The organism is Leptospiraceae bacterium, from assembly GCA_016708435.1.
Classification (GTDB): domain Bacteria; phylum Spirochaetota; class Leptospiria; order Leptospirales; family Leptospiraceae; genus UBA2033.
In genome coordinates this window covers 1-57,137 of the sequence record JADJFV010000018.1, presented here as the reverse complement: position 1 = coordinate 57,137, position 57,137 = coordinate 1, and the positions used below count along the sequence as shown (strand labels likewise).

The following is a 57,137-nucleotide window of genomic DNA, read 5'->3' as shown; positions in this document are numbered from 1 at the left end:
TTGTTCTTTGTAAATATGAATGTATTTAGTGTTAAGCTAGAAAAAATGAATAAATTTTCAGACATTAGTTCTATACTCAGAGAAAATATCGCCTGGTCAGAATATATTGAATTTTTTGCTCGTAAACTAGCTGATCATATTTTCGAAATGGAAGATATCAAAGAGGATATGTATAAATTTCAAATTCCAATGCCATATCCATTAATTAGTAATCTGCGTAATAATTTTTTTACCTCTTATTTTTTGCACCAGCTATTCCAGCATTCTTTTCTTCAGTCTTCAAATTTGATTCTGTAGAAATTTTCTTTTTACTTGCTTCCATTCCCTACATTGTTCTCTATTTGTTTTATATTAGGATTATCAATACAGTCTTTATATCCAAGTTAAAATATCTTTTGTATCCAATCGGATTAATTTTTATAAAGCAGGAAATTGATTTTTTATTTCCGATTGTATTTCTGATAGTTACTTTGACAAGTCTTGGGATATATTCTATTTATTCTCCCGTGAAGAAAAATCCGGTTACTCGGTATTTGTCGGCACTTGCTTTCTGGCCATTGTGTTATTTAGTGATTCCTGAGACCTTGCTTTTATTGGGATTGGTTTGTATTTATTTTTTTCTAATGGAATTTTATCAAAATTCTTTTAGCCTTTGGAGTAGTATGCAAAATACATTTCTTTGGATCTGTGTTTTATTTATTCCAAAACTTTTTATCTTAATGCTACCTAGTTCAAAAGTGAATCTAGATTATATGATTCAATATAATTTACTTCCTAAGACGTTTCATTTACATTCCGTTTATTCGTTCTTAGCCGCTCTTACGGTGTTGTTATTTGCTCATGCTAATAGAGAAAGATTGAAAGTATTTAAAGAAAAATTTTACAAGGAATGAAATAGTCAATAAGGATGAATAATAAATTTTTTAGTGACAATTGTAATTCCTTGTATGAATGAAGAAGGAAATATTTTTGCAATTTATGAAAGAATTCAAATTCAAATGAAGAAATATAAATTCGAAATATTGTTTGTGGATGATGGTAGTACTGACAGAACTATAGACAGAATTAAAGAACTTTCTTTGAAATATAAGAATGGAATTATTTGTCTTTTCAAGAAACTTTGGTCACCAGAAAGCACTTAAAGCCGGTTACGATCATGCCTTTGGAGATTGTGTGATTTGTATGGATGCTGATCTTCAACACCTCCAGAGGTTATTCAGAATTAATTCAGAAATGGCAAGAGGGTTATGAGGTAGTCTATACAGTTCGAGATGATTCTGTGAGAACTGGATTCTTAAAAAAAATTACAGCAAAGTATTTTTATAGTCTACTTAGATTGCTATCAGGTGTTCCTATAGAAGACGGTGCAGCAGACTTTCGATTGTTAGATAAAAAAGTAATCAGCGTAATTAGAGAAAATGAGGAAGAGTTTCTTTTTTTGAGAGGTTACATATTTTGGGGCAGGCTTTAATCGAATTGCAATCAAGTATGTGCTGGAAGAAAGGTTTAGTGGAAAAACAAAATATAGCTTTAAGAAAATGTTTGCATTTGCAATTTCGGGAATTACTTTTTTAGTATCAATCCATTGCGGTAACAACATTTATAGGCTTGATTATTATTATCTTTACTTTATTGTATTCCATTTATATTGCGTATGTATCATTTTATTTAAACTTAGCAGTAAAGGGTTGGTCATCGACTTTACTTACTATTCTAATGCTCGGCGGATTTCAATTGCTAAGCCTGGGAATTATGGGAGAATATCTTGGGAAGATGTTTTTAGAGGTCAAAAAAAGACCCAGATATATTATAACAGAGAAAAAATTAAAGAAACATGAATAACTCAGAAAAACAAAGAGAGCATTTTAATACTATTTCTGAAAGATATATATCTGGCAGAAGTAATAAGAATCATTTGGCGTATAAGAATGAATTGTGGAATCAAATATTTCATGAATTAGAAAAAGAACAAAAGACTTTTAGTGGAAAGAAAATCTTAGAAGCAATGAGTGGTGAGTCCGAAATATTGTTTCGATTCTTTGAAAGAGATTCGAATGGCGAATACTTTGGATTTGATTATTCTGATTCCATGGTATTATCTGCCAAAGCGAAAAATGGACATTATGCGCAGATATTTCAGGCTGATATTTTAAAATGGAAAGAACCTGTAAAATATGATATAATTATACTAATTGGTGGTCTTCATCATGTGCCTGATCATGTATCATTAGCACTTAAGAATATTGTAGATTCTTTGAAACCGGGTGGATTGTTTATTAACTTTGAGCCTACTCATAATTTCTTTCTATTTCGTTGGATTAGAGAAAGAATTTATAAAAAAAATTCTCTGTTCGAAGAGAATAGTGAACGTGGTTTTGAATTGAAAGACTATGAAAATCTTCTTTCTGAAAATGCTCTAAATACAATTTATAAGGTTTACAATGGTTTGGTCGGCTATGTGCTTTATTATAATCCAGACGCATTTCCCTGGCTTAATATTGGAACGGGAAAAATTGCTTCTCTATTTTGTAAGCTAGATATTTTTTTAGGAAAAACATTTCTGGGTAAAATATTTTCTTTCGCAACATTTACAATTAATCGGAAGCCAAATTAATTTTTATGTTTAAATACTATAGAAACAAAATCTATCAGTTCTTGTTTTTCTTAATACTAGCTGTGTTTTCTCTCTTTGTCTATGCTAGAAACAATTATTTTTTGGAAAGTTTTACTCTTAAAAATGCACCAGTTACAGCTAGATTTGCTACGATTATAAACACAGGTCTTTTTTCCAATTTTCGAAACTATCCAGTAGTTCCTTCTCTTGGCTATATTAAGATTACAGAAAGTCAACAGAACTTGCTTTTGAAAGATGTAGATTTTCAATTTATAAAGGAAAAAAAATATGACTTAGAATTATTTCCCTTTGCAGATGATATTGGAATCCACTACATTACTTTTTTAATTTTCCAGTTGTCTGATGAAAAACTTGCTTCGTTTGCTAAAAGAATGTATTTATTTCCAGTGATGAGTGCCTTAGTAATTTTGATCGGTTTTTTTGAATTCAATGCTACAGTTATTGTCAACCAATTCACTCAAAGTTCATTTCATTTTATATTAGAAAAAATTGCATCCAATCTAAACATAACTAATACGAATATTTTTTTTATGGAGCCTTATGAATATATAATTTTTGTGCCGTTTATTCTTTTAGCGTTGTATTTTTTTTCTACCATTGTAGGCAGTGGAAAACAAAAAATATTTTATAACATTGGATCTATAGTTTCTCTTTTTCTATTAATTGTTTTTTTATTAATTCGTTCTAGGGGCTTGTATTTATTGCGTTTCTTCTTTTTTTCATTTTCGTCTCCTTTCTTTTTTCGAAAGAAAAAATACGTTCTTTTGTATTCCGAAATCTTAAGTTTTTCTCTTTGATCTTAATTCTAATTTTTTCCCTTAAGTCTATGCCAAACTTACTCTTAAGTGAAGCTTATAAAAAAGATGCTACAACTCATCACGTCTTCTGGCATACAATTTGGTGCTCGCTCGGAGAATTTGCTTTGGATTACCCATCGATTCCGTTTAGACTAAGTGACTATGAAGCTTCAGTCCGTGCAATTAAACTATCAAATAAAGAAAGTTTTATTAGAATGTATAGCGATGAATACGAAACAATTCTTAAAATGGATGTATGGGAATTTGTAAAAAAAGATACTGTAACTTTTTTAAAAATACTTATCAGAAAATGTATGATAGAAGGGGATATTATTTTTCCCTCCATATTAATTTCGCTTTCTTCAATCATCTTTTTAAGATTTTTAAAAAAGAATCCAATGAGTGATTTATTTGCAAGCTTAGAAAGTTACTCTCTACTAGCATTGCTTTTTCTTTCGGGAAAAGTTATTGTAGTTTTATCTTTCTATTTTACACCTTATAATTATCCAGTCTTTGTCGGAATGGTATTCTTTTATGAGCCGATTCTTTTCTTATACAATCTAACAAAGAGATTGCTTTTGTTTGGATAAAGAAAAATTCTACAAATAGGTAAACATGCTTTTTAATTCTTATATTTTTATTTTAGTCTTTTTGCCAATTACTCTTGTGCTTTATTATTATTTGGCGAGTAGGTATACTTTCTTCACAGCGAGAGTCTGGTTGGTTTTGGCTTCTTTCTTTTTTTATTCGTGGTGGAATCCAGTTTATTCTTTTATCATTATTACTTCGATCATGATAAATTACTATCTTGGCTTTCATATGAAAAATTTGAAGTATGCTAAGAAGATTTTAGTCTTTGGAATTACGTTAAATTTATTAGTATTAGGTTATTATAAATACTATTATTTTTTCTTTACGGTAACGAAAAATTTAATCGGTTTTGAATATTCGATTCAGAAAATAATTCTGCCACTTGCAATTTCTTTTTTTACCTTTCAACAAATAGCCTATTTGGTTGATAATTATAGAGGTGAAACAAAAGAATACAGTTTTACCGACTACTGCTTGTTTGTCACGTTCTTTCCTCAGTTGATTGCAGGACCGATTGTGCATCACAAAGAAATCATTCCGCAATTTTCTTTATCGAAGACCTATAGGTTTTCTTATAAAAATATTTCAGTGGGCTTGAGTATTTTCTTTCTAGGTCTGTCTAAAAAAGTTTTATTGGCAGATTGGATTGTAGACTATGCAACTCCTGTATTTGATACGGCGAGTAAAGGCGGAGAATTATTTCAATTTGACTCTTGGGTTGCGGCTATTTCGTATTCGCTACAACTGTATTTTGATTTCTCTGGTTACTCGGATATGGCAGTTGGTCTTGGTAGACTTTTTGGAATTGTAATTCCTAGAAATTTTAACTCTCCTTATAAAGCGGTTAATATAATTGATTTTTGGAGAAGATGGCATATTACTCTTTCCATTTTTCTAAGAGATTATTTGTATATTGCGCTTGGAGGAAATAGAAAAGGAAATCTGAGACGATTTGTGAATTTATTTTTAACCATGCTTCTCGGTGGACTCTTGGCATGGAGCAGGTTGGAATTTTTGGTATGGGGTGGTTTACATGGAATTTACCTCGTAATCAATCATCTCTGGAATAGCCAAAGTGGCAAATTTATGACAGAGAAAAGCAAGAAATACTTGAAACCTTTCTCGATTGTATTTACTTTCCTTTGCGTTGTAATCGCCTGGGTATTTTTTAGAGCCGATTCTTTAGAGACTGCATTTAAAATTATTTCTGCAATGTTTGGATCGGGGGTAAGTTATACAGAGCTTGGAATTCGAAAGCAAATTCAATTGATTCTTTCGGTTACAGTCTTACTCTTTGTATGCTGGTTTCTTCAAAACTCGACTGAAATATTTTCTAGATATAAAAATCCTACGAAAGATATCAATGCACGCAATCCTCTGCAATGGAAACCGAATTTAGGTTGGGCGATTGGTTTTTCTTTTTTAACAATGATTAGTCTTCTTTGCATATCTACAGAGAGCGAATTTTTATACTTCCAATTCTAATCGCATTTAAAACTATTTACTGTATGGAATTCAATGACTAAGTTATCAATCATTACAATTAATCTAAATAATCGAGAAGGACTTTCTAAAACGATCGAATCGGTCAAGGCACAAACCTGGAAAAATGTTGAGCACATTATCATTGATGAAGCTTCTTCAGCCGGTAGTCTAGATGTAATTAAAAAAAATCAAAACGGAATTAGTTTCTGGTTGAGCGAAGCGGACAAAGGAATTTATGATGCTCACAACAAAGGTATTCTAAATGCAAAAGGCGAGTATTGTCTTTTTTTAAATTCCGGTGATTTTCTTGTGAATGATTTTGTATTAACAGAAGTCTTTGAAAAAAATTTGGCAACGGATATTATCTATGGAGATATGCTAATCGATGACGGAAAAGGAAATGTTCTCTATGGAAAAAGTCCTGATACTTTGAATCTTTCTTTTCTAGCTTACGGTGTTCTCTGGCATAGTGTTACTTTTATTAAACGGAAATTGTTTGATGAATATGGTTTATACGATACGTCTTACAAAATAGTATCAGATGTTGATTTTTTTCTAAAAGCAATTGGCGTTGGCAAGGCTAGTTTTTCGTATGTGCCAATTGCTGTAAGTCAATTCAATACTCTTGGTTTTGGCTCTGATCCAAAAAATGCATTGCTCTTAGAAAAAGAAAGAGAGCGGAGTAGAGCGACTCATTTGTCTCAAGTCTTAGTCGAGACACTTAGAATGATTCAGGAAATGAACACTGAATTACATATCTACAGAACTGCGAAAAGTTTTCAATGGATGAACAAACTTAGGAATAACGAAACTTTATCTAAGCTCTACAGACTCCTTAGAAGGAATAGCGCATAATGGATAATCCCATAATCAGTATCATTGTATTGAGTTGGAATCGGGAATTGTTACTGCGAAATACAATACTGTCTCTTCTTGTTACTACTAAATATAAATTTGAAATATTCATTGTAGACAATGCATCTAATGATGGTTCCAAAGAATGGCTACAAGTTTTTTCAAATTTCTATCCTTCTATAAAAGTTTATTTTCTAGATGAGAATATTGGCGGGGAAGCTTTTAATATTCCTCTTTCAGAAGTGAAAGGCAAATACGTATTATTCTCTGAAAACGATTTAGAATATCTTCCGGGCTGGGATGAGTATATGATTCATCAATTTGAATCTTTTTCTGAACTCGGTCAATTGTCCCCCTTTGCTCCAAATCCAATGCGTGAAATAGGAGAAGTGTGGGTTGATAAACCATTTGAAGTGGAAAAAAAAGGAAATGAAGTCCTATTTAAAGCAATTCATAATGTTACCACAACTTGCATGGTTAGAACAGAGCTTTTAGAGAAGGGATTAAAATGGACAAATTTAATTTCAAAGGAAGGACTGTTCAAATTTCCGGCGGATGGAAGTTTTAGTGCGGATGTTAAAAATATGGGATACCTCGTTGGTTGGTCAGATCAGTATAAATCAATTAATTGGGGCTTTAATCAAAGAATTATTTCAAAAGAAAAAGAATACTACAATGAAAATTGGAAAGAGAAAAGTAATCTCAATATTGATGGAATTGATTTAGATTCAAAAAAAGAAGATTTGAATTCATTTCAACAAAAATTAGTCAATCTACAGATTGAAAACTTTGATCTGCGGCAAAAGGTATTTACCCTCGAAGGACAATCAATTCAATTGTATTTGGATTTAGGAAACGGTTTTTCGGAATCGGATTCTCTGAAAGTTCCAATTGAACAAGCCAAGTTGCGGTATGAAATTTCGCTTGATATCACTAAAGAGTATAAGCAATTTAGAGTTGATATTTCAAACAATCCAGTTAAAGTAATTATTAAAAAAGTCTTTCTTTTAGATGCGAATAATAAAGAATACCAGCTTGAAATAAAAGAAAGCAACGGTGTTTTACTAAATAATAGGGAATACATTTTTTCCAATTTTGATCCACAGTTTTATTTTGATGGTCTTTCAAAGCCTGAGAGCATTAAGTCTTTTGTCTTAGAATTTATCTTATTAGAAAGCAATGTCCTGGTTTATCAGACTGCACTGAAAATAGCGGATAACGCAAAGGATTTGGTGTAGTAGAAAAGATAAAGCAAGTAAGATTATTCAAGCGATTTTAAACTCAAAGACCTCTCTTTTAGGCTTTTTTTTATTGCATCCTTTCCAAATAAATTCTTGGAAAAGAATAATTCGTAGTTTTAAAACCAAGCTTGGTTAGTCTTTACCCGCTGAGGCAGAAAATTGAATATTAAAGTCAGACAAATTTATTTTAGTAAAGAGCAAGTCAGCAAAGTCTCAGAAAACTGTTTTCCTTATTTTAATACATCTGACTTTGAATCGGATTTATTTTTAGAATACAGTGTTATTTTAAAATCCTATTTGGATGGTTTTTATAAAGAAGGAGATTTGGCTGGAGTCTTATCCTGGCGTTTTTTTGAGAAGGCGAGAAAGACTGAATCGGAATTCCTTGAATTTATCCGCAAAAATCCAGGATATGATGTTTACTTTATCAATCCATTTATGGAACAGGTAACGATGTATGATAGTGTATGGAAACAAGGTGGAACAAATCACCCCGGACTTTTAGAAATTGCTGATAGTATATTTCAAAAACTCGGTTATGGATTCAAAGCATCCGATGTAAAAAATACGTCAGCCGATACACTCTATTGTAATTATTGGATTGGAAGTCCAGCCTTCTGGGAAAAATACATTGCGTTCACAAAGCCTATTCATGACTATATTTTAGAAAATAAAAATGATACAGAAATTGTAGACAAATTGAAAAGCAATGCACCTTATCACTATCCTGTCTCCTATATTCCTTTTTTAATGGAGCGGCTATTTTCGACTTTGCTCTGGAAAGATTCTTCTATTAAATATCTGGCTTACGAGTATTCGCCTCTAGAAATTGCAAATCTAATCAATGAACTAAGAGGATATGAATACGCTTACAAAAAAATAGATGTCTGGTATAATCTATTTCATCAAAATATTATAATTCGATTCCTTAAAAATATCAGAAACATTCTTCTGAAAATAAAAGCCCGTTTAAAATAATTTTATGCAAAATAGTTTAGAAAATTCCAGGAAGTTAAATATAGGAATCATAGGTTCTACTGGGTTTCTGGGAAGGAGTTTAACCAGGTATCTCTCAAAAAAATACTCGGTTCATATTTACTCCCGCAGAGAGCCAATCGATTTTTTTCAGAATATAGAGAGTTGGACGATTGGACAATTGCATGACGAAAAAACACTGCATGGTTTTTTAGAGAGAATAGATATTTTAATTCATTTAGGTCAATCTGGAAAGCCGATGGAGTCAAACAATAATTTTGTGTATGAAACAGAAGCAAACTTGATACCTAGCTTGCAATTGATTGAAGTTTTAAAGAAAGTTCAAAATCCAATTCATATTTTATTTGCTAGCAGTGGAGGAACGGTTTATCAAGAGAAACCGCATCATTTGCATATAGAATCCGACACTACTGAACCTTTGACTTCCTATGGAATTAATAAACTTTCTCTTGAATACTATTTTGACCTACTTACTAAAATTTCTCATCACTCTTGTTTTACTCTAAGAATAGCAAATCCTTACGGAGAATTATTGTCGTCGGGCAGAAATCAGGGATTTATCGGCGTTAGCCTTAGTCGGGTTTTAGAAGGAAAAGAAATTCAAATATTTGACGATGAAAATATTGTTCGCGATTATATTCATTTAGAGGACATGGCTTATGCCTTTGAAAAAGGAATTTTTTATCGCAAGAGCGGATACTCTGTGTTTAACATTGGAACAGGAGTAGGAACTAGTCTAAAAGAAATATTAGATCTAATGGAAAAGTTTTTTGGAAAATCGATTCCTAGAACTCTGGTAAAGAAAGACAGCAGGATTAAACTTCCTAAATGGAATGTTCTAGATATTACAAAAGCAAAAAAAGAATTGGATTGGAATCCCAAGATTGATTTAGAGACTGGATTAAAGAATTTGGTTAACTCGATTCTATGAAAACATTACCATCTGTATCCATTATCATCCCTGTAAAAAATCCTGGAAAAATTTTCGAAAGAGTTTTGTCTGCTGTCTGTTCACAGGCATATGATGGTTATGCGGAGATTATTATTATTGATTCAGGCTCTACGGATGGAACGCTAGAATTTATAACTGAATTTTCAAAAGTTCATAAAAATCTAAAACTATTTACAATTCCATCTTCAGAATTTGGACATGGGAAAACTAGGAATTTTGCAATCGAGCAAGCAACAGGAGAGCTAATCGCTGTTATAACCCACGATGCAACTCCTCTTAATGAAAAATGGTTGTCGAACCTGGTGCGTCCATTTTTAGAGAATGAACAGGTTGCCGGTGTATTTGGTAGACACCAAGCGTACGAAGATGCAGACATTTTTATAAAGAGAGAATTGAAGCAACACTTTGATGGATTCAACCGCACTCCGCCGATTACGCATTATAAAATTGAAGATTTCGATGCATATAAAGCAGATAAAAATTTACAAATGTTCTATTGTTTTTTTTCGGATAATAATGCCATGCTTCGAAAATCTGCTTGGGAAAAAATTCCATATGACGATGTTAATTTTGCAGAAGATCAAAAATGGGCAAAGGCAATATTAGAAAATGGTTATATTAAAGCCTACGCAGATGACGCAATCGTATTTCACTCTCATACCTATACGATGCTGGAAGCATTTAGGCGAAGTTTTGAGGAAGCTGTTAGTTTTCAAATTCATTTTGAGCACCAAATACTGAGTAGCCTTAAATCTCTAATTGGAATTTGCCTTCATAAAATAAGAATTGATTACTCAACTTTGATTCGTTCAAAAGAAATAAGTTTCTTAGAAAAAATCCACCTTTTGTTTTATAGACCTATTTATGATTCATTGCGGTTTTTAGGATATTTCTTGGGATCAAAAAAAAGGTTGAGTGCTTTTTTATATAGCACAATTTCAATAGACCATAGATTGCTAAAAGATGGGAAAGGACGAAAAGTAAAATAACATGTTTCATAAAATGATTCAAATAATTCAATACATTGGAAGAGAAATTTCAAAGAGACTAAAAAGAATTCTGACTCAGACTATCATTTATATTGTTTCGCCTAAAGACAATTTAATAGCTAAAACATATTATATTTTTGTGCCGGAAAAATATGGATCAGAGTATCACTTAGACAAGCGGATAATTGATGTTAACTGGTTTATTCCTGCTTTTAATCCCGGATCTGGTTCGGGCGGACATTTGAATATATTTAGAATGGTTCATTTTCTAGAGAAATTTGGAATTAAAAATAACCTCATCATTGTTGAGAGTAACCATCTTACAAAAGCGCAGAGTAAAAAAATTATCAATGAAGATTATATTCCTGTCAATGCAGAAGTTTTTGAAGGAAGAAAGGAAGTAAAGCCGGCTTTAATTTCGATGGCAACGGAATGGAGAACCGCTTATCCTGTTCGAGATTTTATTGGGTCTCCAATCAAGACTTATTTTGTTCAGGATTATGAGACTCTTTTTTATCCGCCGGGAACGGATTCTGCTTTAGCTGAAGATACATACAGATTCGGGTTCTATGGAATCACTGCTGGTGATTGGATTAAAGATACATTGAAAGAAAAATACAATATGCCCTGCGAAAGCTTCGGATTTTCTTATGACAAACATCTTTACGTAGCAGCGGATGATGTGAATATTCCGCAGAATACTTGGAAGAAAGATAGACCTAGAGTCTTTTTTTATTTGAGAACGAAAACTCCTAGACGCGGCGCATATTTGGGATTACTCGCTCTAGGAGAATTAAAGAAAAAATTTCCCGAAGTTGAAATCATCATTGCTGGCGAGAATAATAAGGATTTGATTCTACCATTCGAAGTAACTAATCTTGGTCTTCTTCAATTGAGTCAATTGCATGATATTTATAAGTCTGTTGATCTGGCACTTGTATTATCTTTTACAAATCTATCCCTTTTACCTTTAGAGTTGATGGCTTCTAATTGCACTCTTTTAATCAATGAGGGTCCGAATAATAGATGGGGTTTAAATGAGGATATATGTTCCTTTTGTGATCCTACGATTGAGTCTATTACAGATAAGATGTTAGAACTTTTAAAAAATCATGAATTAAGAAATCGCCTACGAAAGAATGCTGTCAAATATGTAGTAACCACAAGCTGGGAAAAGGAAGCCGAAAAAGTTTTCAAAATTCTTACTAACTTACAAAAGAAATATTTAAACAATGACTAATATATTTCTTCTTCTCTCTACTTATAATGGAGAAAAATTTTTAGAGGAACAATTATCAAGTCTAAAAAAACAGAGTATTCCTTTTCAATTATTAGTTCGCGATGATGGATCATCGGATCGAACTTTAGAAATTTTGAATCAGTGGAAAAAAAATCTTCCCTTAAAAATTTTAGCAGGTCAGAATGTAGGCGTAATTGAAAGTTTTAATGTATTGTTAAATTCCCTCCCGCCGGAAGCTGATTATGTTTTTTTTTGTGATCAAGACGATATCTGGGAAGCGGATAAGATTGAAAAGTCGCTGGAATCAATTCTGCGACAAGAGGATTTGTTTGGAAAGAAAATTCCTCTTCTTTTTCATTCGAATCTTTCTGTGATTGATGATACTTCTAAATTTATTCATAAGTCTTTTTGGAAATTTCAAAGCATTCACTGGAAACTTGGACATAGACTAAATCGTCTTATCATGCAAAATACGGTTACGGGCTGTTCGGCGGTAATGAATGCTCCTTTACTTAATCTAGTTAAGCAAGTTCCAAAAGAGGCAAAGATGCACGATTGGTGGATAGCTTTAGTTGCTTGTTCTTTTGGAAAAATTATTACATCAGAAAGAACTCTGATACGATACAGAATTCACAGAAATAATGTGGTAGGTGGGAAAACTCGCTCTTTCGGAAGAATTGCTAGAACACTTCTCGGGCTAATAGATTACGTGAAAATGTGGAAATTAGAAAATCAAACTAGAATCATTCAAGTAGAGAAATTTCTTCAAATATATAAATCCATTTTACCCTCAGAGGAAAAAGAAATACTTGAAAAATATTTATTAGTATCTAAAAAGAAATTTTTGGAAAGAAAGTATTTTCAAATTCGGTATCAATTTTTGCAGCAGGGTTGGCTAAGAGTCCTTATCTCCTTTCTACTTTTTTAAAAAAACCTTCTTTTAAGCCTAACAAAAACTGCTTCAAGTTTTCTTTTTTTTGTTTTTCTAAGAGAAAAACTCTTAGATTGTCTACTAAGAAATTTCCTATATCAACGAAAAACCAACACGGGAATTGAAATGAGTATAGTTTCCAAGTCCAGATTCGATTGCGAATCATATAAAATCTTCTCTGTGGACTGTGATTGGTTGGATGGAAAAGTAATTTAGAAAATTGAATGCTTTTGGTATTTCCTAAATTATGCAGAAGCTCCGCTTCGCGTATTACCGTGATTGAAAAACCATTTGCCCTTACCCGTAGACAATACTCGATGTCAATATAATCAATAAAAAAATCCTCTCTCATAAATCCACATTTCTCGATAACTTCTCTTGGAATAAGTGAGCCTGAAGATATAACTGTATTTACATTTTCAAGCTTACGCATATTAGCCGTTAACCGCACTCGCTTATAGAAAAATTTTGATTGAATCCAATACTTTTGTTCTTTTCTAGAATCGTTATGCACTATATGGCAGGCGGCAATTCCTAGATTTGGATTGATTTCAAATTCCTTCCGCAAACTTTCCACACTATTCTGGCTTATACTAGAATCGTCATCTAGAAATAGAAAAAAATCCCCTCCCAATTCCAAGCCTTTTTTAATTCCAATATTTTGTGCTGCTCCTAGACCTAGATTTTTTGATTCTAGGTGAATTGTAATTTTTGAATCTTTGATTTCTGTTTGGATTTGATCTTGAATTTTTTTATCTGAACCGTTTTCAATTAGAATGAGTTTGTCTACTTGAGATAGTATATTTTTGCTGTTAGAAACGAGTTCGCTTAAATTTGGTTGGTAACTTACGATTATCCCTATTAGCATTTTTAACTCTAAATTTTATCATTTTGGTATATTCTAATTTTGTAAATGAAAAACCCTAATAGCATATTTAATTCTTAGGTTAATGTTTCACGCGGGGACGCGGGGTTCGCGGAGTGCATTGATTCCTTTTAAAGCAGGAAGATAAATCAATTCTAACTGTAGTATTACGGAGGATGTTTATAAATCGAAACATTTTTTAAAAATTAGATTTTATAAAAAAAATAATACGTGCAAAAAATAATAATGGGTAAATAAGTAACACCTATGAAAAATCTAACTTTTAACTTCCTTGTCACTTTCGTTTTATTTTCAGCTCCTTTGTTTTCACAGACATTTGAGGTGAAGACTGTGCCAAATCCTAGACTCGCAAATGGAGGATTTGTTTCTGATCCAAATCATTATTTGCAATCTACAGAAATTGAAAACTTGAATACAAAGCTAATCGAACTAGAAAAATCAACTACAGTAGAATTTGCCATTGTTATCCTACCTACGATTGGAAGTTCGATTCCAAAAGAATTTGCAGTAGAGCTTTTTAATTATTGGGGTATTGGAAAGAAAGGAAAGGATAATGGTCTTTTGCTGCTACTGGTAATGGATCAGAGAAGATGGGAATTTGAAACTGGCTATGGGCTAGAAGGAACTCTACCGGATGCAATTTTGAAAAGAATAGGAGAAGATGAATTAGTCCCTAATTTAAAAAAGAAAGAATATGCTGTTGGATTTGAAAATGTAATTTCTGCGGTTAGTAGGAAAATTAAAAATGAACCTGAACCTATTGAAGAAACTTCCACTCCCATTTTAGATTCGGAAGATAAAAATTTAGGACCTTTTACCAGTGTAGATAATTCTCTCCCTCCAGTTTTTACGCCTATCTATTTAATCTTGTTTTTAATTGGGACATACTATTTAAAAAATAAAGATGGAAAAAAGTTTAGCCTTCTTTTCTCTGATTCGTTGGTAAACTGGAAATTGGCGTTAATTGGACTAGCTCCTTTTGTTATTTACTTTCTTTATTATTCTTATGAGAGTTATATCTATTTGCCTCCATTGCTTTACCAAGCCTATTTCTTTTTAGGTGTTTTTATTTTTGTTTCCATTTCCCAGGTGTTTTATGAATTTTCAAAGAAAACCTACAAAGATCCATATGAGTATTATAAAGCAATTGATTCAAGATTTAGATCATGGGAATTTATTTTACTTATATTTATTTTTCCTTTGCCTTTAATCATCTTTGCCGTATGGAGTTTTATTAAAAGAAGACAATTAAGATTAGCCGTAAGAATATGTCCTAAGTGCGAAACGGAAATGGTTCGTCTTGCAGAGGATAAAGATGATTTCTTCCTAAAAGATGGACAGAAGATAGAAGAAAAAATTGGATCTATTGACTATGATGTTTGGTTTTGTGAGAAAAGTAAAGATGTTAAGATTTACGCATACGAGTCATTATTCACAAGCTATTCCAAATGTCCTTCTTGTAGTTATAAGACTTACTTTGTCGAATCGGACACTGTGACAGTTTCTCCTACTTGCACTAGTTCTGGTTCCGGTATACGACGTTATGCCTGTAAAAATTGTAATCATAAAAGTAGTTCGACTTATACAATTCCCGCAAGAGATTGTAGTAAGTCTTCTAGTTCCTCTTCTTCTTACAGCGGCGGTTCATCTAGTTCTAGCTCGTCTAGTTCTTCTTTTGGTGGTGGACGATCGGGTGGTGGTGGAGCAGGTGGTAGTTGGTGAAATTTTTATCTTGCTTCTATATCGTTTATTGTTATAAAAGAAAAAATGGGGACTGATACAAATTTAATTAAAACGTTTGCTAAGCAGGGATTAAAGGCTCTGCTTACAATTTCTATTTTAACAATTCTGGGCATATTTATTAATTGGTTGCTTCTTTTGTTTATGATTCCTGAACTTCGAATTCTTTTCGATGCGTCAGCCGCTAGCGCAGGTCATGCGGGAGGAGTGGGGGCTGTTCTTTCTGTATTAATTTCAGTTGTTCTAAATTGGAAAGCGAGTCTTTTATTTTTAACTTTTTTCATAGTATTTCCATTTTTACATTTTCTATTTGCCAAGAAATACGCAATATCCATTGCAATCACTTCTTTATTAAAGGAAAAGAAAAGTCAATTCGTAGAATATATTATGCAAAAGTTCTTTGATAGGCTTCATTCTAAACTGGAATGGTTAGATAAGCTAAATTCTTCTAGTCCTCTGAAAGCGGTAAATGAATATTTGCCGATTTACTTGAAAAATCTAGAAGGCATGCCTTTTATAATTCGACTCATTGTTAAACTATTCTTGGCTCGTATTGATTTTTTAGGAATTGTTTCAGGGACTATAAATGAAGAGGGGCTAATAGATATTAGCCAGGACGAACTTATTGAGAAAATTATTAGTAAGGTGAATTCTATTCTAGATGAAAAAATTTTTTCTCCTAGCATTCAAGCAAACTTAATTTTATCTGGAGTAAATATTTTTGCCTTTATCGGGATAAAAGTATTCATTTAAATGAACAAAACAAAAGTTAAATATTTTACTGTAAATGAATTCATTGGCGGATTCTCTGCATTATTGGTTTCCTTGCCATCAGCAATTGCCTATGGTCTCATCATTTTCGCAGGTCTTGGTGAATCTTATACAAGACAAGCGGCTGTTGTAGGAATTATTGGGACAATTATTTTAAGTATATTTGCTTCCATTTTTGGAAAAACTCCTGGAATGATTTCAGCACCCAGCGCTCCGGCAGGTGCAGTATTATCCGCCTATGTAATGGAGTTAGTCCACAGGAAAAATGTTTCTATTGAATATGTTCCTATCTTTGTAACTCTAACAGCACTCTTTGCAGGTATATTACAATTTGCCACAGGAAAAGCAGGAGGAGGAAAACTTGTAAAATATATTCCCTATCCGGTTGTGACAGGTTATCTGGGAAGTGTTGGACTTTTGATTATTCTAGGTCAATTGCCTAAAATTCTTGGTCTTTCTAAGGTAAGTCAAATATTTTCCAGCTTACCCGCATTAGCCACTCAGAATTATGTTCATCTAATAATTGGAAGCTCAACGATTCTCTCCATGCTTTTGATAATACGAATTTCAAAGAGAATTCCTCCAGCGATTTTTGCACTTAGCATTGGCGCGATTACTTTTTTTACACTTGGTTCCTTTGATGGAAATTTGTTTTCAATTAAGAGTAATCCTTATGTGATTGGGCAAATCTCTGTTTCCCCCTTAGAATTTGTTCATAGCATTTCAAAAACATGGAAATTGATTGCAGGATTTGATATTGATTTAGTTTTAAATCTTATCGTTCCAGTGGTTACTCTTGCTTTTGTTCTTTCTATTGATACTTTAAAAACTTGTATCGTTCATGATACTATTATGCAGACAAGACATGATTCCAATAGAGAGTTAATGGGGCAGGGCATTGCAAATATTGTTTCTTCGCTTGCAGGAGGAATTCCTGGTTCAGGAACGATGGGAGCAACGCTTGTGAATTTAAATAGTGGGGGAAAAACAAAATTATCCGGAGCTTTGGTTGGAATTTATGCAACGTTTATTTTATTATTTGTTCCCCAAGTGCTTGCATGGATTCCCGTTGCAGCATTGGCTGGAGTGTTAATTGTTCTTGGATTCAGAATGCTTGATTTGAATAGTTTTAAACTGCTAAGAAATCGGGCAACGATCATTGATTTTGGCGTGATTGTTGTAGTGATTATTTCTGCTTTAACCTATGACTTAGTAACTGCCGCTGGAACTGGAATTGGAATGGCTATTTTACTTTATATACGAGAGCAAGTGAGATCGACTGTCGTTCACAGAAAATTTTCAGGAGATCAAAAGTTTTCTAAAAAGAGAAGGCTTCCATCTGAGATTCAAGTTTTAGAAAAGAGAGGTAAATCTACGTTAGTCCTTGAGTTACAGGGTCAATTGTTCTTTGGAACTACAGACCAACTTTTTACAGTTGTAGAATCCTATCTTACAAAAACTAAATATATAATTCTAGATATGCGAAAAGTTCTTTCAGTCGATTTTACAGCGGCTCATATGTTAGCTCAAATTCATTCTAGAATTGAGGCAAACAACGGTTCGCTACTTCTTAGTTCTATTCCGTTGGATTTGCCTTCCGGTCAGAATGTGAGAGAATATCTATTAAACCTTGGCTTTTCTGAAAGCAAAACCCTGCACTTTTTTAATGACCTAGAGACGGCATTGGAATTTGTAGAAGATGAAATTTTGACAGAGGAATTTCAGGAGGCACTTGCATCTCCCATAGAGATGAGTCTAAATGAATTTGAATTTTTTGACGGCGTTAGTCCTAAGCTTATGAGAAAATTAACAAAGCAATTTCACGAAAAGAAATTTTCCAATGAACAATACATTTTTCGTAAAGGTGATCCCGGTGATGAAATATTCTTTATTCGTAAAGGTGATGTGAAAATCATAATTCCCTTAGCCGCAGAGCAAAACCTTTTGATTACAATTTTTTCTCAGGGAGATTTTTTTGGTGATATTGCTTTCTTGGATTCTGATTGTAGATCCGCAAATGCAATTGCCGACGGAGAGGTTTCTCTCTATTATCTGTCGCGTAAAGAGTTTGAAAAAATTGTGCATAAATACCCCGAGCTTGGAAGCTTATTCTATGAAAAATTAGCAAGAGCCATTTCGACTAGGCTACGTATGACTGATGTGGAACTTATGGCATCGAGGCAATCTTAGATTTTTTGCCACGGAGGTTGAGGGATACGCTCGAAATATTATCGAGAAAAATCATTCTTAATATCTTTCTCTGCGTCTCGGTGGCATATTAGTTAGTCGTTAGGTTTTTTCTCTTTTTTTTCGAGCGGATTATCGCTGCTAACCCCTGCTGGTTTTAGAATCTTTACTTTATTTAATCCTTTGTCTGCTTCCATTCCAATTCCATGAATGGTTGTTCCTTTCATAATAATCGTTACCGGCTTATCTGTGTTAAGCGTTTCGCTTTCTAAATTGTAGGTAAGTTCTTCTGCTTTTAAATGACGACTATCTTCCGTAATCAAATCAATATTCCCATTCACTACAAGTGTCTTCGCTTTCTGATCAATTTCTGCACGATCCCCAGTCAGTTTTGATTTTACAATTCCCTTTTCATATTGATCAAAATCTAAACCATAAAATATTGATTTATTGTCATTTACATAAACGAAAGCTTCCTGTGCTTTCAATTTCCAAATCAAATCTCCTTTTTCGTTGAATGCATCCCGTGTAAAATTGCGAAGGCTAATTGTTGAGCCTGATTCGCGCTCATTTTCGATTCGTAGACTATTTTCTTTTTTGCAGTTGATACAAGTAATAGATAGGATTAAGAATATTCGGATTAATAAATATTTCATGGCTATTCCATGATTCAGAATGTTTTGAGTGACGGCAAGAATTTTTCTTTTCAGAATATTTCCCTTTCCGCAAGATGGAGAAAAGGAACAAAAATGGAATACCTTGAAACAATTTACTTTTACATGGCAGTTTCTGGAACGATTTTCTTTTTTATAAAATTTGCTCTTTCGTTTTTTGGGCACGACAGCGATTTACACGATGTAGACGCATTTGATCCGGACAATTTGGATTTTAAATTTTTATCTCTTCAAACGATTTCCATTTTCTCTGCTGGATTTGGCTGGATGGGGCTTTTTATTTTTAAGAACACTGAACTAGGGGTAAATATTAGTTTTGCGCTTGCATTTGTCTTTGGAATTTTGTCGGCTGCGTTTGAAATCTGGATTTTTACAAAAGTAAAAGGACTTGCTCAGATAAATGAATTAAATCTTAGCAATGCGATTGGAAAAATTGGAAAAGTATATCTTACCATTCCAGAAAATTCTGTAGGGGAAATTCAAGTTAGTTTTCAAGGTAGTATGAAAAATATTAAGGCAGTTTCTCTGTCTGGTGAAAAAATTCCCGCTTTCACAGAAATAAAAGTTTCTTCTGTTAGAGATGGAATTTTAGTTGTAGAAACATTGTAGTCATAACAAGGAGAATTAGGTATGGGAGAAATTTTAGGAATATTTTCTGTTCCAGTTTTAATTGGAGCATCGGTAATTTATTTTTTAGTGAAGAGATACAGGCGTTGTCCTTCGAATAAAATTCTTGTTATCTATGGGCGCGTTGGAAAAGATAAGAGCGCGATTTGTATTCATGGAGGTGGAACTTTTGTCTGGCCTCTCATTCAAGATTCTCAGTTCTTAAGTCTAGAGCCGATGACGATTGAAATTAATCTCACCGGAGCACTTTCCAAACAAAATATTCGAATCAACACTCCAAGCACGTTCACTGTTGGAATTTCAACTGATCCGAGTCTAATGGGAAATGCCGCTGAGAGACTCTTAAGTCTTTCTGATTCCCAAATCAAAACACAAGCAGAAGATATTATTTTAGGTCAACTTCGTCTTGTGATTGCTACTCTAGACATTGAAGAGATAAATCAAAATAGAGAAAAATTTCTAGCTCAAATCAATGAGAATGTAACAACGGAACTTAACAAACTCGGTCTTACCCTCATCAACGTAAACATTAAAGATCTAACAGATGAGTCCGGATACATTGAAGCAATTGGTAAAAAAGCAGCCGCTGAAGCAATCAATCAAGCCAAAATTGAAGTTTCCAATCAGGAAAAATTTGGAGCAACCGGTCAAGCAAAAGCGATACGCGAAAGAGATGTTGAAGTCGCAAAAGAAACAGCAGAATCCCTAAAAGGTCAAAAAGAAGCAGACATCGATCAAATGGTTCGAATTGCAGAGCTAGATGCGTTAGGCGCTTCGAAGACTGCCGAGGCAATTCGAAATAAAGAAATTAATATATCCATTCAACAAGCAGAAGCAGAAAAAGGAAAGAAAGAAGCCGAAGCAAACAAACGTATTAGTGTTTCTGATTTTGAATTTAAAGCTGTTGAAGGAGAGAAAGTCGCCGATCAGAAAAAGCGTATTGCTGTAGCGGAAAATAACGCATTAGCCGTTGATGGCGAAAATAAATCAAAAGCAAAAGTAGCTGAATCAAATGCGGAATTAGCAAAACGCGAATCAGAAGCACTTCGAGTAGGAGAAGTAGCAAAAGCAAATGCGGCTACAGAAATTTCTAAGGCAGAAAAACAAGCTGAATTAGCCAAGTTAGAAAAAACACAATTAGCCCAACAAGAAGTAGAGAAAAAAAGAATTGAAGTCGAAGCAGAAGCTGAAGCCGAAAAAATTCGCCGAATTGCAAAAGGGGAAGCGGACGCTACTTTATTTAAGTTTAAAGCAGAAGCAGAAGGCTTACAGTCCTTACTCGAAGCAAAAGCTGCCGGTTATCAAAGAATTATTTCTGCATCGAACGGAGACGCAGGGTTAGCCGCTACACTTTTAGTCATTGAAAAAATGGAAGCAATTGTAGCAAAACAAGTAGAAGCAATTTCTAATCTCAAAATTGATAAAATTACGGTTTGGGATTCAGGAAATGGAGTGGGGGGTAATGGAAGTTCTACCGCTAATTTTCTAAAAGGATTTATTGGAGCACTCCCGCCGCTGCAAGAGTTAGCAAAGCAAGCAGGAATTGAACTTCCCGAATACCTGGGTAAGTTAACAGATATGGATAAAAAAGATAAACCGAAAGGAACAGCGAAGGAATAAAAAGAAAGGAAACGCAATGAGTATAAATCTAGATGTAATTTCAAAAAAAGAATTGGAAACAATTATTGAGAGAACAATTGAACGTAAACTTATGCAGATTCTAGGTGATCCAGACCATGGATTAGCTGTGAAGAAAACTATGCAAAAGAGATTAGCGTCACAGTTAAAAAAAGTTTCTTTGGGCGAAGTCGGAAAGCCTTTAAAGACGATAGGCAAGACTTCAAAGAGGTAAAATTGATTTTTAAAATTCACTTCTTAGAAGAGGCTAATGCTGATTTATCTAAGCTCAATAAGAATGATTCAAAAATCATTCTTAAGAAATTAAATTGGTTAGCTCTAAATGTTAAAACCGCAAAACATTTACCTCTATCTGCTAATCTAGCTGGTCTATATAAATTAAGAGTTGGGGATTTTCGAGTCATTTATCAAATATTGGATAAAGAGTCTATTCTTTTAGTTCATGCTGTGGGTCATAGAAAAGATATTTATGATATATAAAGGTTATTCATTATGAAGATAGGTTATTTTGGAACACCGGAGCATTCAGCGAAATTACTGAATGCTCTGATTCAAGAAGGTCATGAGGTTTTGTTTGTAGCGACTAATTTGGATAAGCCGGTTGGTAGAGATAAACATCCCACTTCTTCCCCTGTTAAGAAATTAGCTGTAGAAAAAAATATTCCAGTATTACAATTTCCTAATATTCGAAATGATGCCGCAATCGATAAGATGAATTCATTCGAAGCAGATATATATGTAGTGTTTGCCTATGGATATATTATTCCATCTCGAATCTTTAATTTTCCGAGGCTAGGGACGATTAACCTGCACGGAAGTCTTTTGCCGGAGTATCGTGGAGCTTCTCCGGTTCAGTCCGCAATTTTAGATGGAAAAGAGGAAACTGGTGCAACAATTCAATATATTACAGAAGAGCTAGACGCGGGTGATATTATTAGTCAAGTAAAGGTTTCCATTTCTCAGGAAGATACTTTTGGAACTCTTCTCGAAAAAATTACTACACTAGGCATTCAAGATGTGCTCAGATTATTAAAAAATTCTGACGGGAAAAAGTTTGCCGCCAAAGCGCAAGATCACAAGGAAGCAACCCATTGTAAAAAAATAAAGCCAGAGGATCGCAAATTGGACTTTTCCTTATCAGCTGAGTTTTTATTTAATAAGATTCGTGCATTTAATCCAGGATACATTTGCTATACGAGTTTTCGCGGAAAACGACTGAATATTTATTCTACTAAGCTAGTCACTGACGAATCTGTAACCCTGTCAAAGAAACCAGGAACACTACACATGATAACCAAGAAAGCGGTAGGTGTAGAGTGTGGGGATTCCAAAATTTTAATTCTTGAATCCGTTCAGCCTGAAAATAAAAAGGTAATGTCCTCTTTGGATTTTATCAACGGAGCGAAGCCTCAAACGGGAGAAGTTTTTCTTTGAAAGAATTTTTAAACAAATTAAAAGTGGTTCCAGCACTTGGTTATCTATTATTCATTACAACTGGCTTAATTGTATTTTTTATTGCTGCATTTCTTGTCGTTCTTCTCAGAACTAAGAGTGCGTCTAGTGTCATGATGCCTGATCTAGTGGGTCAGCAGTATACGGAAGTCCACAATGAACTAATGCGTCTTAGGCTAAAAGTTAGAATTGAAAACAAGCGTTATCCAGAGAAAAATGATGGTGAAATCATCTATCAATCCATTTCTGCGGGAAAAAATGTAGAAGCAGGTGCAAAGCTTTATCTTACTGTCAATAATGGTATGGACAGAGTGAAAATGCCTGAGTTAAAAGGACAAACGCTGGGCAATGCCAAAGCAGCTTTAGATAAAATTTTATCTGGTGAGACTTACGTTAGTTTGACGCTAGGCGGAGTTACTTATATTCCTGTTTCGGAAGGTCAATCTCCAGAAACGGTTGTAGGACAAATTCCAGAGCCTGGGAAAGTCATTACTAGTCGTGAGAAAATTTTTCTTCTAGTAACAGAGCCTGATGTGAAAGATAAGTCTTCTAGAGTAGATGATTATAAAGGGATTCCATTTCCTCTTGTCGCTCGCATTCTAAATACAAAAAAAATTAAATACAAAGTTACTGAAATCATTTCTACTAAAGATAGACGAGAGAATGGTTTTATTGAATCTTATACAACTAATTCCGATGCTTCTTATTCCTTTAAAATCTTTTACTTTGACCCAGAAAACAAGGTGCAGAGTGGATATGAGAAAGTTTCTTACAGAGTAGACAGTTCTAAGTCTTATAAATTACAAATTCAAAAAATAGATGATGATACCACCACCCAAACTCTATTCGAAGACATTTCCTTTCAAAAAGACGAAGAGTTAAAATTTGTTTTTTACAGAGAAGGGGATGTCCGTGTTTCAATAATTGGAATGGATGGTGATAAAGAAAAGTCTTTCAAATTTAGGAGCGATTTATGATAAAAATTTCAGCCTCAATTCTGGCTGCCCCACTGAGCAATCTTGCAACAGTGGTTCCAAAGTTAAAACCAAAGGCAATCGATTTTATTCATATGGATGTTATGGATGGAAATTTTGTTCCACAGATCAGTTTTGGAGAAGCCTTAACCGAAGAAGTTGGCAAGCTTACAAAAATCCCGCTGGATGTACATCTAATGGTAAATAATCCAGAGCGACATGTTTCGAAGTATTACAAGTTAAAGCCGGAATTCATAACTTTTCACAGAGAAACTACAGACTTTCCAATTCGTTTAGCTGAAGAAATTCGAAAAAATGGAATCAAAGCTGGTATTGCTCTAAATCCTGGAACTCCAGTTAAGATGATTCAAGATTGCCTTCCTTACATTGATTTAATTTTGATTATGACTGTTGAGCCTGGATTTTATGGGCAAAGTTTTGTTAAGAGCGGACTAGAAAAAATCAATAGGGCAAAAGAACTAATTGGTTCCTATCCAATTCAGCTAGAAGTGGATGGTGGAGTAAATACAGGCAATATAGAGCGACTATCTGATGTTGGCGTAAATATTTGCGTTGCAGGATCTGCACTTTTTAAGTCGGGCAAGCCAAATGAAAGCGCTCTCGGTCTTAAAAACTTGACAAATACCTAGTATTTTTTTTTGTTACATAATGAAGTATTTCAAATCCATTTTCTGGTCTTATAGAGCAGTAATTGGAATGATAGAAAGGAATTAAAAATTGGTTAAACTTAGATTACAAAGAACTGGCACGAAAAACGAACCTCATTATAGAATTGTAGCTGCAGATAGTAGATTTCCTAGAGATGGAAGATTTATTGATGTAGTAGGTCAATATCATCCAATCAACAAAGCGAACCAAGTTGTCATCAACGATGAAAAAACAATTGGCTGGCTTAAAAAAGGTGCTCAACCCACTAATACTGTGAAAGATTTGTTTAAAAAATCGGGTCTTTGGAGCAAATTTAAAGCTAAATAATTATGCACTCAGAAGCATTACTTAGATATATCGTTTCCTTTTTAGTTGACAAGCCAGAGGCAGTGAACGTTCGAGAAGTAGAAGCAGAGGATGAGACTATACTTGAACTCATTGTTGCTCCAGAAGATATTGGTAAGGTAATTGGTCGTAATGGACGAATTGCCAAATCTCTTCGAACTCTCATAGCAGCGTCTAGCGCGAAAGAAGGAAAAAATTACAGTTTAGAAATCATTGATTGATGATTATATTTCTATCGGAAAAATCACTTCTACTTTTGGACTAAAGGGTTTTCTTAAAGTAGCGAGTAGTGGTGATATTCTCCCTTCTCTTAAAGCAAATAGCACTCTATATTTATCCTCAGAGTCTAGTTTCACGCCATGTAGGCTTTTAGAAATTCGAAAAGTCAAGAATCAGTATGTTCTCTCCATTGAAGGCTGCAAATCCATTGAAGAAGCTGAAAAGTTAATTGGTTCCATTCTATATTTCCCAAAGAAAAGCTCGAAAGAGTTACTTGGAGTCGATGAGTTTTTTGTTCATCAATTAATCGGTCTCCATCCATACTTGGGAGATACTGAATATACAGGATTTAAACTTACTGAGGTAATTGAAAATCCTGTGCATCCCGTCCTTTTATTTTCTGATACGAATATCGAAATTTTGATACCTTATATTAATAAGTTTATAGGTAAAGTTGATTTAGAGAACTCACGCATGGAGATATTAAATTGGCAGGATTGGATTAATGCAGATTAATTTCATTACTCTATTCCCGAACAAAATTTTATCCTATTTCTCGGAAGGGCTTCAAAAGAAAGCAATAGATAAGGGAGTTTTCTCTGTAAGCATTGTAAATCTTAGAGATTTTTCTAGCGATAGGTTTGGTCGAGTCGATGATACAGTCTATGGTGGAGGTCCGGGAATGCTCTTAAAAGTTGAGCCCATTCACAAGGCTCTCCTTTCCCTTGGAGATAAAAAAGGAATTGTTTGTTTGATGAGTCCGAGTGGAACTCCTTATTCGCAAAGAATCGCAAGCGAGTTTGCTGAAAAAAAAACAAATTTAACCTTTATTTCTGGCTATTATGAAGGTATTGATCATCGGGTTACTGAACATTTAGTTGACGTAGAACTGAGCCTTGGAAACTATGTTTTATCATCAGGAGATTTGCCTTCGCTTTGTGTTTCCGATTCAGTGATTAGGCTCCTACCTGGTTTTATGGGTGATTCTTACGGTAGTTTAATCGAGGAGTCACACAATGAAGAAGGGCAGTTAGAATACCCTCAGTATACTAAACCACAAAACTATAATGAATGGTTAGTTCCTGATATTTTAATCAGTGGAAACCATTTAGAAATTAGTAAATGGAAAGAAAAGAATAGAAAGCAAATGAATCGTTAACGAAAGGAAATGAATATGAACCATGAAATCGCAAAATTATTTGAATCAGACCTGAACAGAAGAAAAATTAATTTTTCTGTTGGAGACACCGTAAAAGTGCATTACAAAATTGTCGAATCCGGAAAAGAAAGAACACAGATATATGAAGGCGTTGTTATCTCTATCGTAAACAAGATGAATGATAAGTCTTTCAATGTTAGAAGAGTTTCTTATGATATTGGTGTAGAAAGAATATTTCCTCTTTATTCCCCTAAGATTTCAAAAATTGAATTGGTTCGTAAGGGTCATGTTCGTAGAGCTAAGCTTTATTTCTTACGTGAAAAATCTGGCAAAACTGCTCGAATTAAAGAGTTACGTGGTGGACAGGCAATTGTTCAAGCTGAGCGTAAAAAAGAGAAAGAGTTGGCTCAATCTCAAAAAGACGCTGCAACTGAAGCACAAGTTACCGCAGCGGCATAGATTTCTCAATAAATCAGAATCCAAATTCGTTCCAACCTGAAGAGTTTTCTCTTCTTGAAAATCTTCAGGTCTTTGGAGTCGATGAAGCCGGACGAGGTCCTCTGGCAGGTCCTTTGTCTTTGGCAATGGTTTCCTTTTCAAAATCCACCTTAGAAAAAATTTTCCAGAAGCAAGTTTTAAAGAATCTAACAGATTCAAAGAAGCTCTCTGAAAAAAAGAGAGAAAGTCTCTATACGGAAATTTACTCTTGTGCAGATCTAGTTGTTCACCAATTCATTAGTAATAAATTTATTGACAAATTTGGAATATCCTATTCTATATTCGATGCAATACGAAAACTCGTAAAAAAATCAAAGCAATATAATCTTTATTTATTAATCGATGGAAATTATGACTTTAAAGCTCACCAAGCCAATTCAGGTTTTTACTTTCCCTATAGATCCATTGTAAAGGGGGATTCAAAAGTTGCTTCTATTTCTGCAGCATCGATAATTGCAAAAGTAAAACGAGATCGTTTTATGGATGCTATTGCCGAAAAATTTCCTGAATATGAATTCAAGCGGCATAAGGGATACGGTACTGCACTGCATATTGCGAAAATAAGAGAGCATGGTATGTCTGTTATTCATAGAAAATCGTTTCAGTTAAAAGAAGGAGCGCATGGAGTTTAGAGTTTTACCTAAGTCAAATGTAAATGCCATTCTTTCTAGCTCTATTGATGCGAAGGTAGAGAGTCTAAATGGATTGTTGAATTCTAAAACTATACTCGCTGCAACCGTCTTAGAGTATTTTCCTAGCAATCGCAGCTACTTGTTGAGTTTTTCTGGAAAACAATTACGATTGCAGTCTGAAGCTAAATTGTTTGTTGGAGAAAAATTGGAATTAAGAGTGCAAAGAGAAGGCTCTCGAATTGAAATGGAAATTCTGCATCGTAGCCTTGGGGCAACGAAAATTAATTCCGAAGAAATGGGAAAAGGATGGAGTCAAAACCATTTTTCCCCGTTAAAAACCGTTGAGAATGTTCTTGATTCAAACAACTCAGAAATTTCGATAAAGAAAATTTTCCAATTTTTAGATGTATACTTTCCAGGCATTGATTGGAATATAGACACACCATTTTTTTATTGGAAATTGGAAGATGGGCAAGCAAATGGGCTCTACGGAAGAAAGAGTGATAGGCAAAGTTTTTATTTTCATTTTGAATCAGAGAGATTGGGGGAAGTAGATTCCCATTTTTATTGGAAAAAAAATGATTTTTCAGATATGGTTTTAAATTGCGTTTTCAATAATCTTGCCGTTTATATAATTGCGAACGAAAAGTTGCCAGAATTTAAAAAAATGCTTTCTTCTAATTCAATACCTGCTAATGATATCATTTTTCATTATTCTACACTGCGAAAAGAAAAAGGGGATTGGATTGCTTAATGATTGCAGTTGCATTAAAGTTTTTACCAGAAAAAAATAGCGCTCCTATCGTTGTTGCCAGCGGAGCTGGTTATTTAGGAGAAAAGATTAATGAAATTGCCTTGGCAAACGATGTGCCAATTGTAAAAGACAAAGATTTGTCGTCTACTCTATTAAGAGTGCCAGTTGGTCAAGAGATTCCAGAGACTCTTTATAAATCAGTTGCAGTGGTATTTAGCTTTTTATATAAAATAGAAAATGAATTGAAATCGAAACGCATTTAAGATATTGTTCTACAGGGAGATTTTTTTTTATAAATGAAGGTAATTAAAATATCTGATTTAAAGGTTGGTAGCAAATATACGAAACCCTTATATTTGGATAAAGATAGCATATTTATAAATGCAAATACTTCCGTTTCGGAAGCAGACATTACACGTCTGAATAAGTTTGGATTTAAAGAAGTGCTAACTCATGGTGAATTAGTTCAAGAAGTTTCTCCGAGTGAAATGGTTCTTGATACGAATTCTTTTCCAACAAATGATCATGATTTCAAAATGCTACAGTTGAAAAATACTTATTTGCATATTGAAAAAAATGTTCCAGCCTTTGAGACCGTTTTTAAAGACAGCTTCGTAGTCATGCAGGCACTTTTTCGAAAAATTTCAGAGGATAAAGCATTTGATATAAATCCTGTCCGTGATACTGCTGATAAATTAGTAGACCAAGTCAGAACAAATTCCCATTTATGTTTTTGTTTAATCAACCATAAACCAAACGGATACTATCTCTATAATCAAGTAGTCTATGCAACATTGTTTGCGTTAATTATTGGTTCTCTATTAGAATATTCAAGACCTAAAATGATAGAACTAGCAATATCTGGACTACTAGCCGATATTGGAATGGCAAAAATTCCATCTGTAATTTCTGAGAAGAATTCTACCTTGACTGACGATGAGTTTAAAGTAATCAAGAAACATCCTCTTTTTGGTTATCAAATTTTAACAAAGGTGTTAAAATTAAAAAATGCTTTAGGTTTAGTTGCATTGCAACACCACGAAAATTTTGACGGTAGTGGCTATCCTCAGAAAATTCAAAAGAAAGAAATTGATGAATTCGCTAGAGTCTTTACAATTGGAGATAATTTTGCTGCTCACATATTGGATAGACCTTGGAGGAAAGCTCTTTTACCATATGAAGCAATGAAGAATATGATTAGTCTAAATACTAATAAATATGACTTGGGTTATATCCGTCTATTCTTAAATAAAATAGCAATGTATCCGATAGGTTCTTGGGTTGAACTATCCGATTCTTCCAAGGCTATTGTAATTGATTCAAACCCGAATAAACCACTTAGACCTTCCTTGATGGTTGTTAGAAATTCAAACGGAATGAAAACCAAGGATTCAGCCTTTATAAACTTATCCGAGGAGGATAAAATTTATATAACTAAAGCTATTCCTTCCGATGATTAAACCATGAAATTCTTTCTAATTGCTGATGCTGAGAAGATATGGTATATTTGGCCTGAAACAAATGCCTATACTGTTCTGCAGGTTTTATTTTTTATATTCCTTTTTTTTGCCGTTATTCAAATCGGGCGGTATGTTTTTCTAAGAAAGAAATCTACTAGTTCTTCTTGGACGCATATTTTAAACTATGCCTACAACAAAAAATTATCTTCAAAAGAAATTTCTGTTTTAGAGCATTTTTTTACTTCTCTTGATTTATCGGTCAATGAAAAAGCCAATTTACTTGCTAATAAGAAATCCTTTCAGATTCTGCTATATACTTATTTAAAAAAATATCATTCTGACTCTGTTGAATCCTACGTGCGCATTCTGGATAAATTGTTTCCCACGCTTGATCACCACTTAGAAATTAAATCCATACTAGATGTTCATGTGGGTGAAGTCTGTGCAACCGAATTTGACGGTTTGTATTTTCTTGCTAGGGTTATGAGCAAAAATGAAACCGAAATCATTCTCTCCATTAGTGATAACGCATTTAAAAGAGATAGGGAAGGATTAAAAGTAAATTTATACTTCTATAGAGATAATTTAGGTGGATTCTTAATTCCTGGGTTAGTAAAGAAAGTAAACGCAAATGGAATTTTATTTTGTCAAGAAGGCGATGTTCAAATGAAAGGAGAAGAGCATCTTGTCGCTGAATTATCGCGCGAGGTAGAACTATTTCCGTGGGGAATGAAAACCCAAGATGCATCGTTGTCTCTTCATGACAATGAAACCAAAATCTTCGTTGATGGCGAGAATGAAGAGCCTATCGTTGTTCCCCCTATGCCCGAAACAGATGAAGGAAAAGAAGAAGAGAAAAATGCAGCTTTGAGTTTAAAGGGCAATATGATTCGAATATCGGATCGAGCAATGCTATTAAATGTGAAGGATCCTTTTTTTAATGAAGCAGTGTTACGAAAGATTGACATCTGGGAAATGGTTGTAAGTCTTAGTCCAGGCTCACAGCCGTTAGTCTTGAAAGGAAAAATAATGAGATCTGATCTTTTTTCTGAGTCATTCATTTTTAAATTCGTTGGCCCATCCGAATCCGATATGCGAACTATTTTTGAGGAAATAAAAAAACATTCTCCAATTAGAGGATTTATTTCATAAAATAGTGTTTCAAAAAATATTGATTTCGAAAAAAACTTTTTCAACCGATAAATTAGTAGATAAACTTAAGTCTAAATGATTTGAGTAAGATAGTGGATAATACAATTCGAGGACGAGAAGGGGAAGAGCTAGCTTGTCAGTTTCTGAAGGAACAAGGTCATGAAGTTTTGTTTCGAAATTTCAGAAATCGATTAGGCGAGATTGATATTGTAAGTGTAAAGCAGGATTCGATTTTCTTTATTGAAGTAAAAAATTGGGAGGGAAATTTAATTTCTCCTCTTGAGGTATTTACGAAGAAGAAAATTAGTCTTATGAGAAAGCTGGCAGAATTTTTCTTTTTCTCCAATCCTAAGTATAGAGGAAATTTTTTTGTCTCTTTTTGTTTGATTGAAATACGAAAAGACAAAGTTCATTTCCACAGAGATTTGTTTTAGATTTTTTCTTTAAAAGTTTTCAAGGATGAAGACTAAATTTGTTACAGGGAAGTAACTATGAATAAAATGATACATTCTACGGGGACTCTTTTAGATCCGTCGGATTTTGGACCAGATCCGATTATACTTCGTAAAAGAGGTATTTCTAGAAATCTGCAAAATAAATACGAACTTTATAAACGCAAGATAGAAGATCCAGGCTATATGGATTTTGCAATTAACAAAATAGCGGTAGAGTTAACTCATTTCCTTTCAAAGTAAATTGGTATTCAAATGTATCCATTTCAAAAAGAAAAAATCAAGATACTAGCGTTTGATGTGGACGGAACATTATTTTCGTCTGAAAACATTATATTGGATACTTATATAGAATCCATTCAAAGATTTGCTCAGTCTTCTGGTCGTCACATCCCAATTCCTAGCAAAGAAAAAATAATTGAGCAGGTCGGACTTCCTGTAAAACAGATTTTTAGAAATCTCCTACCGCAATTGAATGAGGAAGATAGAGATTCTATTTCAGATAGCGTTTTAACTTTGTTACGTGAAAAGATATTCCAAAAGAAAGGCACTCTTTACTCAGGCGTTCGGGAGACAATTCAGGAACTATTTGAGCGCAAATATACTCTTTGTATCGCATCTAATGGGCGTGCTCCCTACATTAATGCAATACTTCATGCATATGAATTGGAGTCATTTTTTGAAGAGCTTGTTGTTATTGATTATAAGGACTTTCAGTCGAAAGGCGATATTTTGAAAGCTTATATAGAAAGATATAAGCTTCTAGGTGAAAATGCGCTCATGATTGGAGATCGAAAATCTGATTTGGACGCGGCAGTCGACGGAGAAAGCCCTTTTGCATTCTGTGAATATGGACATGCGGATAACGGAGAAATCGAAAGCTACAGCATAAAATTAAATTCTATTCGCGACTTACTCAATTTTCTCTAAACCTTTTTGTTTTTTTCCTGTAATCCTTTTGTTTTATAACCTGTTGTTTAGATGATACAGTGTTGCTAATTTGATACAGTTTCAAACCTTGAATAGCAAAATTATGCCTTCAAAAGCGCTCAGAACTCAATAAATTCACTACTTTAATGTCAGATTTCTTGGCACAGGGATTGCATACTATGTTTAGTAAGGAACAAGAGAGATGGACAGCAAAATTTTTAGAAAAACATTAAAGAGTCAAATTACAATCAGTGGAATAGGGTTACATTCTGGAAAGAAAGTTAGCCTGAAATTGATTCCAGCAGAGGCTCACACAGGACTTATTTTCATTTGTAATGTCAGGAATAAAAAATCAATTATACCAGTCAGTTTGAATTATGTTGTTGATACAAGCAATGCAGTCACTTTGGGCGATGGATTTCGTATTGTGCAAACTGTGGAACATCTAATGGCAGCTTTATTCACTCGCGGAATCACAGATTTAATTATGGAAATTGACTCTAGCGAAATTCCAATTATGGATGGATCTTCTAGACCTTTCTTAGAAGCAATTGATTCTATCGGTGTCACTGAATTCACCGATGTAGTTGATCCAATTCGTATCACAACTCCTGTATGGGTAGTCGACGGTGATAAATACATTGTAATCCTCCCTTCTGAAACTCTAAAAGTAACCTATAATATTCATTTTAATCATCCTCTTTTAAGAGGGCAAAGTATTACTATGGACTTAGATGAGAAAATCCTTTCGAGCGAAATTCTCCCTGCAAGAACATTTGGATTCTTACGTGATGTAGAAGCTTTGCAGGCGCGAGGATTGGCTTTAGGTGGCTCTCTCGACAACGCTATCGTTTTATCCGAAGATGGATACTTAAATGAAAGCCTTCGTTTTGAGAATGAATGCATTCGCCACAAAGTTCTCGACTTAATTGGAGACTTATCAATCGTTGGCCGACCTATTATTGGACATATTCTAGCTTCAAAAGCAGGACATGCGCTCGATGTATCAATGGGAAAACTAATCATGAGTAGAATTACCGGTGATGAAGTTTCAAAATTCAAAAGTAAGCGTATACACGATTTTCGAAATAATAAAGTATCTGCCTTCGCCCAAGAAGCGTAAGCAAGTAATCTAAATTTACTTTTATTCATAAATATCTGAATAAAAGTAAAGTTTACCTTTTAATTTTGTTCACCGTAAGCCAAGCTATGAAAAATCACATCCTGTGGAATTGCGATCTTAACTTGGCAACAGGGGATATCTCGGTCAGTAGCAGTTCTTAATGTAGTTCGATTGGTTGGGGAACGGGAGTGATGGGCGTGAACCTCAGGAGTGATACCGTGAAGAAATGCTATATAAGTAAGGATCGCAAAGTCCTTTCGAACTAGAAATTTCAGAGTTTGTTCAAAAACACTAGTCTTTGCAAGAAGTTCCATTTTAAAATTAAAAACTGCAAATAAGAATGGAAATATTTTTGGTTATTAGTATGGTTTACCAAACGTATTATGCCAACGAATAAAACAACAGTTTACAGAGGAATTCCTGCTTCGTACGGTAAGTTCTATGGCAAAGCACTCAAGATTATTTCAAGTAACCACATCATACTTCAAACCCATATTGAAGAAAGAAAAGTAAAACTAGAAGTCGCAAGGTTTTTAAAAGCACTTCGTAAAACTAAGAAAGAACTTGAAGCGATCATAGATAAAAAGTCTATGAATCAGGATATAAAAGATATTTTGGTTTCGCAAATTTGCATGCTTGATGATCCACTGCTACTAGATGGGGTAATTAACCGAATTCAAAATAATCATGAGAATAGCGCATTCGCTCTATTTAACTCAATTGATGAAATTTCAAATAAATTTGCCGGGTTAAATGATGATTATTTCAGCGAGAGATCTGTTGACATTAGAGACATCGGGCGGCGAATTGAAGATAACCTCTTGGGTCGAAAGAGTGATCATCATATTTTATCGGAATTAAAAGAAGAAGTCATTATCGTTGCTCATGAGCTTACTCCTTCTCAAATGATTCACATTGATAAGAAGATGGTGAAAGGAATTGCCACCGAGATGGGTGGCAAAACCGGTCATATGGCAATACTTGCAAAGAATTATTCTATCCCAACTGTAGTTGGTCTAAATAAGATTACTTCTTTGATTGAAGATGATGAATGTATATTGCTTGATGCTGACGATGGAGTCGTTATCCGCAATCCATCCTTTAACCAAATTAAATATTATGGGTCAAGTTCTCCTTTAGAAGAAAAGAAGGAAGAAGCGATAAATTCTTTTACTAGAGATGGACAGCGTATTTCAATTAAAGTAAACTTAGATTCTGAAAATGATTGTGAATCAATTATAAAATCCAATGCTGATGGAGTAGGACTTTATCGAAGTGAGACAATTCTAATTGAAGATGCTGACAAGATTCATGATGAGGAAGAACAATTTAGAATTTATAAAAAGATTGCTGCGGATATGCAGAATTTACCCGTGACAATTCGAACCTTCGATTTGGGGGGAGATAAATTCGATAATAAATACAAAGAGGATAACCCATTTCTTGGAAATAGAGGAGTAAGATATTCTCTTAAAAATCCTTCTTGGTTTAAGAAGCAGCTAAGAGCTATTTTGCGTGCCTCGGTATACGGAAATCTATCGATTATGATTCCTATGGTCAGCACAATATCGGAAGTCATCAGAACAAAAAAAATAATTGAAGACTGTAAAGCTGACTTAAAGAAAAAAAATCTTGAATACAAAGATATCAAGATTGGCATCATGGTGGAAACTCCTGCTTGTGCGTTGGCTCTTGATCAATTTGCTCGTGAGTGTGATTTTTTTTCCATCGGCACGAATGATTTGTTACAATACACAATGGCAGTAGATAGAAATAATCATTATATTTCAGATCTTTATAATCCGTATAATCTTTCTTTTCTCAGAACACTCCATATGATAATAGGAGCTTCGAATACATTTAATATTCCCTTAAGCATTTGTGGTGAATTAGCTTCGGATACTAATTTTACAATTTTACTGATAGGCTTTGGCTTACGAGAATTATCCGTTTCGTTGCCACTAGTAAGAAAAATTAAAAAGATAGTCGCATCGATGGATATACAACAGGCTCAACTATTAGCAGAGAAAGTTTTAAAATTATCAGAAGAAGAAAAATACACTGAGATTGATTCATTTCTCTTCAATAAACATATTAATTAAAGGAATAAATTTTGATAGCAGGATTAAAGGGTAGGATTGAACGGTTAGATGTAAGTTTTGTTGAATTGGATGTGAATGGGGTCATCTATGAGATATTTATTTCCTTTAAAACATATGAGGAATTAAGGTTAATCAAAGATAGTCAGGTAACACTTTGTATTTATCATTTAATCAATGAAAGAATGCAAAGACTATTTGGATTCTTAAATATTAGAGACAGGGAACTATTTAAATTAATTCGCGGCTTACATGGAATTGGCGAAATGACCGCTTTGAAAATTCTTTCATTTATGAGTGCCGATGATTTGTATAAGGCAGTGGTTAATGGAGATAATTCAAAGTTAGAGAAAATTCCTAAAGTAAAAGGTAAAACATCTGAAAAAATAATTTTCGAAGTAAAACAGAATCTAAAAAAATTCGAAGCCTTTCTAAATGTGGCTGACGTGAATTATTCCCCAACGAAAGAGGATAAGAAGGATTTATCTGTCCTTGCTCTAGTTCAACTTGGATTTGATGAAAAGACAGCGGTAAAAGAAGTCTCAAAGGTAATAAGCGATATGAATATAGATGATACTGCTGAAATAATTCGCCAAGTTCTAAAAATAAATTAGGGGCAACGTTTGAACGAGTTAACATTTGAAAATGCATTAAACCAGGTATCCTTAGGTGTTGTAATTTATGACTCTAATTTAAAATTTACATATATAAACAAAGAAGAAGAGCCCGATGCTTTAATTCGAAATGCCTTGATTGGCAAGTCGGATATTGAATGGTGTAAAATAAAATCGTTGAGCGAAGACATTGCAACGATTCGAATGATACAAATTGAAAAATCAATTGAATTAAGACATTCTCTAGAATATGAAGAAGAATTTGAATACAATGGTGATAAAAAATACATACTAAGAATTATTTCGCCAAGCTTTGATCAAGAAGGAAACCTAATCAACATTATCCGTCAGGGTCGTGATATTACGGAAACGAAAGTGGCGATCTTGAAATTGGAGCATTCGGCTAACCATGACTTGCTGACAGATTTACCTAATCGAAGATTTCTTTATTCTCGATTGTCTGAAGAACTTAGCAAATCGAATCGGAAAGATATACTCTTATTTTTATTGGATCTAGACAGATTCAAAACAATCAACGATACATTGGGACATTTGATTGGTGACGTTTTAATTAAGTCCGTTGCAAGTCGAATCTTAAATTTATTTCCGGTAACGCTCGATGTTCTTGTCAGTCGGTTAGGTGGTGATGAATTCGTGATTGCTTGTTTTCATACAGACGCGAATATCATTCAGAATGTTTACGCAAAGAAAATATTAGAATGCTTTGCTGAGCCGTTTCTTTTAGGCGAACATGAACTATTTATTACGACAAGTATTGGGGTTTATGCTCATTTGTCGAAAGACACCGTGGCTGATATTGACCTAATTTTGAAACATGCAGACATTGCAATGTATAAAGCAAAAGAGTCTGGTCGAAATAAATTTAGAATTTATTCATCAGGAATGGATACGAAGGTCACGAGTAAATTTACAATTGAAACGAAATTGAACCAGGCAATGCGAAATAATGAATTTTTTTTGCATTATCAACCAAGGATGAATATTCTTACTAGGACAGTGCATTCTATCGAAGTTTTATTGCGTTGGAATTTGAATTCGGAAATTTTAGAGACAATAAAATTTTTTGAAGCAATAGAAGAATCGGGAGTACTGCTAATACTGAGTAAATGGATTTTTAAAGAGGCTATTCTTGATAACTTAGAATGGCAAAAAATGGGACTAGGAAAAATTCCGATTTCCATTAATCTATCCGAAAGACAATTTTATGATGATAATTTACTTGTTCTGATAAAAGATATTCTTCTAGAGACAGGGTTTCAGGCAAATCTTTTGGAATTGGAAATAAATGAAAATTCAATTATGAAAAATCCGGAGACCAGTGAAGAAATTTTAAATAATATTCATATGCTTGGAATCAAAATAACACTCGATGATTTTGGTTCTGGCTATTCGTCGTTAGGCAAGCTGAAAGATTATCCGATTGATACAATTAATGTTAGCAAAACTTTAGTACGTGGAGTTACAGAAAACTATCAAGATGCAGCGGTTGCTTCCGCAATTGTTTCTATGGCACACAAACTAAACATTCGAGTGAATGCGGAAGGAGTTGAAACTTTAGAGCAACTCGAGTTTATGCGCTATTTGCGATGTGAATATTTTCAAGGATATTTTTTTTCTAAGCCAGTATCTAAACAGGAAATGGAAAAATATATTTTGAGTAATGTGAAACAGTTATCTTATTCTCTATAGATAATTTTATTTGCCATGGATAGATATAAATTATCTAATGCAAGAAAGGATAATCAATATGAATGAACCATTAAACCATACAGTAAAAGACATTAACGGCAGTGTTGTAGATTTGAATCAATACAAGGGAAAGACAATACTCATTGTCAATGTTGCTTCCAAGTGCGGACTTACTCCGCAATACAAGGGACTCCAAGAACTATATGATAAATATAAGGACAGAGGTTTTATCATTTTAGGATTTCCAGCAAATGATTTTATGGGTCAAGAGCCTGGAACAGAAGCGGATATCAAACAGTTTTGTGAATTAAATTACAAAGTATCATTTCCAATGTTTGCGAAAATGAAAGTCAAAAAAGGAGAAGGTCAATCTGATTTGTATAAATACCTGACATCTAAGGAAACTAGTCCTGGCTTTGAAGGAGAAATTGAATGGAATTTCCAGAAATTTCTAGTGGATAAGACCGGTAAGACGATAAAAAGATATTCTCCCAAAACTACTCCGGAAGAAATTGCAAAGGAATTAGAAAAATATTTGTGAAATATAATACTCATTTCTTAAAATCGTGAAAAAGAAGCATTAGCCGCTAAGCAAAAATTAAATACTGGATGTAGAATGTTTAAAGAAGAATTTATTTTAAAAAAAACTCCTTATCGGAAAAAGCAGATTATTGCCATTAGCCTTCTTTTTATTTCTGGAATTTCCCTGATTTTTTTAGAATCAGGGACTGTTTTGACAACTCATGAATCGATTCGAAAGATTTTGGTAAATGCATTTGAAGGAGGATTTGTTGGCGGACTCTGTGATTGGTTTGCTGTTTGGAAAACTTATAATGCAATTGAAAATGATAGCCTCATCGTAGCTGAAGAAATTGGTCAGTGGGTCGCCTCTGATTTGCTTGATAAAAATACGTTAAAGAACCAGATCAATGATGTATTAGATAGTCCTGAGACAAATGAGCAAATTTATAAATTACTCGATTCCTATTTTGATACAAAAGAAAATACGAAAAAGATTTTAGAAAATTTCTGGGCAAAAATTGAAAGCTCAGTAGTTGAATACATTGTTCAGTATAATTTTACTCTGAGTGAAATGTCTTTAATTACAAATGCTTCCTCGGATCAAATTATCATTCATACAATTAAGATTTGTGTCGGTGATACGCTTTCAAAAATTTCAGAAGAGCAGGAATTCAAAGATTTCGTGGGAAAGATTGTAAGTCAACAGAATGCGATGACTAAATTCGTAACTATGTTTATTAATATACCCAATATAATTAAACAGTATGGAGAAAAACTAAAATCAGGGGAAGAGAGTTTTTCAGAGAATGAACAATTTCTAGACGAAATGGTAACTATCATCTCTATGAGTGCGGATAAATACATTTTATCGTGGCAATCACTCAGTGTGGAACAGAAAACAACGGCGGTTCAGGCTCTAATAACGCAATTGCGCGAGACATCGCTAGAAATTGCTTCAAAATACATTCTATTACATAAAAATCATATCAAAGCATCGAAGACTCTCCGAAATTATATGCCTGTGAGAGAATTCTTTGAGTTTATAGAAGATAAAATCGATGATCAAGTGTCAAAGTTCATCGGTGAGAAAATCTCTGAGCGACTAAAGAGTCAAGACCCAAAAGATTTCAGGGTAAACATTGAATGGAAGACTCGCAATATATTGGAAAATATACGAATTAATGGAACTTTGCTTGGTTTTGTTCTTGGACTCCTTATTGGATCAATAAAAATAACAATTTAAATTATTTTTTAAATAAGTATCAAAAAATTATGATTAAGACTTGCCAAATTTTTTTAAATTATAGAGCGTCAATTTTAAGATACTAAATAAGTATCGTTTAGCCTTTAATCTTATATATTTTTTTGCTGCATCATTGGCATATTTTAAAAATATTAAAATTTATTAAAGGGTATTAGCCGGAGGTAAAAAATGGCAGATTTAGAAAAAATTAAAGCGATCATCGTTGAGCAACTCGGAGTAGACGAGACTGAAGTAACACCAGAAGCACACTTTATTGATGATCTCGGTGCAGATTCACTCGATACAGTGGAACTCGTTATGGCATTAGAAGAAGAATTCGGAATCGAAATCTCTGATGAAGATGCTGAAAAGATTCAGACAGTTGGCGATGTTGCTAAATACATCGACAAAGCAAAATCCTGATCGTTTTCTAACTTTTTTAATACGAAGTTAGCAAGCGATTGCTAATTTCGTATTAATTTTATTTTCCCTTTTGACAAAAGAAAATTCACAAAGCACATCTTCTTTAAAACATCTACCTCAAGAAAGAGTCAAAGACCTAAGAGACTTGATTAAAAAAATCAAGGTTCCATTTCACAATCTAGTTTTATTAAATTCAGCATTTACCCATAAATCTTTTTTAAATGAAACGACAATTCCTTATGAGGATAATGAGCGCCTTGAGTTTCTCGGTGACTCCGTTCTCGGTCTAGTTGTAAGTAATTATCTTTTCCAAAAATTTCCAACTCACTCGGAAGGCAAGCTTTCAAAAATAAAGTCTAGAATTGTATCAGGAGCAGTATTAGCCAATATTTCGACTTCCCTTGAACTAAGCCATTATTTGCTTCTTGGAAAAGGTGAGAGAACAAGTGGGGGAGCGACAAATCGCAGTAACCTCGAAAATGTTTTAGAAGCATTAATTGGTGCCATTTTTTTGGAATCGGGAATTACTGCTGTGGCTGATTTTATTTTGCCGCATGTAGAAGATATTGTAGAGAACGAACTCCATTCCTATAAAGATTATCAAACAGCACTGCAAGAATTTTGTCAGAAGAAATTTAAAATGCTTCCGACCTATGAGATTCTTTCAGAAGAAGGACCTGATCATAATAAAATATTTCGTGTAAAGGTTAAGGTAAAAAATGTTGGTGAAAAAATAGGGTCGGGAAACAGTAAGCAAAAAGCACGGCAAGATGCAGCAAGTAAGATGCTGAAGTCAATGAAAATTCGTCTGAAGACAGATTAGAAAAGGAAACCCAATGTTAGACTTCTTTCTAAAATCTAAAAAGCCAAGAATTCGAGTCGCTGCTTTGATTCGAAATAATAAGGGTGAAATATTTCTTATTAAGCAAAGAAAAAAAAACAAAGACTACTGGCTATTACCCGGTGGTGGAATTGAATTTGGAGAAAGTGCTACGATTGCCTTAGAGAGAGAACTCAAAGAAGAATTAAATTTAGACACCAAGACTTCCAAATTTCTGTTACTAAATGAAAGCATTGATCCAAAGGGAGATAGACATTTGCTTCAATTGGTTTTTGAAGTGGAAGTAAAATATTTTAATCCTTCGATTCCAAAATCAGAGAAAGCGATTGTGGAATTTGCATTTCATTCTGTAGAATCTGTATTAGAATTAGAACTACGACCGGATATAAAAAGTTATTTCAAAGAATCAGGAAGAGAAAAAACTAGATTTATCAAAAGCGATTGGGTGGTGGGCTAATGCAAATATCCGCAGAGACAGTAGAGTTTGGACAAACAAAATACAACGTAGTATTATACGATGACTTTGATGGTCTCGCAGCAGAATTAGCAAAAATTCAAAACGTATCTAAGTTCATTATTATCACAGAAAAAAAAGTTGCAAAGCTTTATCTCGATTCAGTTCTTTTGGAACTAGAAAAATTAAATCAGTCTGTGAGTGTAATATTCACAAAAGGCAAAGAAAAAAATAAACATATAGACAGACTGAAAAATGTATACAATCATCTAATTGAATTAGGAGCAGATCGAAAGTCAGTGATCTTAGCACTCGGCGGTGGAGTGATTGGAGATTTCGCGGGATTTGTCGCTGCTACTTTTTTACGTGGAATTCGTTTTGTTCAAATTCCTACAACCTTACTTGCCTGCGTCGATTCTTCTGTTGGCGGCAAAGTAGCAGTAAACGCTGACAAAGGTAAGAATATGATTGGTGCTTTTCATCAACCCGAATTGGTTTTCGCTTCCCTCAATAGTTTAGAAACTCTAGAAGAAAAAGAATGGAAGTGCGGACTCGCCGAAGTATTGAAGCATTCTCTCCTTACCGGTGGAGCATTGTTTGAAACAATGAAAACAGCAACTTTTGAGGATGTGTTCAATAAGAATTCTTTGCGCATCTTTATCTCGGAATCAGTAAAATTTAAAACTAGCATTGTAGCAGAAGACGAAAGAGAAACAGGTAAGCGGGCTATCTTAAATTTAGGGCACACTCTCGGACATGCAATTGAATCGCTAACGAATTACAAGAAGTATTCGCATGGAGAAGCAGTATCCATAGGACTCGTGCTTGCTCTTATTCTTTCGAAACAAAAGATGGGTTTTAAAGAAGAAACATTCTTAGAAATAGTAAAGATAATGCAAAATTTAAAGTTACCCTTAAAAGATGAATCTTTGTCTGCTAAGAAATTAGTAGAGCATATGATGCACGATAAAAAAACTAGCAATAGTCAGATAAAATACATTCTAATTAGTCATATCGGGGAAGCGAGTTGGGGAAATGTTCTTAGTGAAGAAGATATAGTATCCGCAATCAAAGCGCAGCAAGCTTTAAATTAGTGTTATCCGTGATGACTCAGTAGCAGGTAGTTGATTGTATGGATTTTTTAGAACCATTTAGCTTATTCAAGATTCTTTCCCTTTCAGAACGAAAAATTTCAGAAGATTTTATTCTGTATTTCTATATTGTTTTTTTTCTAATTTTACTTTATAACGCGACAGTGTTTTTTATTGATAGATTCAGTCACGATTCTGATATACAAACTATTTTTACGAGAAGAAGAATTACTCGATACACATTTGTATTCTTTGGATTGTTTTGCTTTATTCCTATTTTCTATTCTAAGATTTCCTATCTGCCAACGATTCTAGCATTTACCGGTGCTGGGTTTATTATTTCAATCAAAGATTTAACTCTTAATATCGCAGGATGGTTTTTAATTCATGGCAATAGTGGATTTACCATTGGAGATAGAATTGAGATTAATGATGTAAAAGGAGAAGTCATTAACATTGGGCTAATGCGCTTTACCCTCTTAGAAGTAAGAACTGAGCATAATTCCGATCAGTCGTCAAATCGACTTGTTCATATTCCAAATCACAAGGCAATCACTCATAAAGTATTTGTTGTTTCCCAGGAGATGGATTTTATTTGGGATGAAGTATACATATTTCTAACAATTAAATCCAATTGGGAAAAAGCCAAAGGGATTTGTGAACAAATTTTATCTGAAATAATTTCACACGAGCAATATTCTAAAACGTTTGAGGATAAGATTCGAAGGCTGTCTAAGAATTATTTAGTAAGATTGGGTAAGATGACTCCGATAGTTTATGTTACAATTGAAGACGGCAAAATAATGTTAGCCATGAGATATTTAACTCATGTTCATCATAAAAGACAAAACCGTGCTTTTATTTGTGAAAATGTTTTAAGTAGATTTAAAAAAGAAAAAACGATTCAAATATTCAGTCACGGATTTTCGTAATTCCTGAACTTGCTTTGGCGGCACGACGAATATAAGATTCGTTTAACATATCTCGGTATTGAAAAAGTTGTTTGTCTCTAAAGTAGGGTTCAATTTGTTCTTTAGGGAAAGTATCTGAGAGTATAGAATAAAATTCTTCTGAAACAAGCTCCGTTCCATAAGGAAAGAAATCTTTTAATTCTAAATGTGAATTTCTATCTTTGTAATCAGACACTTCTAGAATTCTTGCTTTTAGTAAATCTAATAGAATTTTGCAGCGTAGAAGTTTTCTCTGTTTTGCTTCGTCTTCTTTTAAAATAGTTACGAATACCTCGTTTGTCTTAATCCTATCTAAAATTTCTAGCGCATTACCAACAAAAACCGCAGATAAAGAAAGCATTTCAGAAAGACGTAAATTTTCTGCATACTCAGAATAATCGAAATCGAGTATTTCGGAAGAATCAATTTCTACATCTTTAAATTGAATCTTACAGTGAGTAGCCTCAACTGCGAATGGAAGAGAAAATTTTGTAATTAGAAGACCGGGCTTTGCTTTGTCTAAGATTAAAACTTTATAAGCTTGATTTAGTTTTACAACAACCATGTATTGACTAGAGTGATAACCGTTGGTAAAAAAAGATTTTTCTCCGTTTAATAGGTATTTTCCGTTAGATTGTAGAATCAGAGTTGATTTTAAATTAGAAAGTCTTCCTTTCCATTCTGGCTCAGATACTCCAAGCGATACTATCTGTTTGCCTTTGACTAGATCTTTAAGAATTGGTAGGGAAGGTGAATTTTCTTTCTCAGCGGATAATTCTAATACTCTGCCTGCGATATTAACCTGTGCCATGAGAGATACTCCTAGTCCAATTCCATGTGGTAATTTGGCTAGTTCAATTAGTTTTGAGTGAAATTCTTTGTAGGAAATCTTTCCCGTAAGAACATCTAAAAATTTTTCTTCTACTAAAAATGGAAGTGCATTTGGGTAGATTTCTTCTTTGTTATAATCTTCTGGAAGGGAGTGTAAGTATTCGCTGAGTCTTTGCATGGTTTTAGAATTTGCCTTTTTATAATCATCATTCATTTCATTTTTTGAGAGTCGATTCTTTTTTATTTAGGTTGGATTTTGTCTAAATCGTTTGACTTTATTGTACTGAATGAAAAAGAATAGACTATGAGCCAATTAGAAAAAGAGAATAATAAATCTATCACAAAGGAAAATTCAGAAATATTTTCGAAAGGATATTTTACTACCTCTGATGGAAGTAAAGTTTCGGTTAAGGATAATTTAGAGTATGCGGTAAAGAATTCCATTTATCTAAAAGATCCTGATTTTACTGAGATAGACAAGCGGGTAAGAGTAGAAACCGCAAAGAATAGAAATACAAAGATAGATATCACAGGAGAGTCAACCTTTCAAGGAGCTAAGAGAATTTTAGAGGAGACAGGACAAAGAGTTGTAGTTTTAAATTTTGCATCTGCTACAAATCCGGGCGGGGGGTATCTAAACGGAGCGAGGGCACAAGAAGAAGATCTTTGTCGGACAAGTGGTCTTTATCCCTGCTTAAGTCAATTCTTAGAATTCTATCAATTTCACCGCGATCAGAAATCCTTTTTGTATTCAGATCGAATGATATATTCGCCGGATGTCCCTGTGTTTCGAGATGAATCAATGACTCTGCAAAAGAAAATTTATAAGATTTCAGTGATCACCTCGGCTGCACCTGCTATGATTGATGTAGCGGTAGGAGATACTGAGTCTTTTATTAAGGGAGGGAGAGCATTGGATTTAAGAATTGAGAAACTACTCTCTCTTATGCTCTCAAAGAAGTATACAAACATTATCCTCGGAGCCTGGGGTTGTGGTGCTTTCTTGAATGATCCCAAAGTCGTTTCAAAACTCTTTAAAAAGCATTTAACCAATGGCGGTAGATTTGAAAACAAATTCGAAAGAGTTATTTTTGCAATACGAGACAATAAGACAACTGAGAACAAAAAGATTTTCTCTGATCAATTTGGAAATGGCTAATTCTCGTTATCCGCAAAGAGGGCAGTCGTTCTTACGATTGGTTAAAACTTTAAATAGTTTAAAATCCTTTTCGTTGTATTTTATATGCCTTGTTGAAATACCGGTATCCGCTATATAATCTACAAGTAGTTTCAAAGCAATGCTGGCAATGGTGCTATTTAGAGTAATGATACTAGGTGGAGTTAAATCAGTTCCTACAATGTAACCCCGAATTCTATCCATTTCTTCCCGTTTAAAATCTCGAACAGCATTTAACTGTAACCCCATACAGGCAAGACAGCCTTTCTCAGGAATCGAAAGACGAATTTGTCCGCCTCTCTCATCGACTTCGGGACACAGAGAAGTATTGTTTTTTAAAAATATCGCACTTCCCATATCTAAAAGGGGCTTATTTAGAGTAGTCGCTAGAAGCTGAACGTTTACTCGCGTATAATCATTATCAACCCCAGAGACTATGATATCACAGGTAGAAAGAAGTTTCTCTGTATTCTCTTCTGGAAAAAAAGAATTGGAGGTTTCGACTGCAATGGAGGGATTAAACTCTGTTAGAATTCTCTTTAATATTTCAGTTTTAAATTTGCCCTTATCCTCTCGATTGCCACCATAGAATCTATTTAGATTATGCTCTTCAAGTTTATCCGGATCGATTAGAATAAAATCTTTAAATCCATGATGCATTGCTTCGATGACAAAAGGATTCATTAGACCGCCTGCACCAACGCAACCAATTCGAGTAGAATGAATCTTCGCAGAGTTATTCGATCCTAACCAGAGTAGAGTTCTAGCTTGCGCATTATCCGTTTTCTTGATTAAATCTTTGTAATTGGTTTTATAAAAATGAGTTTCATCGGAATAGAGAAATTCAGGTTTTATTCTAAATTCCTTTTTAGGAAGATTTAAGCCACTGTCTGTATTGATAATGAATTGAGAGGAAGAATGAAGAGTTTCTAAAAAATCTCCCATGTTCGTAAAATCGTTTTGGGTTGTAAATTTGTCTTTGTATTTGAGAAGGGGAGTTGCTTTTATTTCCCAGGTTAGGGGTAAATTATTATTATCCGAAATAGGATTTAAAAGCTCTTCTAGCTCATCTTTTACTAGTTGTATTTTACAAAGGACTTTATTTAGAAAGCCATTCTCTTCCGTGAGGGAAAGAGAATGGGAGTTAAAAGGAAAAACATAAAAAAAATCAGCAACTCTGAAATAAACAAGCGAAAGATCAAGCCGCTCTGAATCAAAAATAGAACGACTTAAAGATTCTAAGATTTCTTTATTTAAAGTCAGTGTGAGTCTAATCATTATTATCCTAAATTGAAATCGGATATAGCTTCAATCGTATCCTTGTCTCGGATCATCGCTTTGAAAGTATCTGATTCAATGCTAACAAGTTCACCCGATTGGTTAATCTTGAATAGGTTTTTTGTATCACTTATCTCAAACTCTTTCTTGATTTGTTCAATGCTTTCGATTACTGGAAAGTCAATTACTTTGTCTTGGTAGGTTAGTTTCATATGCGTCTCCTCTTCTCAAATCCTCTCAGACAAAAACTAAAATGTCAATACATCCACGATAGTTTTTTCCAATTTAATTCGAGCGTTAGCCGTGCCATCATGGCTCTGTATTCGTCCTGCAATTCTTTTCGTCTCTCATTCATTTCTCCGATCCTAGCAAGCATATTCGGGTCACCGTCTCGGATTGCCCGAAGAACAATGTAAATGAGATGCGGAAACTCGGTTGCAGAAACCATGTCTGATTCCTTTGTTCGATCCTTGTTGCTTGAGTAGACTCCTCTTGTCTCGGTGCTGAGATGAAAGCAAATCCAATACCAGGATTTAGTAAGCTTCTTATCAAAACTAAAATGTTCAGCAAGATCAGAAGGCATATTCTCCCATCCCATATCAAAGAGATGAAATTTTTCTTTTTTCTTGTCGAGCATGATATAGCAGTTCATGATATTAATTCCGAAGCCATAACCATCTGGAATTTCTAAAAACAAAGCGCCGGTTTCACTTCCGAATCCTTTCGGTATTGGCATATTTTTTATGATAATTCCTTTTCGGTGGTGAATGATATTTTCTTTCTTATACTTTTTTCTGAGTAGAGAAAGTTCAGATTGGAGATAGGACTGTTTAATCATGAATAGCCTCCAAGTAACCGATTTGCTCCATCGCCGCAATTCTTCGGGTAATCTCTGTAAACCGGTTTTCGATAACTTCCATTCCCATGAGTCTATCTTGATTGATTCTTTCGAAGTATATATCTTCTACAATTTCTCTTTCCACATTTGGAAGATGAGAGATTCTTTCTAATAAAAAGGAATCTACTTCTTTTGGAGAAAGGGGAGAATTTGGAAGATACCTTAATGAATCAAAAAGGGAAGCTAATAGTTCAAAGCCTAGAGTATTATAAAGCAAACACATCTTATCTGCACTCAGCGTTTTCAATAAAGTATGTAAATACAAAAGGGTAATATGCGTTTTTCCTTTTAACTGGAATTTTTTAATAATGTTGTCTTCCATGAAACGAAAGAAACGAAGCTTTACAATCATATAATCCCTGCTTCTTTTGGCTTCGCTTAAATCCTTTAACTTTTTTTCTTTTTCATGTATTTTGAATTTTAAATCTTCTCTAAAAGATTCTCTAAATAATTTAAAGAGTTCTTCTAGAGGCAAATTTTCCTTATGCGCGACTGAATCAATTAGTAAATCCTTGCCTTCTCCGCCTATTAAATCATTGACTCTTCCTTCTTTAATAATCTCGGTAATCATTTTTTCGGGAGAAGAAAGACTGCTAAGCATTATTAATCTTTTTTGATTTATAAGTCTAGAAAGCTCTTCGGATTTGGAAGTATCTACTGTGTATTTTTTGGCAACAGGACTTGCGAAGAGTAAAATGGAAAATACATTTTGAAAATAGTAGTCTATTTGTCTTTGCCAGCGTGCTCTAATCTTAGGTGAAGCAAGAAGCGGCATGATAGAAGAAGCAAGTCTTAATACAGTCTTTTTAACTTCTGCTGGGAGGAAATTTACAAGATTAATTTCTTCCTGATAAAATACATGAAAGGAGGCAAGATGATTGTAAGAAAGAAGATTTTTACTTTGTAAGTCAGATAGAATTGCCGGTATAAATTTTGGCTCTGTGGCTAATAGTAATTTGTTTAGGTTTTGAAATAGATGAGATTTGCCATAGAGAATAGATCTTTCGAAGGATTCTATGGAAGCTGTAAAGTCTTGAAGAAGACTTTCGATAGAAGTTTCTTTCATCCAGCCATGACCGGCTAATATTGATAAGTCTCTTAGGAAAGAATAGGGAAGCATTAGATAAACATTTTGCGAATGAAATTGAAATCGGAAAATTGCTTTTTCTTGTTTGTATAAATCAGGAGGTGTAGATAGATTTTTATTTCCTCCATTTACATATTCCACTTTGTCTATTTCATAGCCAAGATTGTGTAGGCTAAGAAAGATTTGCCGACAAGTGTTAGGAGAAGAAAGATCAGTATTTGTAAACCCTTTTGGAGTTTTGCCAGCAGGAATAAATACCATTAAAAACTGATTGATAGATTTTCCCGTTAGGCGAAAGGCGTGTATGTCTACAGAAGTGAATTCAGAAAAAGAAAAATCAGTAGAACTGACAGCAAGTTCAAGACTACCGCCCGCTGTAAACGGAAAGAAAAAAGTTAGAAATGATTCAAGGATTCCGTGCATCGTTAATTTAGTTTAATACTGATTTTAATAATTGGATTTAGCAAGCTTTTTTTAATTTCTATTTGCGATACCCTAGTATCATATTGGAATCGACAATTAGACTTTCTGAAAAGAAGATGGATAGAGTTCTGGTATAGTAAGGAAAAGAAAAAATGAAATCATTTCAATTTAGAAGAATGCGGTTACTCATGACAATTCTAATTGTTTCTCTCAATTGCTCATTTCCAGTGAAATCCGAATTGAATACGACTACCGGAAAAATAATTCACAGAGAAATCTATACAAGTGGATTTAGTAATAGCACTCGCTATCATGTGCTTCTAAAATATATTTATGAAGTAAACGGAAATAAGTTTGAATCCAGTCGAATCGGATATATGAGATTTTTTTATAGCACAAGGGAATCTGCTGAAAAATCAATAGAGCTATACCAATTAGAAAAACCGGTTACTGTCTATTATGCCCCAAAAGATCCGGAGGAATCTTACCTAGAAGTTGATGATTGATTTACGTTTTATGTTCAATTGCCAGTATAGTGATATCATCTTGCTTTGGAGTTCCATCTAGAAAAATATCCAATTCTTTTAAGGCAAGCTCGATTGTTGATTCTGCCAGTAAATGGTTATTACCCTGTAGAATGGAATAAAGTCTATCTTCCCCAAATTCTTCTTCGGTAGAATTGAATTCTTCAAAGATTCCATCCGTAAAAACATACAAGCGATCACCCGGAGAGAATTCATATTCGATGGAATTGTATTTTATATTCTTTACTATACCAATCATTTTTCCCGTATTCTTAAGAAGTTGCATTTTTGATTTTTGGATCAATAGAGCAGCGGGATGACCGGCAGAAGTATATTTGAGACTATGGCGACTAACGTCAATGTCTACTATGATGGCTGTCATAAAACTATTTAAAGATTGGTATTTATTCATATAATCATTATTAAAAATTTCCATGATTTGGGAAGTTTCGAGGTCATAGTTCTTTACGTTATCATAAATTCCTTTAATTGCCATAGTTATCATGGCTGCTTGCACTCCGTGACCTGTTGCATCAGCCTGAAATATTCGGTAGGTTGATTCACTTATTTTTGTGATATCATAAAAATCCCCGCCTACTTCGGTCATGGGTAAATACGTTTGCACAATTCTTAGTTCATTGAGTAACGATGGCTTTATTAAAAGAGTATTTTTTTGAATTTTTTTTGCGAGAGTCAAATCTTCATGTATTAATTTTAGAGATTGGTTTAATTGGCTGAGCGTATTATCAAGCGTAGCCGTTCTTTCCTTCACCTTTTCTTCTAAAGTGTTTGTGTGAACAATTTGCGTTTCTAAAAGTTCTTTTTGGACTTTTATATTTTCGTCCATAATTAAATTATAACGATCAGCAAGTGCAATCGATAAGAATACTAATTCAACCATTGAGCCGATCTGGAGGGCGTAAGTAGTTATAAAATTTGTTCCTATTAGACCTAAGATTCTAAGGGAAACCAAAATCGCTCCAAGACAATATCCGCCCCAGGCAATTACAAAAAATCGAGCAGGTCTATACCCCTTTATCCATGAGATTATGCCTGTCGAAATTACGAATATTATGTTTATAATGCCTACCATTCCAACGATCTTAAAGGCAAGGGATAGGGAGTAGAAGAGGGCAGTAAAAATCATTAAATTTTGAATCCCTAGAAATATTCGGATACTATATCGTATTGTATTTTTTAAATCAAGAAATCGATTCATGAATTCAATTGTAAATATAGCAAAGAGCATAATGGAAATTAGCCCACTATACTTTTGTAACCAAATATTTTCTTGCCATAGATATTGAAATCCATGTCCATTAAACATGACCTGGTAGGCTAACATAGATAATGTGCTAAGAGAGTAGAGTAAATAACTAAGGCTTCTGAGGGAAATAGAAATGAAGCCATTGTAGAAAATCATTACAAGCAAGACTCCATAGTAAATAAAATGCCAGGCTTCAGTATAGGCTATGTTCTTTGAAAATATTTTTTCTTTATAAAGTCGAATGGGAATAATGAATGCACTTGTGGATGTGATTTTCATATAATAAGTCTTCTGTTGAGATTTCGGAAAAGATAAAACAAAAATAAAATGACGGTAATAGATTTCACGCGATAGAAAAGGTAAAACATCTCCTACCTTTTTCATTTTCCATGTATCAGCTTCTTTGGTATAGAGTTCAATATTGTCAAGGAGCGGATATCCAATCTCCAAAAACCAATTCTCGGGCAAAGTATTGTTATCCTGAATGGTAAATTTTAACCAAATTGGATTTTCCATATAACCAAACTCAGGAATATTTGAATTGTTTTTTATAAATAATTTTTGATTTTCGGGTTCTAAGATATTGTCGATTGTAATACGACCTTCTATGTCGATGAGATATTCTACTTTTTTTCCAAGGTTATATTGATCGGAATCTTCCAAAAGTTGTATGCTTTGACTTTCTGAGTATACTGAAAAGCATAATAGTAACGTCCATAGAAGAAATTTCATTCTACCAATCTCAGGAATGCTTCTTATTTCTGCAAGTCGTAATAGGTGTCTTTGTTGGGATTGTTTTTGCTTCCAAAATAAACTTACAAACCCCATTTAGCAAAAATTGGATATAATCTTCCTTCTTCTTCGAGAATTAAGAGTGTTTTGTTCAATCGGTGTAAAAGAGGATTTTTATGAGATAGACAAAATCCATAATTGTCTTTCTCTTCATAAATTTCAACAATGGTTACATCATCAATCGGGCTTTGACTAAAATTGTATTTCAATATTGGATAATCGGAAATAAACGCATCGGCTTTATTCTCTTTAATTTTCTCAAAACCATCGGCAATACTTTTTACTTTTATTAGATTTCCCTTATATTCTTTAACAAGGTCTTCGCTATTGCTGCCAATAATCGCAGCTACCGGGTGACCTTTCATTGCTAATAGTGAGTCGATGGAAGAATGCTTCAATCTCGCAAGTGTAAAAGAAGCGGCAATTCCTGCCGTTAACGACGAAGCAGTAATCATACTTACTATCATCCATGAAGCAATGATAAATCTGCCTGTGCGTGATCGAACAGTCAGATCACCATAGCCAACAGTCGTGAAGGTAACAATGGCTAACCACATCCCGTTTCCTACACTCTGTAAGTAAGGCAATTGATATGGTGGATTATTTTGTTTTTCTGCTAAACGAACTAAATTACCTACTATAAATAATAGAAACACTAGAAAACCAATTCCATAGAAAAAAGCTTTATGTAGAAAGGGGGCAACTATATCAAATATTGAAATAGTATCAGACCTTGCGAGTAACGCTTTATGGCTTGAATAATAAGGGTTGCATAAAAGAAACTTTTTCAATTCTAGCAGAAGTTATGCTAATCGGTCCAATTCCAACATCAACTTCTCCCTTATTTACTGCATCTATTAAGTTTGCAATTGTATCGTATTCTTTTAACGAAAATTTAAATTTTTCTCTATCAGAAATTTCCTGCCAAATATCCAAGCTAATTCCAGAAACTTTTTCGTCAGAAATCCTAAATGGACTTGATCCACTAATACCTACACGCAGTGAGTCGCCAATAAGGTTGAAAGATAGAAATAGAAGAAAGATAAATAAGCTTTTGGTTTTAGATAGAGTCATTTGCTTATTTCGAAACTCTAAAAAATGTTTGTCAACTTATTTACAAAGACTCGAATCGAAATCTAGCTATGCTATTTAAATGGAAAAAACTTTTGTATTTTCCTTAATCACAAAATCATTTTCAAACAAAATAGAATCATCAAAGAGAGAAGGGTTACTGAATTTACCTTTATCAACATTCATTTCTTCATACAATGTTCTTTTTACTTCCTCTCGTTGCGAGACTTTGGTATCATTGTATCTATTTTCGCAGAAGCGATCTGTGAGTGAATATTTTTTAGTTTTACCCTTCATACTATCTCTCCAAAGCAATAATGAGGAATTTACTACATTCAATAATTTAAAATATTTATGGAATGTAAATATTTAATTGATAGGTTTTACTTTTTCTGTTTTTGCACTCTGTTTAAGGAACTACCTTCAAATTCTAATCGTTCATCATTCACGGAGACAAGTTCTGAAAGTTCATACACATTCTTATATCCATAGCCATAAAGATTAATATAAGTAGGGATATTTAAGGCAAGCGTTAGCTGTTTGCCGTCATTGGTTTTTACAGGAGCTGATATTTTACTTGCAAAGTTTACTTGGTCATCGTCAAAATTATTATTGCAATAAATCAGTATCTTAGTATCAAAAGTTGGAATAACTCTCGCAAGATTTCTCTGGGTAAAGTCGGAGAAATTTAGATTTATCGCTCCCTTAATATGTTTGCTTTTATACATTGCATTGGAACGTGTATCGAGTATAATGATATTATCCTCTTTCGTCATTGATAAGAAAGCATCAAGATTTACCAATCTCTCCTTTCGATGTGTTTTGACTTCTGCCACGAGCTTTTCAAAAGCATCGTAATCTACCTTAGCAGGTGTGATGGTTTTGTTTTCTGCATAAATGGAAAGAAGATTTAGGCTAATTGCTATTAATAGATATTTCATAGATTTTACTCCTTTCATTAATTGAATAAATTATTGCTATTTAGTAAAGTAATAAAAATGGAGCACTTGATGCTGATTCCACGGATACACTGAGGAAACTCATCTATCGTTGTCATCTCCATCTATTTCATGTGGCACTGATTCATTATTTGGTGTTAATTTAAAATACAATCGCATATCGTTTCCCTATCTTCAATACAGTATCTAAACTCATAAACCTATTTCTAATTCCATCTGAAGGTGGGAGGCTTTCTGGTTTAACTCCTCTTTCGAGTAAGATTTTTCGGACTGCTTTGTTATTATCAACATGTTCTTTTGAAATTCTATCAGAACCTTTTAATTCTTTTTCTGTAACATTATGGCTTGTGAGTTCGGTAGCAAAATCCTTTACCTAGCTCGACCATTTTCCTGATATCGGCAAAATGGTCAGCAATATCCAAACCGGCATTCTTACAGGAGTGTTTTGATTTATCAATAACATTTAAAAAGTTGTCCCATTTGCTATAACCTAGAATTTCTTGTAATTCTCTCGCACTCCAACATTCTACATCTTTAAAAATATAACAGGCTTGTTCGAATTTTTCAAATAATTCTGCAATCTGTTCTTTCTTCATGAAAATCTCCTTATCACATCCACCAGTATATGAGCGTGAAAATAAAAACTGTTTTTAGAATTATACACAGCGATAAGGACAAATTGGAACTAAGAATTAGAGAAAAAAATAGAAATCGGCTCTGGTATATACGCAGTAGCCGACGGATTAGATGGGAAGATGGAAAAAAGGGAGAAGGGGGTTGTTGGGATACGACGTATTAAATATCTACCTACTTACCTCATTGATCAATCGACCTAGTAAACTATCGTGTGTCTGCATTGCTTTAGAGTTTGCTTCGTAGGCGCGGTTTACTTCGATCATTTCTACCATTTCAGTTACTACTTGAACGTTAGACGCTTCTAAGTAGCCCTGTAGAACTTCAGGACCTTCTAGTTCATCGCGAAAGGGTCTAGGCTCACCGGACTCAGGAGTGTCTACATAAAAAGAATCTCCTTCTTTGTCTAGGTGGCGCGGGTTTTCAACGGTGCGTATTTTTAATTTGTCTAAGAGGACTGGATTTTTGTAGCGGTTGTGCTCTGCACTGGTAAGACCTTCGCGTGGATCATTGCCAATATCCGCATTCATGAAAACATCTCCGTTTTCTTTGATGAGAAAATTAGCTCGGGAAACTTTAATAGGACCGTTTTCTCCGAGTAGGGGAAAGCCTTGCGGAGTAACGAGGTAGCCGTTATTGTCTAATACAAAAGCACCACTGCGAGTAAGTCTCTCACCACGATTTGTCATCACAGAAAAGAAAGCAGGACGCTCTGCACCCGGTTTATCGTTTATCATAATATCAAATGGATTTTCAGACTTCTTGACTGCTCCTTGTTCGAAGCGAGTGTATACTTCATTGACTTCACCGCCTAATCCTAATTTGCCTACGACGGGAGCTGTGTCAAAAGAGCCCATTGGAATTTTTCCAACTCCATCTTCGTCATAACGGTGTATTAACATCTCAGGGAAGGCTTTAAAAAGAGTTGTATCTCGTTTAAATGCAGTCTTGTCTACGTTTGCTAGGTTGTTCGCGATTACATCCATTCTAGTCTGTTGAATGGTCATTCCACTTGCGCCTGTATATATTCCTCTGAGCATAATTACCTCTATAGCAGTTATCGAACAAGTAGAGAAAAAAATGAGTAAAATTTTACGTGACATAAAAATTTCTTTCTTAGGAAACGAAAGCTTAGAAACTATCCCAAGATGAATAGAGTTCTACTTGCCGATATTGTCCTTTTAGCCTTGAACGTGCTCTGGGGCTATTGTTTTGTTTTAATCAAGCAGTTACTAGTCGAAATCCCTCCTTACTTTCTGCTGGCATCTCGCTTCCTGGTGGCGGCGATTTGTCTATTGCCCTTTCAAATTCCGGCTCTGAGAAAAATTACTAGAAAAGAAATGCTTTATTATAGCGCCTGCGGACTTGCACTCGGACTGGGATTTAGTTTGCAGACGGCAGGCATGGTCACGACAAATCCCGGAAAGGCGGGAGTGATTACGGGTTCCCTTGTTGTCTTTGTTCCTATCATTTATTTTATCTGGACGAGACTTTCCCTTACAAAGACCGTTCTTCTGGGAACTCTTTTTACGTTTATTGGGCTTTGTTTTATTTCACTCGATGGAGTAGAGAGTTTTACAGAGATTAACCGCGGAGATTTATTTTTACTCGCAGGCTCTATCGCCTATGCGTTTCATGTTGTGGTTGTTGAGCAGACTTGCCTTGCTGTTGAAGACGTCAAACCAATGCTACTTGCAATGATTCAATTATTCATTGTGGGGATATTCGGTATTACCTTGTCTACTAGCTCTGGAAAAATTCCTACGGTGATAAGTCCATTTGCTATCTATGGAATATTCTTTCTCGCTCTTTTGGGAAGCCTTATGGCGTATATCATTCAAATGTGGGCGCAGAAGTATTCTCCCGCTCCCCATGTGGGAGTCATTCTTTCTACAGAAGCAGTATTTGCCTGTATGTTTTCTTATTTAATTTTGGGAGAAGTATTTACCCTATTCATGTGGATTGGTGCAATATTTGTGTTAGTCGGGATACTATTAACACAGGGTTTTCCACGAGGGCACAAGAGATTGCCTTTAGGGAACGGGCTTTCTCAATGAATCAAATTATATATGAGGATAATTTATGTTACGTAAAATTTCTAATCTATTCACTAGAATCATAGGTGAGTATTTACCTGATCCGTTTATTCTTGCGATACTGATTAGCTTTTTAGTTTTAATAGCGGGAGCGTTTAATGGGAATTCGCCCATGGAGATGGCATATTTCTTTGGAAAAGGGTTTTTTAGTTTAAATTCTTTTACCATGCAAATGCTTTTAGTTCTAGTGACTGGACATATTCTTGCCAATACAAAGGCTTCTCACAAGGGGATAAGTTATATTATTCAAAGAATTGAAACTCCAACGGCTGCTATTCTTGTTACAGCACTGGTATCCATTTTTATATCCTGGATCAATTGGGGATTTGGTTTAATCGCAGGAGCCGTGCTTGCAAAAGAAGTAGCTAAGAAAGTGAGAGAGGTTGACTATCGTTTACTGATTGCGAGCGCCTACTCGGGATTTGTCGTTTGGCATGGAGGTCTATCGGGATCTATTCCATTAACAATCGCTACCGATAAGCATTTTGCTATGCAGTGGATGGGAGTAGTTCCAATTAGGGAAACTTTATTTTCACCTTTGAATTTATTTATCCTTGCTACTCTCATTCTCGGGCTACCCTTTATTAACCTCTTTATGCATCCAAAGCTAGAAGATAGAGTCCTATTTAAAAGCGAGGAAGAGGAATTGCTGCAAGAAGAAAAAAATCCTAATACATTTGCTGAGAAATTAGAGCATTCAAAATGGATTTCTATTTCTGTTTCTCTAGTTGGATTTTTTTACATTACAATCTATTTCTTATCGAGTGAATTTAAACTCAATTTAGACATTGTGAATTTCTCTTTGTTATTTCTAGGAATTCTTTTACATCTAACACCTATTCGCTTTTTGGAAGCAGCAAAGCTTGCAGTTAAGGGGACATCCGGTATTATCCTCCAATTTCCTTTTTACGCCGGGATCATGGGTATGATGGTAGATTCAGGTCTTGCTAAAAATATTTCGAATCTATTCGTAGAAATTTCTAATCCTACAACATTTCCTCTTTTTACCTTTTGGAGTGCGGGGATTTTAAATCTATTCATTCCTTCCGGTGGAGGACAATGGGCTGTGCAAGGTCCTATTGTATTGGCTGCTTCTCGTG

At 34.2% G+C, this 57,137-nt stretch carries 70 protein-coding genes (1 of these 70 running past the window's edge); 55 read left to right on the top strand and 15 right to left on the bottom strand.

Annotated elements, in window-relative coordinates; translation table 11 throughout:
- From IPH52_17920 to IPH52_17840, 17 genes are all read left to right on the top strand, one after another.
- A protein-coding gene (locus IPH52_17920; protein ID MBK7056888.1) for a hypothetical protein crosses the window boundary here: on the top strand, positions 1–297 show its final stretch. The gene continues 756 nt to the left of window position 1, outside the view; 297 of the gene's 1,053 nt are visible here — the last part of the coding sequence; the start codon falls outside the window, past its left edge; the stop codon is at positions 295–297.
- A gap of 98 nt (positions 298–395) precedes the next feature.
- Entirely contained in the window at positions 396–893 is a 498-nt protein-coding gene (locus IPH52_17915; protein MBK7056887.1) for a hypothetical protein, read from the top strand.
- A gap of 54 nt (positions 894–947) precedes the next feature.
- A complete protein-coding gene (locus tag IPH52_17910; protein MBK7056886.1) occupies positions 948–1,142 on the top strand; it encodes a glycosyltransferase in 195 nt (64 codons plus the stop codon).
- A complete protein-coding gene (locus tag IPH52_17905) occupies positions 1,093–1,251 on the top strand; it encodes a glycosyltransferase (GenBank protein ID MBK7056885.1) in 159 nt (52 codons plus the stop codon). The genes IPH52_17910 and IPH52_17905 overlap by 50 nt, the downstream gene beginning before the upstream one ends.
- On the top strand, positions 1,187–1,471 hold the full coding sequence (locus IPH52_17900; GenBank protein MBK7056884.1) for a hypothetical protein: 285 nt from the start codon (positions 1,187–1,189) through the stop codon (positions 1,469–1,471). Before IPH52_17905 ends, IPH52_17900 begins: the two co-directional genes overlap by 65 nt.
- A gap of 137 nt (positions 1,472–1,608) precedes the next feature.
- Positions 1,609–1,842: a hypothetical protein gene (locus IPH52_17895; protein ID MBK7056883.1), complete on the top strand. Its 234-nt coding sequence runs from the start codon at positions 1,609–1,611 to the stop codon at positions 1,840–1,842.
- The gene (locus IPH52_17890) at positions 1,835–2,614 is read left to right on the top strand and encodes a class I SAM-dependent methyltransferase (protein MBK7056882.1); all 780 of its coding nucleotides are present in this window, start codon (positions 1,835–1,837) and stop codon (positions 2,612–2,614) included. Before IPH52_17895 ends, IPH52_17890 begins: the two co-directional genes overlap by 8 nt.
- Positions 2,615–2,619: 5 nt before the next feature.
- Complete coding sequence (locus IPH52_17885; GenBank protein MBK7056881.1) at positions 2,620–3,432, top strand: hypothetical protein; 813 nt, start codon at positions 2,620–2,622, stop codon at positions 3,430–3,432.
- Positions 3,433–3,461: 29 nt separating this feature from the next.
- Positions 3,462–4,022 (top strand): hypothetical protein, encoded by a 561-nt coding sequence (locus IPH52_17880; protein ID MBK7056880.1) that lies wholly within the window; start codon positions 3,462–3,464, stop codon positions 4,020–4,022.
- 25 nt (positions 4,023–4,047) lie between these two features.
- Positions 4,048–5,508, top strand: a complete 1,461-nt coding sequence (locus IPH52_17875; GenBank protein ID MBK7056879.1) for an MBOAT family protein — start codon at positions 4,048–4,050, stop codon at positions 5,506–5,508.
- Positions 5,509–5,541: 33 nt separating this feature from the next.
- Entirely contained in the window at positions 5,542–6,363 is an 822-nt protein-coding gene (locus tag IPH52_17870) for a glycosyltransferase (protein MBK7056878.1), read from the top strand.
- Positions 6,363–7,601, top strand: coding sequence for a glycosyltransferase family 2 protein (locus IPH52_17865; GenBank protein ID MBK7056877.1), 1,239 nt, complete (start codon positions 6,363–6,365; stop codon positions 7,599–7,601). Before IPH52_17870 ends, IPH52_17865 begins: the two co-directional genes overlap by 1 nt.
- 162 nt (positions 7,602–7,763) lie before the next feature.
- Complete coding sequence (locus tag IPH52_17860; protein ID MBK7056876.1) at positions 7,764–8,582, top strand: hypothetical protein; 819 nt, start codon at positions 7,764–7,766, stop codon at positions 8,580–8,582.
- A gap of 4 nt (positions 8,583–8,586) precedes the next feature.
- Positions 8,587–9,531, top strand: coding sequence for an NAD-dependent epimerase/dehydratase family protein (locus IPH52_17855; GenBank protein MBK7056875.1), 945 nt, complete (start codon positions 8,587–8,589; stop codon positions 9,529–9,531).
- Entirely contained in the window at positions 9,528–10,541 is a 1,014-nt protein-coding gene (locus IPH52_17850) for a glycosyltransferase family 2 protein (protein ID MBK7056874.1), read from the top strand. Before IPH52_17855 ends, IPH52_17850 begins: the two co-directional genes overlap by 4 nt.
- Before the next feature lie 13 nt (positions 10,542–10,554).
- Complete coding sequence (locus IPH52_17845) at positions 10,555–11,781, top strand: glycosyltransferase family 4 protein (protein MBK7056873.1); 1,227 nt, start codon at positions 10,555–10,557, stop codon at positions 11,779–11,781.
- The gene (locus IPH52_17840) at positions 11,774–12,709 is read left to right on the top strand and encodes a glycosyltransferase family 2 protein (protein MBK7056872.1); all 936 of its coding nucleotides are present in this window, start codon (positions 11,774–11,776) and stop codon (positions 12,707–12,709) included. Before IPH52_17845 ends, IPH52_17840 begins: the two co-directional genes overlap by 8 nt.
- On the opposite strand, the gene IPH52_17835 is transcribed toward IPH52_17840, so the two are convergent.
- Positions 12,687–13,580, bottom strand: a complete 894-nt coding sequence (locus IPH52_17835) for a glycosyltransferase family 2 protein (GenBank protein MBK7056871.1) — start codon at positions 13,578–13,580, stop codon at positions 12,687–12,689. The two genes, IPH52_17840 and IPH52_17835, sit on opposite strands and share 23 nt — an antisense overlap.
- Before the next feature lie 264 nt (positions 13,581–13,844).
- On the opposite strand from IPH52_17835, the gene IPH52_17830 reads away from it, so the two are divergent.
- From IPH52_17830 to IPH52_17820, 3 genes are read left to right on the top strand one after another with little or no spacing between them, the layout of a single operon-like run.
- Positions 13,845–15,320, top strand: coding sequence for a TPM domain-containing protein (locus IPH52_17830; GenBank protein ID MBK7056870.1), 1,476 nt, complete (start codon positions 13,845–13,847; stop codon positions 15,318–15,320).
- A gap of 45 nt (positions 15,321–15,365) precedes the next feature.
- Positions 15,366–16,091, top strand: a complete 726-nt coding sequence (locus IPH52_17825) for a hypothetical protein (GenBank protein ID MBK7056869.1) — start codon at positions 15,366–15,368, stop codon at positions 16,089–16,091.
- On the top strand, positions 16,092–18,299 hold the full coding sequence (locus IPH52_17820) for an SLC26A/SulP transporter family protein (GenBank protein ID MBK7056868.1): 2,208 nt from the start codon (positions 16,092–16,094) through the stop codon (positions 18,297–18,299).
- A 92-nt stretch (positions 18,300–18,391) separates the two neighbouring features.
- On the opposite strand, the gene lptC is transcribed toward IPH52_17820, so the two are convergent.
- Positions 18,392–18,952: an LPS export ABC transporter periplasmic protein LptC gene (lptC, locus tag IPH52_17815; GenBank protein MBK7056867.1), complete on the bottom strand. Its 561-nt coding sequence runs from the start codon at positions 18,950–18,952 to the stop codon at positions 18,392–18,394.
- Between the two features lie 93 nt (positions 18,953–19,045).
- Between lptC and IPH52_17810 the strand changes: the two genes are divergently transcribed.
- From IPH52_17810 to IPH52_17710, 21 genes are all read left to right on the top strand, one after another.
- Positions 19,046–19,579: a hypothetical protein gene (locus IPH52_17810; GenBank protein ID MBK7056866.1), complete on the top strand. Its 534-nt coding sequence runs from the start codon at positions 19,046–19,048 to the stop codon at positions 19,577–19,579.
- A gap of 21 nt (positions 19,580–19,600) precedes the next feature.
- Positions 19,601–21,217, top strand: a complete 1,617-nt coding sequence (locus IPH52_17805; GenBank protein ID MBK7056865.1) for a flotillin family protein — start codon at positions 19,601–19,603, stop codon at positions 21,215–21,217.
- Between the two features lie 16 nt (positions 21,218–21,233).
- A complete protein-coding gene (locus IPH52_17800; protein ID MBK7056864.1) occupies positions 21,234–21,449 on the top strand; it encodes a hypothetical protein in 216 nt (71 codons plus the stop codon).
- Between the two features lie 2 nt (positions 21,450–21,451).
- The gene (locus IPH52_17795; protein MBK7056863.1) at positions 21,452–21,715 is read left to right on the top strand and encodes a type II toxin-antitoxin system RelE/ParE family toxin; all 264 of its coding nucleotides are present in this window, start codon (positions 21,452–21,454) and stop codon (positions 21,713–21,715) included.
- A 12-nt stretch (positions 21,716–21,727) separates the two neighbouring features.
- On the top strand, positions 21,728–22,669 hold the full coding sequence (fmt, locus tag IPH52_17790) for a methionyl-tRNA formyltransferase (GenBank protein ID MBK7056862.1): 942 nt from the start codon (positions 21,728–21,730) through the stop codon (positions 22,667–22,669).
- Positions 22,666–23,664: a PASTA domain-containing protein gene (locus tag IPH52_17785; GenBank protein MBK7056861.1), complete on the top strand. Its 999-nt coding sequence runs from the start codon at positions 22,666–22,668 to the stop codon at positions 23,662–23,664. The genes fmt and IPH52_17785 overlap by 4 nt, the downstream gene beginning before the upstream one ends.
- Complete coding sequence (gene rpe, locus IPH52_17780) at positions 23,664–24,311, top strand: ribulose-phosphate 3-epimerase (GenBank protein MBK7056860.1); 648 nt, start codon at positions 23,664–23,666, stop codon at positions 24,309–24,311. Before IPH52_17785 ends, rpe begins: the two co-directional genes overlap by 1 nt.
- Before the next feature lie 88 nt (positions 24,312–24,399).
- Complete coding sequence (rpsP, locus tag IPH52_17775; protein ID MBK7056859.1) at positions 24,400–24,657, top strand: 30S ribosomal protein S16; 258 nt, start codon at positions 24,400–24,402, stop codon at positions 24,655–24,657.
- Between the two features lie 2 nt (positions 24,658–24,659).
- Positions 24,660–24,896, top strand: coding sequence for a KH domain-containing protein (locus IPH52_17770; GenBank protein MBK7056858.1), 237 nt, complete (start codon positions 24,660–24,662; stop codon positions 24,894–24,896).
- Complete coding sequence (gene rimM, locus IPH52_17765) at positions 24,889–25,410, top strand: 16S rRNA processing protein RimM (protein ID MBK7056857.1); 522 nt, start codon at positions 24,889–24,891, stop codon at positions 25,408–25,410. The genes IPH52_17770 and rimM overlap by 8 nt, the downstream gene beginning before the upstream one ends.
- Positions 25,400–26,053 (top strand): tRNA (guanosine(37)-N1)-methyltransferase TrmD, encoded by a 654-nt coding sequence (gene trmD, locus IPH52_17760; protein ID MBK7056856.1) that lies wholly within the window; start codon positions 25,400–25,402, stop codon positions 26,051–26,053. Before rimM ends, trmD begins: the two co-directional genes overlap by 11 nt.
- A 15-nt stretch (positions 26,054–26,068) precedes the next feature.
- Positions 26,069–26,512 carry a 50S ribosomal protein L19 gene (gene rplS / locus IPH52_17755; protein ID MBK7056855.1) on the top strand — a complete coding sequence of 148 codons (444 nt, stop codon included), beginning with the start codon at positions 26,069–26,071 and terminating at the stop codon, positions 26,510–26,512.
- 8 nt (positions 26,513–26,520) lie between these two features.
- On the top strand, positions 26,521–27,183 hold the full coding sequence (locus tag IPH52_17750) for a ribonuclease HII (protein MBK7056854.1): 663 nt from the start codon (positions 26,521–26,523) through the stop codon (positions 27,181–27,183).
- Positions 27,173–27,937, top strand: a complete 765-nt coding sequence (locus IPH52_17745; GenBank protein ID MBK7056853.1) for a hypothetical protein — start codon at positions 27,173–27,175, stop codon at positions 27,935–27,937. Before IPH52_17750 ends, IPH52_17745 begins: the two co-directional genes overlap by 11 nt.
- On the top strand, positions 27,937–28,200 hold the full coding sequence (locus IPH52_17740) for an EscU/YscU/HrcU family type III secretion system export apparatus switch protein (GenBank protein MBK7056852.1): 264 nt from the start codon (positions 27,937–27,939) through the stop codon (positions 28,198–28,200). Before IPH52_17745 ends, IPH52_17740 begins: the two co-directional genes overlap by 1 nt.
- Before the next feature lie 33 nt (positions 28,201–28,233).
- Entirely contained in the window at positions 28,234–29,397 is a 1,164-nt protein-coding gene (locus IPH52_17735; GenBank protein MBK7056851.1) for an HD domain-containing protein, read from the top strand.
- Positions 29,398–29,400: 3 nt separating this feature from the next.
- Positions 29,401–30,549, top strand: a complete 1,149-nt coding sequence (locus IPH52_17730; GenBank protein MBK7056850.1) for a hypothetical protein — start codon at positions 29,401–29,403, stop codon at positions 30,547–30,549.
- Between the two features lie 92 nt (positions 30,550–30,641).
- The gene (locus IPH52_17725; protein MBK7056849.1) at positions 30,642–30,983 is read left to right on the top strand and encodes a YraN family protein; all 342 of its coding nucleotides are present in this window, start codon (positions 30,642–30,644) and stop codon (positions 30,981–30,983) included.
- A 66-nt stretch (positions 30,984–31,049) separates the two neighbouring features.
- Positions 31,050–31,244, top strand: a complete 195-nt coding sequence (locus tag IPH52_17720; GenBank protein ID MBK7056848.1) for a hypothetical protein — start codon at positions 31,050–31,052, stop codon at positions 31,242–31,244.
- Between the two features lie 12 nt (positions 31,245–31,256).
- Complete coding sequence (locus IPH52_17715; GenBank protein ID MBK7056847.1) at positions 31,257–31,931, top strand: HAD family hydrolase; 675 nt, start codon at positions 31,257–31,259, stop codon at positions 31,929–31,931.
- A gap of 202 nt (positions 31,932–32,133) precedes the next feature.
- The gene (locus tag IPH52_17710; GenBank protein MBK7056846.1) at positions 32,134–33,054 is read left to right on the top strand and encodes a UDP-3-O-acyl-N-acetylglucosamine deacetylase; all 921 of its coding nucleotides are present in this window, start codon (positions 32,134–32,136) and stop codon (positions 33,052–33,054) included.
- Positions 33,055–33,113: 59 nt separating this feature from the next.
- On the opposite strand, the gene IPH52_17705 is transcribed toward IPH52_17710, so the two are convergent.
- On the bottom strand, positions 33,114–33,368 hold the full coding sequence (locus IPH52_17705) for a hypothetical protein (protein ID MBK7056845.1): 255 nt from the start codon (positions 33,366–33,368) through the stop codon (positions 33,114–33,116).
- 69 nt (positions 33,369–33,437) lie between these two features.
- On the opposite strand from IPH52_17705, the gene ptsP reads away from it, so the two are divergent.
- The 10 genes from ptsP to IPH52_17655 all read left to right on the top strand — a co-directional run bounded on the left by ptsP (position 33,438) and on the right by IPH52_17655 (position 42,983).
- Positions 33,438–35,156 (top strand): phosphoenolpyruvate--protein phosphotransferase, encoded by a 1,719-nt coding sequence (gene ptsP / locus IPH52_17700; GenBank protein MBK7056844.1) that lies wholly within the window; start codon positions 33,438–33,440, stop codon positions 35,154–35,156.
- A gap of 11 nt (positions 35,157–35,167) precedes the next feature.
- A complete protein-coding gene (locus IPH52_17695; GenBank protein MBK7056843.1) occupies positions 35,168–35,767 on the top strand; it encodes a Holliday junction branch migration protein RuvA in 600 nt (199 codons plus the stop codon).
- 9 nt (positions 35,768–35,776) lie between these two features.
- On the top strand, positions 35,777–37,477 hold the full coding sequence (locus IPH52_17690) for an EAL domain-containing protein (protein MBK7056842.1): 1,701 nt from the start codon (positions 35,777–35,779) through the stop codon (positions 37,475–37,477).
- Positions 37,478–37,535: 58 nt separating this feature from the next.
- The gene (locus tag IPH52_17685) at positions 37,536–38,018 is read left to right on the top strand and encodes a glutathione peroxidase (GenBank protein MBK7056841.1); all 483 of its coding nucleotides are present in this window, start codon (positions 37,536–37,538) and stop codon (positions 38,016–38,018) included.
- 75 nt (positions 38,019–38,093) lie between these two features.
- A complete protein-coding gene (locus tag IPH52_17680; GenBank protein ID MBK7056840.1) occupies positions 38,094–39,242 on the top strand; it encodes a DUF445 family protein in 1,149 nt (382 codons plus the stop codon).
- A gap of 189 nt (positions 39,243–39,431) precedes the next feature.
- On the top strand, positions 39,432–39,665 hold the full coding sequence (gene acpP, locus IPH52_17675; protein MBK7056839.1) for an acyl carrier protein: 234 nt from the start codon (positions 39,432–39,434) through the stop codon (positions 39,663–39,665).
- Between the two features lie 70 nt (positions 39,666–39,735).
- A complete protein-coding gene (gene rnc / locus IPH52_17670; protein ID MBK7056838.1) occupies positions 39,736–40,488 on the top strand; it encodes a ribonuclease III in 753 nt (250 codons plus the stop codon).
- A gap of 13 nt (positions 40,489–40,501) precedes the next feature.
- Positions 40,502–40,963, top strand: a complete 462-nt coding sequence (locus tag IPH52_17665) for an NUDIX hydrolase (protein ID MBK7056837.1) — start codon at positions 40,502–40,504, stop codon at positions 40,961–40,963.
- Positions 40,963–42,054, top strand: a complete 1,092-nt coding sequence (aroB, locus tag IPH52_17660) for a 3-dehydroquinate synthase (protein ID MBK7056836.1) — start codon at positions 40,963–40,965, stop codon at positions 42,052–42,054. The genes IPH52_17665 and aroB overlap by 1 nt, the downstream gene beginning before the upstream one ends.
- Positions 42,055–42,092: 38 nt before the next feature.
- On the top strand, positions 42,093–42,983 hold the full coding sequence (locus IPH52_17655) for a mechanosensitive ion channel (GenBank protein MBK7056835.1): 891 nt from the start codon (positions 42,093–42,095) through the stop codon (positions 42,981–42,983).
- Here the strand turns inward: IPH52_17655 and IPH52_17650 are convergent.
- Positions 42,964–44,046: an acyl-CoA dehydrogenase family protein gene (locus IPH52_17650; GenBank protein ID MBK7056834.1), complete on the bottom strand. Its 1,083-nt coding sequence runs from the start codon at positions 44,044–44,046 to the stop codon at positions 42,964–42,966. The genes IPH52_17655 and IPH52_17650 overlap by 20 nt on opposite strands.
- Positions 44,047–44,136: 90 nt before the next feature.
- On the opposite strand from IPH52_17650, the gene IPH52_17645 reads away from it, so the two are divergent.
- Positions 44,137–44,991 (top strand): TIGR02452 family protein, encoded by an 855-nt coding sequence (locus tag IPH52_17645; protein MBK7056833.1) that lies wholly within the window; start codon positions 44,137–44,139, stop codon positions 44,989–44,991.
- A gap of 6 nt (positions 44,992–44,997) precedes the next feature.
- On the opposite strand, the gene IPH52_17640 is transcribed toward IPH52_17645, so the two are convergent.
- The 4 genes from IPH52_17640 to IPH52_17625 are packed head-to-tail and all read right to left on the bottom strand — an operon-like array spanning position 44,998 to position 48,695.
- Positions 44,998–46,287 (bottom strand): ThiF family adenylyltransferase, encoded by a 1,290-nt coding sequence (locus IPH52_17640; GenBank protein MBK7056832.1) that lies wholly within the window; start codon positions 46,285–46,287, stop codon positions 44,998–45,000.
- A gap of 2 nt (positions 46,288–46,289) precedes the next feature.
- Positions 46,290–46,499, bottom strand: a complete 210-nt coding sequence (locus IPH52_17635; GenBank protein MBK7056831.1) for a hypothetical protein — start codon at positions 46,497–46,499, stop codon at positions 46,290–46,292.
- A gap of 44 nt (positions 46,500–46,543) precedes the next feature.
- Positions 46,544–47,125, bottom strand: coding sequence for a hypothetical protein (locus IPH52_17630; protein MBK7056830.1), 582 nt, complete (start codon positions 47,123–47,125; stop codon positions 46,544–46,546).
- Positions 47,118–48,695, bottom strand: coding sequence for a hypothetical protein (locus tag IPH52_17625; GenBank protein MBK7056829.1), 1,578 nt, complete (start codon positions 48,693–48,695; stop codon positions 47,118–47,120). Before IPH52_17625 ends, IPH52_17630 begins: the two co-directional genes overlap by 8 nt.
- Before the next feature lie 152 nt (positions 48,696–48,847).
- Between IPH52_17625 and IPH52_17620 the strand changes: the two genes are divergently transcribed.
- On the top strand, positions 48,848–49,201 hold the full coding sequence (locus IPH52_17620; GenBank protein MBK7056828.1) for a DUF3592 domain-containing protein: 354 nt from the start codon (positions 48,848–48,850) through the stop codon (positions 49,199–49,201).
- A 1-nt stretch (position 49,202) separates the two neighbouring features.
- On the opposite strand, the gene IPH52_17615 is transcribed toward IPH52_17620, so the two are convergent.
- The 7 genes from IPH52_17615 to IPH52_17585 form a co-directional block, all read right to left on the bottom strand.
- A complete protein-coding gene (locus tag IPH52_17615) occupies positions 49,203–51,218 on the bottom strand; it encodes a SpoIIE family protein phosphatase (GenBank protein MBK7056827.1) in 2,016 nt (671 codons plus the stop codon).
- A gap of 83 nt (positions 51,219–51,301) precedes the next feature.
- Positions 51,302–52,069 carry a transporter substrate-binding domain-containing protein gene (locus IPH52_17610; GenBank protein MBK7056826.1) on the bottom strand — a complete coding sequence of 256 codons (768 nt, stop codon included), beginning with the start codon at positions 52,067–52,069 and terminating at the stop codon, positions 51,302–51,304.
- Positions 52,026–52,352, bottom strand: a complete 327-nt coding sequence (locus IPH52_17605) for a transporter substrate-binding domain-containing protein (GenBank protein ID MBK7056825.1) — start codon at positions 52,350–52,352, stop codon at positions 52,026–52,028. The genes IPH52_17610 and IPH52_17605 overlap by 44 nt, the downstream gene beginning before the upstream one ends.
- Before the next feature lie 75 nt (positions 52,353–52,427).
- The gene (locus tag IPH52_17600) at positions 52,428–52,646 is read right to left on the bottom strand and encodes a hypothetical protein (protein MBK7056824.1); all 219 of its coding nucleotides are present in this window, start codon (positions 52,644–52,646) and stop codon (positions 52,428–52,430) included.
- 86 nt (positions 52,647–52,732) lie between these two features.
- Entirely contained in the window at positions 52,733–53,308 is a 576-nt protein-coding gene (locus IPH52_17595) for a rhodanese-like domain-containing protein (protein MBK7056823.1), read from the bottom strand.
- 338 nt (positions 53,309–53,646) lie between these two features.
- Positions 53,647–53,904, bottom strand: coding sequence for a hypothetical protein (locus IPH52_17590; GenBank protein ID MBK7056822.1), 258 nt, complete (start codon positions 53,902–53,904; stop codon positions 53,647–53,649).
- A 207-nt stretch (positions 53,905–54,111) separates the two neighbouring features.
- Positions 54,112–54,981: a flagellar hook-basal body protein gene (locus IPH52_17585; protein MBK7056821.1), complete on the bottom strand. Its 870-nt coding sequence runs from the start codon at positions 54,979–54,981 to the stop codon at positions 54,112–54,114.
- A 108-nt stretch (positions 54,982–55,089) separates the two neighbouring features.
- Between IPH52_17585 and IPH52_17580 the strand changes: the two genes are divergently transcribed.
- Complete coding sequence (locus IPH52_17580) at positions 55,090–55,998, top strand: DMT family transporter (protein ID MBK7056820.1); 909 nt, start codon at positions 55,090–55,092, stop codon at positions 55,996–55,998.
- 25 nt (positions 55,999–56,023) lie between these two features.
- A partial coding sequence (locus IPH52_17575; protein ID MBK7056819.1) for a short-chain fatty acid transporter occupies positions 56,024–57,137 on the top strand: 1,114 nt, incomplete at its 3' end.

Coding starts and splice junctions, on each gene's coding strand:
- IPH52_17805 (MBK7056865.1), top strand. CDS start 19,601: ATGGGAGAAATTTTAGGAATATTTTCTGTTCCAGTTTTAATTGGAGCA.
- IPH52_17820 (MBK7056868.1), top strand. CDS start 16,092: ATGAACAAAACAAAAGTTAAATATTTTACTGTAAATGAATTCATTGGC.
- IPH52_17745 (MBK7056853.1), top strand. CDS start 27,173: ATGGAGTTTAGAGTTTTACCTAAGTCAAATGTAAATGCCATTCTTTCT.
- IPH52_17630 (MBK7056830.1), bottom strand. CDS start 47,125: ATGATTAAACAGTCCTATCTCCAATCTGAACTTTCTCTACTCAGAAAA.
- IPH52_17900 (MBK7056884.1), top strand. CDS start 1,187: ATGCTGATCTTCAACACCTCCAGAGGTTATTCAGAATTAATTCAGAAA.
- IPH52_17625 (MBK7056829.1), bottom strand. CDS start 48,695: ATGCACGGAATCCTTGAATCATTTCTAACTTTTTTCTTTCCGTTTACA.
- IPH52_17665 (MBK7056837.1), top strand. CDS start 40,502: ATGTTAGACTTCTTTCTAAAATCTAAAAAGCCAAGAATTCGAGTCGCT.
- IPH52_17770 (MBK7056858.1), top strand. CDS start 24,660: ATGCACTCAGAAGCATTACTTAGATATATCGTTTCCTTTTTAGTTGAC.
- lptC (MBK7056867.1), bottom strand. CDS start 18,952: ATGAAATATTTATTAATCCGAATATTCTTAATCCTATCTATTACTTGT.
- rplS (MBK7056855.1), top strand. CDS start 26,069: ATGAACCATGAAATCGCAAAATTATTTGAATCAGACCTGAACAGAAGA.
- aroB (MBK7056836.1), top strand. CDS start 40,963: ATGCAAATATCCGCAGAGACAGTAGAGTTTGGACAAACAAAATACAAC.
- IPH52_17580 (MBK7056820.1), top strand. CDS start 55,090: ATGAATAGAGTTCTACTTGCCGATATTGTCCTTTTAGCCTTGAACGTG.
- IPH52_17715 (MBK7056847.1), top strand. CDS start 31,257: ATGTATCCATTTCAAAAAGAAAAAATCAAGATACTAGCGTTTGATGTG.
- IPH52_17740 (MBK7056852.1), top strand. CDS start 27,937: ATGATTGCAGTTGCATTAAAGTTTTTACCAGAAAAAAATAGCGCTCCT.
- IPH52_17855 (MBK7056875.1), top strand. CDS start 8,587: ATGCAAAATAGTTTAGAAAATTCCAGGAAGTTAAATATAGGAATCATA.
- IPH52_17835 (MBK7056871.1), bottom strand. CDS start 13,580: ATGCTAATAGGGATAATCGTAAGTTACCAACCAAATTTAAGCGAACTC.
- IPH52_17600 (MBK7056824.1), bottom strand. CDS start 52,646: ATGAAGGGTAAAACTAAAAAATATTCACTCACAGATCGCTTCTGCGAA.
- trmD (MBK7056856.1), top strand. CDS start 25,400: ATGCAGATTAATTTCATTACTCTATTCCCGAACAAAATTTTATCCTAT.
- IPH52_17870 (MBK7056878.1), top strand. CDS start 5,542: ATGACTAAGTTATCAATCATTACAATTAATCTAAATAATCGAGAAGGA.
- IPH52_17890 (MBK7056882.1), top strand. CDS start 1,835: ATGAATAACTCAGAAAAACAAAGAGAGCATTTTAATACTATTTCTGAA.
- IPH52_17605 (MBK7056825.1), bottom strand. CDS start 52,352: ATGACTCTATCTAAAACCAAAAGCTTATTTATCTTTCTTCTATTTCTA.
- IPH52_17590 (MBK7056822.1), bottom strand. CDS start 53,904: ATGAAGAAAGAACAGATTGCAGAATTATTTGAAAAATTCGAACAAGCC.
- IPH52_17720 (MBK7056848.1), top strand. CDS start 31,050: ATGATACATTCTACGGGGACTCTTTTAGATCCGTCGGATTTTGGACCA.
- IPH52_17650 (MBK7056834.1), bottom strand. CDS start 44,046: ATGAATGATGATTATAAAAAGGCAAATTCTAAAACCATGCAAAGACTC.
- IPH52_17595 (MBK7056823.1), bottom strand. CDS start 53,308: ATGAAAGGAGTAAAATCTATGAAATATCTATTAATAGCAATTAGCCTA.
- IPH52_17620 (MBK7056828.1), top strand. CDS start 48,848: ATGAAATCATTTCAATTTAGAAGAATGCGGTTACTCATGACAATTCTA.
- IPH52_17635 (MBK7056831.1), bottom strand. CDS start 46,499: ATGAAACTAACCTACCAAGACAAAGTAATTGACTTTCCAGTAATCGAA.
- IPH52_17710 (MBK7056846.1), top strand. CDS start 32,134: ATGGACAGCAAAATTTTTAGAAAAACATTAAAGAGTCAAATTACAATC.
- IPH52_17830 (MBK7056870.1), top strand. CDS start 13,845: ATGAAAAATCTAACTTTTAACTTCCTTGTCACTTTCGTTTTATTTTCA.
- IPH52_17685 (MBK7056841.1), top strand. CDS start 37,536: ATGAATGAACCATTAAACCATACAGTAAAAGACATTAACGGCAGTGTT.
- IPH52_17850 (MBK7056874.1), top strand. CDS start 9,528: ATGAAAACATTACCATCTGTATCCATTATCATCCCTGTAAAAAATCCT.
- IPH52_17845 (MBK7056873.1), top strand. CDS start 10,555: ATGATTCAAATAATTCAATACATTGGAAGAGAAATTTCAAAGAGACTA.
- IPH52_17825 (MBK7056869.1), top strand. CDS start 15,366: ATGGGGACTGATACAAATTTAATTAAAACGTTTGCTAAGCAGGGATTA.
- IPH52_17705 (MBK7056845.1), bottom strand. CDS start 33,368: ATGGAACTTCTTGCAAAGACTAGTGTTTTTGAACAAACTCTGAAATTT.
- IPH52_17645 (MBK7056833.1), top strand. CDS start 44,137: ATGAGCCAATTAGAAAAAGAGAATAATAAATCTATCACAAAGGAAAAT.
- IPH52_17730 (MBK7056850.1), top strand. CDS start 29,401: ATGAAATTCTTTCTAATTGCTGATGCTGAGAAGATATGGTATATTTGG.
- acpP (MBK7056839.1), top strand. CDS start 39,432: ATGGCAGATTTAGAAAAAATTAAAGCGATCATCGTTGAGCAACTCGGA.
- IPH52_17585 (MBK7056821.1), bottom strand. CDS start 54,981: ATGCTCAGAGGAATATATACAGGCGCAAGTGGAATGACCATTCAACAG.
- IPH52_17910 (MBK7056886.1), top strand. CDS start 948: ATGAATGAAGAAGGAAATATTTTTGCAATTTATGAAAGAATTCAAATT.
- IPH52_17880 (MBK7056880.1), top strand. CDS start 3,462: ATGCCAAACTTACTCTTAAGTGAAGCTTATAAAAAAGATGCTACAACT.
- IPH52_17640 (MBK7056832.1), bottom strand. CDS start 46,287: ATGATTAGACTCACACTGACTTTAAATAAAGAAATCTTAGAATCTTTA.
- IPH52_17810 (MBK7056866.1), top strand. CDS start 19,046: ATGGAATACCTTGAAACAATTTACTTTTACATGGCAGTTTCTGGAACG.
- IPH52_17615 (MBK7056827.1), bottom strand. CDS start 51,218: ATGAAATTTCTTCTATGGACGTTACTATTATGCTTTTCAGTATACTCA.
- fmt (MBK7056862.1), top strand. CDS start 21,728: ATGAAGATAGGTTATTTTGGAACACCGGAGCATTCAGCGAAATTACTG.
- ptsP (MBK7056844.1), top strand. CDS start 33,438: ATGCCAACGAATAAAACAACAGTTTACAGAGGAATTCCTGCTTCGTAC.
- IPH52_17875 (MBK7056879.1), top strand. CDS start 4,048: ATGCTTTTTAATTCTTATATTTTTATTTTAGTCTTTTTGCCAATTACT.
- IPH52_17680 (MBK7056840.1), top strand. CDS start 38,094: ATGTTTAAAGAAGAATTTATTTTAAAAAAAACTCCTTATCGGAAAAAG.
- IPH52_17905 (MBK7056885.1), top strand. CDS start 1,093: ATGGAATTATTTGTCTTTTCAAGAAACTTTGGTCACCAGAAAGCACTT.
- IPH52_17865 (MBK7056877.1), top strand. CDS start 6,363: ATGGATAATCCCATAATCAGTATCATTGTATTGAGTTGGAATCGGGAA.
- IPH52_17800 (MBK7056864.1), top strand. CDS start 21,234: ATGAGTATAAATCTAGATGTAATTTCAAAAAAAGAATTGGAAACAATT.
- IPH52_17840 (MBK7056872.1), top strand. CDS start 11,774: ATGACTAATATATTTCTTCTTCTCTCTACTTATAATGGAGAAAAATTT.
- IPH52_17735 (MBK7056851.1), top strand. CDS start 28,234: ATGAAGGTAATTAAAATATCTGATTTAAAGGTTGGTAGCAAATATACG.
- IPH52_17885 (MBK7056881.1), top strand. CDS start 2,620: ATGTTTAAATACTATAGAAACAAAATCTATCAGTTCTTGTTTTTCTTA.
- IPH52_17655 (MBK7056835.1), top strand. CDS start 42,093: ATGGATTTTTTAGAACCATTTAGCTTATTCAAGATTCTTTCCCTTTCA.